This window comes from Paenibacillus solanacearum (assembly GCF_910593845.1).
Classification (GTDB): Bacteria; Bacillota; Bacilli; order Paenibacillales; family NBRC-103111; genus Paenibacillus_G; species Paenibacillus_G solanacearum.
In genome coordinates, this window is record NZ_CAJVAS010000008.1 from 173,015 (window position 1) to 218,670 (window position 45,656).

Genomic DNA, 45,656 nt, shown 5'->3' on the forward strand with positions numbered 1-45,656 from the left:
AACGAGGCGGGGAAGCGAGAGGTCATGGGTGTGCGTGTACCGGTAGACACGCCGTTCCCGTCCGTGAAGGTATACCACGTCACGTACGAAGGATACGATGACACGCCGCTGAAGGGCTGGTTCATCGTACCGACGTTTGCGCCGGATCGCCCGCTCCCATGTGCGGTGCTGTATCACGGCTATAGCGGGGGCAAAAGCTATCCGGAGCAATACGGCGATTGGCTGCTGCTCGGCATGGCGGTGTTCGCGGTCGATGTGAGGGGACAAGGCGGCGAAACCGGAAACCGGCTGGAAAGCGATTATGGCATGGCCAAAGGCTGGATGACGCAGGGCATTCTGGACAAGGAGACGAGCTATTACAAGGCGCTCGCGATCGATGCGATCAAGGCTGTGGAATGGGCTGCCAAGCAGCCGGAGATCGACGCGGAGCGCATCGCGGTTTCCGGCGACAGCCAGGGCGGAGGCATCTGTCTGCTTGCCGCCGCCTTAAGCAAGACGCCTGCCGTCGTGGCGGCGAACATCCCGAACATGTGCCATATGGATTTCGGCATCCTCAATTCCACCGGATCGCTGACCGAGGCGGCGGCATTCGTCAACCGGTTTCCAGAGCATCTGGAGGCGGTGCTTCGAACGTTAAGCTACTTTGACCTGGTGCATTTGGCGCCGCGTATCGATATTCCGGTCCTGATGTCCGTGGGACTGAAGGATACGGTCTGTATGCCGGAGACGGTGTTTGCGGCGTACAACCGCATTCCGTCGGAGAAGAGTCTGAATGTGTACCCGTTCGCCGGCCATTGGGTCGGGGATTACCAGAAGCGCGAAGTATTTGAATTTATGAAGAAGCATTTGCTGTAAAGCTGTTTTGCGCGCTTTGCACGACACGGTACCGGTCAAATACACCGCTTGTTGAAAGCGGCTCGGGATGGTTAGGAAGAGCCGCCTTCGCAACGGTGTATTTGCGCTATTGTGCCTTCGTTTTTTCCTCCGCTATTTTCTGATTGATCTTTTCCTCGGCATCCCGTAACGCAGTAACGACATCCGTTTTGCCTGAAGCGATATCGTCGAATGCTTTCGACATGATCGGGTGCGCTACGTCATCGTATTGTGTTGCACTGGCCGTCGAAGCTACCTTCAATAGCTGCAGCGATTTCACGTTTTTGGAGGCAAGCAGCGGCGTGCCTTGACCGAACGAATTCAAGACGTCCTTGCTTTTGATCGTCGGATACCGCACGATGGCCGCACCGTGTTGTTCAGCTTCGTCCGAGGTAGCGGCAGCCAGCAAATGAATAGCTTGATTTTTCCATTTGCTCGTTTTGGAAATGGCGAGCGACGCGCCCGAATACTGGTTTCCAATGCCAGGAGCCTCTTTAAACGTAGGAAGTGTCACAAGGTCGATATGTTCCCACTTCTGGACCAGCTCGGTGTTTTCCGGACTTGGGAAGTTGCCGAACGTAACGAGCATGGCAAGATTTTGATCTTTGAAAAAGGCATTTTCGGCAGCGGGTACATTACTTGGAAGCTCGTTTCCGGGTATTCTGTAGAGACCCGTCATTGTATTCAGTATATCCTTCCACGCGTCTGTATTGACAACGGCTTTCTCGGATTTCGGATCGACGTACGTCAAAGACAGCTGATTTAATCTCAATAACGTACGGATCATATCGAAGCCTCGGTATTTCACTCCGCCATCTTCTCTGCTCAGCTTACGGGTTAACTCGGCCACATCGTCCCAGGTCATGCCATTTTTCGGATACGGAACGCCGAATTTATCGAATATATTTTTGTTGTAGTATAGGGACATCGGCAGATGACTCCAGGGAAGTGCATAGAGCTCGCCGCCCGGGGAATATTTTTTAATCGTTGCGATCATATTGTCGTCAAATCGGGTGAGATCCACGTTATTTTCTTTGGCCAGCGGTGTCAGGTCAGCCAGCAAGTCCATCTTGTTATAAGGAATCACCTGCGTACTGTTGATTAGCATCATATCCGGGATCGTTCCGGCCAACACGAGATCGCCTATCGTTTGCCCTTTGCCGGATTGAATGTACTCGATCGTCACATTGGGAAATGCTTTCTTCATAAAAGGCTCCGTATTTTGGCGGAAATACGTCTCGTTGCTTCCCGTAGCATTAAAAAAAATGAGTTTGAATGCTTCGTTACGGTCGATGCTGTTCGGGGCTTTCGTACTTTCTTTGTTCTCCTTGACGACGGACGGATGGCCGCAAGCTGTCATTAAGGATAGAGCTGTAAGGATTACGACCGGTAAGAAGCCTTTATTTTTCCTTTTCATCTTTTTCCCCCCATTATGATTAAAAACGTTTTCGCCTAAAGTAAGCGATTTCAATAAAATTGTAAAATAGATGACTCAGCGGTTACATCGAAAATAATACGCTCTTTTTGTACAAAAATCTTAAGTTTACGCTGTACAGCGTTCCACCTGGTTCAAGCGCGCTGCATCCCGGAAAATATAAGCCATTTATGCTGTGACACGAGAGTGGCCTCTCATGGTTGGACTACCGGCTAATGAAGGCGTGATCCGAATCCAAATCGGATTATTTTACAAAAAGAACGCATTATTCTCAATGTTGCTGGAGCGCAACGCACCTTACAATTTGTAGTAATTCTTGTTCCGGAGCAAGGAGATCGCCGGATTTTTGTTCAAAATAAGAGGATGAGGTGTGCTCTATGGGGAATACGTCCGCAATGGAATCAGGGAATCGGAAACGGGCGGGAATCATTGATACCGATGTGCATCAGTCGTTAAGAAGCAAGAAGGATCTTCTTGAGTATTTACCGAAGGTTTGGCATGACCCCTTTATGATGCATGGCATCGGCTTGTCCAATCTCTTTCCTACGCCAATCGGCGTGGACCGCAAGGATGCCTTGCCGGACGGCGGTGGTCCCGCAGGCTCGGATCCGCAATTTCTGCTGAAGCATCATGTAGAGCCTTACGGAATCGAATATGCGATTCTTACGGGCGGGGGAGAGACAGGCGTATCGCTGATCCCTGACCTGGATTATGGCAGCGCCATCATTCGTGCGTATAATGATTATTATGTTGAAAAGTGGCTTAAAGCAGATCCGAGATTTAAAGGATCGATTCTCGTGAACTCCGCCGATCCGGCCGAAGCCGTCAAAGAAATCGATCGTTTGGCTGATCATCCCGATATGGTACAGGTTATCATGAGCGGCGGATCGCTGAGGCCTTACGGACACCGGTTCTATCATCCGATCTATGAAGCTGCGGAACGTCATGGGCTTCCCGTTGCCATGCATCCCGGTTCGGAGGGGAAAGGCATGGCGTATCCGCCGACGCCTGCAGGCTATCCGACACGATATATGGAATGGCATAATATACTGCCTCTCACGTTCATGGCTCACATCAATAGTCTGGTGTGCGAAGGCGTATTCGAGAAATTCCCCGGACTGAAGGTTGTCGCCATCGAAGGGGGTGTCGCCTGGCTGCCGCATCTGATGTGGCGGATGGACAAGAACTACAAGGCGCTGCGCGCGCAAACCCCTTGGCTGAAAAAGCTTCCCTCGGAATACATCATGGAGCATATCCGCTTGACGACTCAGCCGATCGAGGAACCGGGACGGCCCGGAGAACTGCTGCAAATTTTCCAAATGGTCCATGCGGAGAAAACGCTCATGTTCTCCTCGGATTATCCGCACTGGGACTTCGATAATCCGAAGGTGGTGCTTCCCCCGATGCCCAGGGAGATGAAGGCAAACATTTTGTCGGGGACTGCTTACGAGCTTTACGGCTCGAAGCTGAAGAAGCCGAGGAATGCGGAGGTGAGCCGCTAATGGAGCGTTATCCGGTTATGCGGGCTGATGAGCTGCCTGAAGGCGGACATAAGATTGTGGAAGCGAGAGGTATTTCATTCGGGATATACCGGATCAAGGGCGAATATTACGCGTGGAGGAACGTTTGCCCGCATGCCGGAGCGCCGGTATGCCGGGGCAAGGTGTGTGGAACGAGACTTCCGTCCTTGGTCTACGAATACAAGTATGGACGCGAGAATGAAATACTGCGCTGTCCTTGGCACGGCTGGGAATTTGACCTGCTGACCGGGGAGCATCTGGTCGATCCGGAAACGAAGCTGAGGCAGGGCAAGCTGGAGCTCAGCGACCCCAAGCTTGAAAATCTTGAGCCGGGCTTGCTCGAAGCCGATCAGAATTTCATTTATATTCTGTTATAATGAGTGAGCGGGCATGATCCCTGCATATCCGATTGCGGGGAACCGGTTCCGAGACGATCCAGCTCCGTCCCCGAGCAACATTGATGGAGGTGCGCATGTCAGAAGCTGCGAACGATTTCAATCTTATTGTGACGAGCATTCCCTCTGTAGGTTTTACCCGGCCGGATCCGAACTGGAAAGTGAATCTCAGTAACCTGAACTACCATATCATGGCTTTCTGCACAGGCGGCGAGGCTCAATATACGATAGACGACAAGCAGTATTTTGTAAAAAAAGGCGATGTGCTGTTTTTTCCGAAAGGGAAGCTGCATGCAGGCGTAAGCCATCCTACCGATCCGTGGTCGTTTTACGTTATTCTGTTTGATCTCACATTTGCCGATGATTACAGCGAGCGGCTGATCCACAGCCTGGACTCTGTTATTCCGAAGACCAATTTTTCCGAATTGCTTCCCTTGTTTCAAGATATTTATTATGAATGGATCGCCAGAAAGACGGGATATCTTCTAAGATGCCGATGCAAAATTATGGAGATTTTTTGCTTGCTGCTTCGGAACATGGAGTTCACCGGCAGGAACTCCCGGCATTCCGAAGCGATTGACAGCATTTTGAATGTTATGGCTGAAAATTATAAGGAAAATTATACGATCGACCAGCTTTGCCATTTGGTCGGATACAGTCCCTCGCACTTTCAATTTGTGTTTAAGAAAGTTACCGGTAAGACCGTGATCCAATACCAAAACGAGATCAAAATCAACAAGGCGCGCGATTTGCTTCAATATCGAAGCTGTAATGTTACCGAAGCGGCGCTGCATGTAGGATTCAATGACATTTATTATTTCAGCAAGCTGTTTAAGAAGACGACGGGCTGCAACCCCTCGGACTTTTTGAAGGACGGTTGAGGGGAGCCATCCGGGGAGCATTGATCGGCTGCGTGTCCAATGAGCAAATCTTCCTCGATATGACGCTGAGGAAGATTTTTTTCTGGGACGGCTTGCCGCTGCAATGGTCCGCCAAACTGGTCAACAATTGTGTAGAGATCCGTCAATTATAAGCTACTCCTCCACGACTTATAAGAGATACAATAAGCTGGAAAGGGGTAAATGCGTGTGAGCGCGAGAGCAGGTTCCAACTGAATCAACCATTGGCAATGATCAATTTACACGGGGGAGCGAGCGTATGAAGAGAAAAGATAAACCGAATGGGATTACGTACTTAGGCTGTCTACGGCGGCTTTCGATGGGCATGCTGTTACTGCCGTTAGCGGCCTGTAGCAATGGAAACGGCGGGGGAAATGGAAGCAGCGGCGCGGCGAGCACCGAAATAAGCAAAAGCAAGGAGCCGGTCCACCTGGTGTTTTATTCCACAGCGGCCTGGACGCAAGACGCGTTCAACGAACGGTTCGGCGATGCCATGCGAAAAAGATTTCCCGATTATACCATCGACTTTATTGCGAACGGCAAAGGAACCTCGTTTCAGGAGCTTCTTACCGCCGGAACCGTGATTGATGTTTATTGGCAGGACGTGAACAGCACGATCCCTCAAATGATGGAATATGATCTGCATTACGATATGACGGATCTGATCAAGAAGCACGGAATCGACCTGAAGACGCTCGATCCTGCATCGATTAACATTATCAAGGACATGTCCGGCGGGAAAATGTATGCGCTTCCACTTGTGAACAACACTTCCGCGCTTTATTACAACAAAGATTTGTTCGACAAATTCGGTATGCCCTACCCTAAGGACGGGATCACATGGGACGAAGTTATGGATTTGACGAAAAAAATGCGCAGAACGGATAACGGTCAGGAATATTACGGGCTTGTGAGCAACTTCCAGCCGCATGCGAATTTAAGCCCTCTTGCGATCCCGCTGCTCGACCCGAAAACGGAGAAGCCGACCATCATGACCGATGAGAGGTGGAAAATATTATTTGATCATCTGATTACCGCCAAAAGATCATTGGACAACAAAACGATCAGCTTTGTAAGAGATCGAAATGTAGCGATGGCGGAGGAGCTGGCCAACATCTTCCTGAACAATGACATGACCGGATACAACTGGGACTTGGTTGCATATCCCACCTTTAAGGAGGCACCGGACAGAGGGCCGCAGCCGCTTCCTACCCTCTTTGGCATTACATCTGTCAGCAAGCAAAAGGATGCGGCGATGGAGGTACTGAAATATATGCTGTCCGAAGAGCAGCAGTTGAGCCTCTCCGAGCGAGCGATCATCCCGGTGCTGCAAAACGAAAAAGTGTTGAAGGCATTCGGGACAAAGAGCAAGTATGCGAACGTAAACTTTCAGGCGATCCTGAAACGGAAATTTACGCCGATTGCGATGAAAACGAAGTATGAAGCGAAGGTTCGGGATCTATATGCCAAGTCCGTACTGGAGCTTGCGAAGGGTAGCGTCGATCTCAATACCGCCTTCAGGCAAATGGACGAGGATGTCAATAAAATGATTGCTGCGGAAAAGGCGAAATAGGATAAAGGATGCGAAACGCGAAAGCGACGCATTGCAACAGGACAATTTTTAAGAATAAAGCAGACAAACATCGGACATCTTTTTCCTTTTTCCTGCGTTACAATGAACTCGCAACTTGATACTGACGACTTTTCACTTGGAGGGGAAAGAAAATGAATTTGAAATTTACAGAAGAAAAAGCCACGCAGGCGGCGGCCAATCGTCCAAAGATGAAACGCTCGATCATTGACTGCGATATCCATCACTATACGGGCCTGAACGTGCTCAAGCCGTATATGCCTCGTCAGTATTTGGATCTTATGGAGACGATCTCCGGTACCATAAAGCCAAGCAGGGCGCCGGTTGCCGGCGGGTTTAACGGAGGACTCGGCGGAAGAATGGTCGATTCCTTTCCACCGGGAGGCGGCCCGGCCGGAGGCGATCTTGCATATATGCAGGAGCATTACTTGGATCCATACAACGTGGAATACGGCATTCTGACCGGAGAAGGCTTCGGAATGCAAAGCTCGGGCAATTATGATTATGCGGCTGCGATCTGCAGTGCGGTCAATGATTACACGATCGATCAATGGCTTACGCAGGACAGCCGGCTGAAGGGCTCGGTATTCATTATGAAACAGGACCCGACCTTGTCGGTCAAGGAAATCGACCGGGTTGGCGGGCGTTCGGATATGGCTCAGGTCATCGTCTCGAATGGTGCCACGCTGCCGTACGGTAACCGCCACTATTATCCGATTTATGAAGCTTGCGTGCGTCATAACTTGCCTTTTACGATTCATGTCGGAAATGAAGGCGCCGGTGTTAACGGACCGCCTACCGGAGCCGGACACGGCTCCTATTATATCGAGTCGCGGGCGGCGCGTCCGCAAGTGATGATGGCCCACCTGGCGAGCTTCATCTTCGAGGGTGTGTTCGAGCGGTTTCCGACACTGAAGGTGGTGCTGCAGGAGGCGGGCGTCTTCTGGGTCGTGCCGTATTTGTGGAGGCTGGATCAGGACTGGAAGGCATTGCGCGTGCAGACGCCTTGGGTGAAGAAGAAACCGAGTGAATATTTCCGCGACCATATTCGCGTCACGACCCAGCCGATTGAAGAAGCGCCGAACCGCGCGTCATTCGATCAGATGCTGGAAAATATGTGGGCAAAAGAGACTTTGATGTTCTGCAGCGACTACCCGCACTGGGATTTCGATTCTCCGCTGATGGCGCTGCCACGCTTAAATGACGAACTGTGGGATCGCATCTATTATCAGAATGCGGCGGAAATTTACAACCTGCCTCAGCGCAAGGCGGAGAGGAAGGAGTAGCAGGCATGACACAGCAGCACATCGTGGCACAAGTATCGGAAATTCCGCCCGGTACTGTAAAGCTCGTAGAAGCGGGTGGACGCAGCATCGGCGTGTACAACCTTCATGGAAAGTTCTACGCGCTTCGCAATGTATGCCCGCATCAAGGCGCAGAGCTATGCAAGGGGCTGACGAAGCCGCTTGTCGCCTCCTCCGGCCCCGGGAACTTCGAATACGAGCGCGAGGGTGAAATCGTGCGCTGCCCTTGGCATCAGTGGGAATTCGACATCAAAACGGGCTTCATGATCGTCGATCCGGCCATGCGAACCAAATCGTATGAGGTGACCGTCGAAACATTCGGTGTCTCCGTTGAGGAAGGAAACGTCATCGTTCATATGTAACAGACGGTTAAGAATGCGAAGGTCTCGATATGGACTAGGCATGAGATAGCCCTTTATTTCTCCGGAAGTAAAGGGCTTTCGATCGCAGATTCGGTCATTGGCATATAGCGGATGTTCAGATCTGGTTGTTCCTTCTGAAATCGGACGCGTTCATCCCGACCTTGGAGCGGAATACACGGCCGAGGTACGACCCGTTCTCATAACCGCACTGCGAGGCGATCGCTTCCAAGGTGTGATCCGTTTCCAGAAGCAGCTTCTTGACCTTCTCAAGTCGAAGACGAGTGGCGTACTCGATCGGCGTGACGTCATATTCCAAGCGGAAGCGGCGGGTCAATTCGGATGGCTTGATGCCGAGTTCGGCTGCAATGACCTTCATGCTCAATTCGTCGAAAAGGTGCCGGTGAATGAATTCGGCGGCCTGACGCATCCGGTGATCTGTCTTGTTTTTGCGCTTTTGAACGTTTTTTCGCTCTAATAGGCTCAGGTGCAGCAAATCCATTAGCAAATGCAAAGCAAAGCCCGTATCTTTCGACTTGCTTCCGTGTTCGCGCCAAGATTGGCGCAAGTAGGAGTATGTTGAGGAAAGCCGGTTCACATTCGAGATGGTCACTTTGCCCGCAGGCAGTGAATCGAAGACGGGATCCGGCTCAAAGAGCGGGATAAAGCAGAGCATGTGAAAGGTGATGTCTTCCAGCGATTTACGCTTGAACATCATGCCCGGCGGTATAAACACAAGATCTCCGAAGGAAGCCCGTCCGCTTTGCTTGCCGACCACATATTCGAATGCGCCGGATTCTATTCCAATAATAACGTAATTATGATGAACTTCCGCCGATTTGAAAAAATCTTTCCTTGGTCCAAAGTAGGCGCACATGTCTAATCTGTACGGATGCTGGTACATACCGTCACCTCACTTCATCGCTTTCACATAAACTTACCACAAACAAGCAGGAACAAAAATGGATTTTACCAAATAAAGTGACAAAAATCACTAAATTGAGTGTGTTTATATTGAAACTTTGTGTGTGTAAGATGAAGATGACTCATTACTAAAATAAAAGGGGCAGAACAATGACCAATCAGCCTAGAAGTGATTATCCGAGACCGCAGTTTGTAAGAAACGACTGGATGAGCCTGAACGGCGAGTGGGAATTTGACTATGACGACGACCGTGCAGGGGAGACTGAGAAATGGCATAAATCGGGCAGGGCGTATACCAAACGCATCCAAGTGCCGTTTGCTTTCCAAAGCAAGCTGAGCGGCATAGGCGAGAACGAATTTCACGATGTGGTCTGGTATCGGAAAACGGTATCCTTACCCGAGGGCTGGCAGGGCAAGCAAGTCATTCTGCATTTCGGGGCGGTCGATTACGAAGCGAAAGTTTGGGTGAACGGCGAGCTGGCTGCTATGCATCAAGGAGGTCACACGCCTTTTAAAGCCGATATTACGTGGGCTCTCGTTCAAGGAGAAAATGTCATCGTCGTAAGAGCGGAGGATTACAGCAAGGACTTGTCGCTGCCCAGGGGCAAGCAGTACTGGCTGCCTGCTTCCAAAGGTATCTTTTATACGAGAACGACGGGTATATGGCAGACGGTATGGATGGAAACGGTCGACCGGACACATCTGGAGAAAGTGAAGCTTACGCCGGATATCGACACGGGTACCCTTCATATTCGAACATCCGTGAACGGGCATGACCCGGACGAACTCGTTGAACTGAAGGTAAACATTTCGTTCAAGGGTCAGGAGATCAGCGAAACGACGATTCGCCATAAGGCGAGCATCGAGACGTTCTCCGTCATGCTGCAGCATTTTGCCGGGTTCCGCAGATGCCATCTATGGTCGCCCGAGCATCCGAACTTGTACGATATTCATTTTACCGTGCTGAAAAATGGTCTCGTTGTCGACGAAGCGGACAGCTATTTCGGGATGCGGAAAGTTTCGATCGAGAACGGCAACGTATGTCTCAACAACCGGGATTATTATATGCGGCTTGTGCTGGATCAAGGTTATTTCCCGGATGGCAATTTAACGCCTCCATCGGATGATGCGATCAAGCAAGACGTTGAGCTGACGAAGCAGATGGGCTTTAACGGAGCGAGGAAGCATCAGAAGCTCGAAGATCCGCGCTACCTGTATTGGTGCGACAAGCTGGGGCTGCTCGTATGGAGTGAGATGGCCAACGCGTACCAATATTCGGACGAGTACGTTCCGCTGTTTACGAAGGAGTGGCAGGAGACGATTGAGCGCGACTATAATCATCCCTGCATCGTGACCTGGGTTCCGCTTAACGAAAGCTGGGGCGTGTGGGACATTAAAGACGATGTGCGCCAGCAGCAGCATGCGCTCGCGATGTATCATTTGACCAAGTCGCTCGATCCTTCGAGGCTCGTTGTTTCCAATGACGGCTGGCAGCATATGAAGACGGATCTATGCACCATTCACGATTATGAAGCGAAGCAGGACGTATTGGATGAAACCTACTCGACGCTGGACAAGACGCTGAATACGATTCGCGGCCACGGGAAAACGTTCTTTGTCGGCGGAACCGTCTACGAAGGACAACCTGTCCTGGTCAGCGAATTTGGCGGCATCTCTTTCAAAAAAAGCGAATGGGAGGGCTGGGGCTACTCCGGCGCCGAGAACGAAGAGGATTACCGCAGCAAGCTGAAGGCGGTCATTCAGCCGATGCTGGATTCTCCGGTAGTACAAGGGTTTTGCTATACCCAACTGACGGATGTGGAGCAGGAGATTAACGGGCTTCTGACATACGACCGTACACCGAAGCTCCCGCTGGAGCAAATCAAGGAAATTGTAGCAGGCAAAGTGAAGCACCGTATTCATCGCTGAATATAGGTATGCCATAGAGAGGGTATTCGGGATTATACCCTGAATAAACGCTCGAAGAGAGGGGCTATTTTACAGTAGTTTTTTGCTGCTGTGAGATAGCCTTCTTTGTTGTATCATGTGTTGAAAGCGATCGATTAACCCACGCGAGCGTATCCTCATCGAAGACGTAAGCGCCAAAGTGAAAAACACCAAATAAAGTGACAAAAATAACTAAATTGAGTGAGTTTATATTGAAACTTTGTGTGTGTAAGATGAAGGTAAGAGCTCGATCATTCAAACTAAACAGAGATAACCGGTTTCATGCATGAACAGGTTATTCATCGGTATGAAATGGAGTGGGGAAGATGAATCAAGCATCGAATGTTAACGAAGCAACAATCCGCGAACCGTTAGGGATTATCGATACGGACGTGCACCAGTCGCCAAAACGCAAACAAGATTTGCTCCCATATTTGCCGAAGGTGTGGCATGAGCAGTATTTAACCTATGGGAGCGGATTGGCCAACGTATTCCCGACGCCGATCGGCGTTTCCCGCAAAGACGCCACGCCTGAAGGAGGCGGACCGGCAGGCTCAGATCCGCACTTCATGCTGAAGCATCACGTGGAGCATTACGGGATCGATTACGCCATTCTCACAGGAGGCTCGGAGGCTTCTTTTGCCTTGCATCCAGACCTGGATTATGCGAGCGCTGTCATTCGCGCCTACAACGATCATACGGTTGAGAACTGGCTCACGGTCGATCCCCGATTCAAGGGTTCGATCGCGGTCAATGTATCCGATCCCGAAGAAGCTGTGAAGGAAATCGAACGTTTGGGCGATCATCCCGACATGGTTCAGATCATTGTCTGCAGCGGTGTACGTGCACCGTATGGCCAGCGGTTCTACCATCCAATCTATGAGGCGGCGGAACGTTACGGTCTGCCGATCGCCTTTCACCCCGGTACGGAAGGCAAAATGTATCCGCCGACACCCGTAGGCTATCCGACGCGATACATGGAATGGCATAATATAATTCCGTTGACCTTTATGGCCCATGTGAACAGCTTGGTGTGCGAAGGCGTGTTCGAGAAGTTTCCGGGGCTGAAGTTTGTCGGCATCGAAGGAGGCGTCGCCTGGCTTCCGCATCTGATGTGGCGGATGGATAAGAACTATAAGGCGCTGCGTTCGCAAACCCCTTGGTTGAAAAGGCTGCCGTCCGAGTACATCAAGGAGCATATCCGTTTGACGACTCAGCCGATCGAAGAACCGGAAAGACCGGGCGAGTTTCTGCAAATATTACAGATGATCGACGCGGAGAAGACGATCATGTATTCGTCGGATTATCCGCATTGGGATTTTGACAATCCGAAAGTGGTGCTTCCTCCCATGCCGCGCGAGTTGAAGGCAAGAATCTTGGCGGGGACCGCAGCCGAGTTGTACGGTCTGCCGCTGAAGAAGACCGGCAAAGCGGAGGTGAACTCCTAGTGGAACGTTATCCGGTATTGCAGGTCGACGAATTGTCCGACGGCGGGCACAAGATTGTGGAAGTGAGGGGGATCCAATTCGGAATTTATCGGATTGACGGCCGGTATTATGCATGGCGGAACGTTTGTCCGCACGCAGGTGCGCAGGTTTGCCTGGGCAAGGTATGCGGAACCCGGCTTCCGTCTCTAGTATATGAATACAAATATGGGCGCGACAATGAAATCCTTCGGTGTCCGTGGCATGGATGGGAGTTTGATCTGTTGACCGGCGAGCATTTGGTCGATCCGGATACGAAGCTGAGAAAAGGCAAGCTGCAGGTCGGCAATCCCATCAATGAAAATCTCGAACCGGGCGTCCTTGAGATGGATCAACAGTACATTTATCTTGTGATCTAACAACAAAGAAACAATAGGATTAAGAAACGAATAGTGAGAGAATACAGAGAAACCATAGTGAATTTAATGTCGGGGGACAAACAAAACATGAACAAAATCAAATGGGGGTTATATGCAGGGCTGTCAGTCGTCATCGCACTTGCAAGCGGCTGCTCGAATGCGGGGAATGGGAGCGGGAAAGCACCGGATGACAAAAAGACAGCGGAACCGATTACATTAAACTTTAAGCCTTCGTACTCGATGACAGATGCCCAGGTGGAGGCGTTCATTAAAGAGCCCGTAAAGAAGAAGTTTCCGCACATTACCGTCAATGTCATCAAGTTCGGCAGCGGCGTTACGTGGGAAAACTCGATTATAGCGGATCAGATTCCTGATTTTTGGGGAGCGCCGTACAAGGATACGGAATTATTCGTCAAGCTGGGGATCTCCGAGGACTTAAATCCGTTCGTGGCCAAGCATAAAGTCGATACGTCGCGGTTCGAGCCGATGGCGATGAGTACGATCAAAAGCTTTGCGGGCAAGGGCGAGCTTTACGGGCTGCCCTATGAAACGCATTACGGCGCGTTGTTCTACAACAAGGACATTTTCGATAAATTTGCCGTTCCTTATCCGAAAGATGGCATGACATGGGATGACGCGATCGCCTTAGCCAGAAAAGTGACCAAAACGGATAACGGCACCGCTTACATCGGTCTGGATCCTACGTCTCCAGCTGCAGTTAACACATTGACCGGCGGATCAGTCGGCACAGGCAATACTGCGCAGGTGAACAACGATAATTGGAAAAAAGTGTTTTCGATGCTGAATCAGGTGTACGAGGTACCCGGCTTTGTTCAGGGGAAAAAATACACCTACGGTGTGAACTCGTTTCTGAAGGACAAAACTTTGGCGATGTATGCGGGCTGGGAAAACGATGTGCTTGGCAAATTGAACGATATGGAAAAGCAGGGCGATTCGTTCAAGTGGGATATGGTGACGCACCCGAACTTTAAAGAGAATTTGGGGCAAGGCAGAGATGCGGCCGCGCATGCGTTTTTTATCAGCAACAAGAGCAAATACAAGGAGGAGGCATTCGAGGTCATCAAGCTGCTCACAGAGGCCGAGGTGCAGGGGATGATGAACCGGCAGGGCGTGTTGACGGTGCTGCCCAAAACGGATGAGGTGAAACGCGACTACGGCAAGGAGATTCCGGTACTGCAGGGGAAAAATACGGCCGCCATTTTCAAGATGAAACCATCCCCTGCGGTTACGCATAAGTATTATTCCATTATTAGCTCAGAGCTCAGCAAGGCTGCTGGATCTGTAGCGCTGAAGGAAAAAGATGTGAATACGGCGCTGCGCGATGCGGAGGAAGAAGCAAACAAGAAAATCGCTGCGGAAGTAAAGAAAGAGCAGTAAGCAGGAGCTATAGAGAAACGGGCGTCGCGGTAACTATTTACGCGGCGTCCTTTTTCTAAGGGGATGAATAAACAGGTCAATAATTGATTATAAATTCGTCAATCATCGTAAATCTTTTATTCCCCTGACAAGGTTAAAATCAGCATTGTGCCACTGCCTGAAATAAAGGGTTGAGTTCGTTTGCGGATTAGCAATCAGAAGGAGGCAGCTCATGAATCGCAAAGTGGATGTCGTTGTTGTCGGAGGAACGCCAAGCGGAGTCGCTTGTGCGGTGCGGTGCTCCAGAGAAGGCCTGCAAGTCGTGCTGGTCAGCTTTACGAGCAGGCTCGGCGGCATCATGAGTGCCGGGCTCGGTGTGACGGACAACGTGTATGCCGGGTTTCGCGCTCCAATTTATGAAACGTTCGTTCGCCGGGTGCGGGAGTATTACAGAGCGGTATACGGCGAGGAATCCACACCATATCAGGCGTGTTACGCCAAAGGAAAGCTGCACGTCGAGCCGCATGTGGCAGAGCAGGTATTCAAGGAACTGGTCCATGCGGAGCCGCGGATTTCAACCCTGTACCGGTATTATCCCGTATCTGTAGAGCGGTCCGGTCGCAAGCTGTCTGCCGTGACGCTGCAAAGCTTTGATGACGGTTCGAGGGTCCGGCTCGAAGCGGGTGCGTTCGTCGATGCAAGCTACGAAGGAGACCTTGCCGCCGAGGCGGGTGAGGAGATGCGAACCGGCCGCGAAGGGCGCAACGCGTACGGCGAACCGCATGCGGGGAAATTGTTCGCCTTTCCGGGCGGCGGGCCGATTACACCAGACGCTGTGGACGGATTGCTTGATTTACGTACGGTTTCGGACTCTGGGCAGCGAATTTATGCCGACCCTTCCGGCGAAGGCGACGATGCGTTCCAGGCCTATAACTACCGGGTCATCCTGACCTGTAACCCGGACAACCGCGTGTATCCAGATAGGCCGGAAACGTATGACAGAAGTCTGTACCTGGGCATCGTGAAGAAGCCGGAGGAGCAAGATGCCACAACGTTTCCGCTGCGGAGCCATCTTATGCTAAGCGACGGCAGCTGGTCACTCCGAAGCCATTTGCCTAACGACAAGTTGACATGGAACGACCCGCTGCTGCTGGGCGCAAATTTGGAATACCCGACAGCGAATTGGGCTCGCCGGGAGGACATCGTTCGCAAGCATAAAGATTTTGCGTTAGGCATGCTGTATTTCCTTCAGCATGACGATGCGGTTCGTCCGGAGGTGCGGCAGGAAGCGCTGCGTTGGGGGCTGCCGAAGGACGAGTTCGCCGACAACGGACACTTCCCTTATGAAATATTGGTCCGAGAGGGAAGGCGTCTGATGGGGCGCTACGTATTCACGGAGCATGACGCCTTACAGGCATCCGGTATTCAGCGGGCTCCCATCCATGCCGACTCGGTCGGCATTGCCGATTGGCCGCTCAGCGCTCACGATTGTACCGCGGACCGGCGCCCCGGCAGCCTGAACGATGGTGTGCTGAACTTGGCCGATATCACGCGGCCTTCGCAGATTCCTTACCGTGTGCTGCTGCCGAAAGATACGGATAATCTGCTGGTGACCGTATGTCTGTCCTGCTCGCATATGGGGTGGGGGACGCTCCGGCTGGAGCCTGTTTTTATCCATTTGGGGGAATCGGCTGCATTTGCCGTTTCGCTAGCTGCGGAGCTGGGAACGACGCCGGGAAAACTGGATGCAAACCGGCTCGTTCGCAAGCTGGCGGACAACCGGGTGATGGTCAGCCTGTTTCAAGATTTCGATCTGTCGGCCGGACAGGAATGGGAGCCTGCCGTGCAGTTTTTCGGAACGAAGGGCTTCTTCGATTGCTACGAGGCCAAGCCGGAGGCGCTGCTTGACTGGCATACCGCCCGCATATGGGCGAAAAGCTTCGGCCATTTGGCAGCAGGCGGCTTGAACCCTCTAGAGACAGCTCAAACGCTGGCGCAGGAACGGTCCCTGCCATCGGCGGACCCGGACCCTGTGAGCGGGAATGAGTTTTTCCAAATCGTGAAATATGAATTAGGCAAGTGCGGTATCGTTGGCATACAGCGGCCTTTGGAAACGGAGCCGGAGGAAGCGATGACCAAGGGGAACGCCTGTCTGCTATTGTATCGATTATACGGGGGGATGCTGAACAACCGTATGACCGATCCGAAAAGAAAGGACTGACTTATGAAAAGAAGAATCTATACCGGTATTCTTGTTTTCTTATTTGTCTTTATCAGCATCATGCCCACGGCCGTTGGACATTTGCATGCCGCGAGCGCTTCCGATCGGAATAAGGAGGAGGCTATGAATCACCATGTGGATTTTGAGAACGGAGACTTGATCGTCGGTACGTTCTTCACGGCCAGTACGAAGGCCAAGTCCGAAAAGGAGCCCAAGCGTCCGATTGATCGAAGAATCGGGTTGTATGCTTCCAATAACGGGACAGACTTTACCTATTTAGGTGAAACCGGCCTGTCCGGAAGAGATTCAAGTCTGATGTATAAAGACGGCATGTTCTACATGCTGTCGACCGCTACGGAGAAGGAGCAGTTCGCGATTCATATTCAAAAGAGCAAAGATTTGCTGAATTGGACGCATCTCAATAACGCCAGATACGAAATAACGAATATCGAAGGAAAGCGGCCGGGAAAGGTTTATAACTGGGGGCCGAAATGGGTCGAGGATGGCGATAAGACTTATGTGATCGTCAGTTTCGAAAGCGCTCAACCGAGAATTACCCATGGATTGCTGCCCTTTGCATCGTACCCCATTATGGATACCTTTATCATTCCGGTCGAAAGCTGGGGGACAGACGGCCAAAGCAAAGAAGACCTGAACCTCAAAAACATCACCTTCGGGAAACCGAGAAAGGTTAATTGGGGCGAAGGAGAAGGCTTGTCATATAAGCTTTATAAAGGCGAAAAAGAGCAAATCAGCAGGATCGGTTCCTATGTCTTTATACATAAGGACAATAAGCCAAAATACGGCTATTCGTATATTCAGTTTACGAAAGTAGATCCGTGGGGCGAGATTGAGATCTGGGGAGCGGATGATCTCATGACGGAAAAACCGTGGAAACGAATTTCACCCGCTCTTGTCTATTCAGGTATGGGGGCAGAAGCTCCTAATGCGTTTATCGATGCAGGAAGCCGTAAATTTAAAAGGCTGTTTGAAGGCAACTATCCGGTGCAGATTGGCGATACCTTTTACTTGTATACGGATAACTATGTATATAAGTCAGCGGATCTATTAACCGACGGCGGCATGTACTACACGACCTTCACCGACTTGACTCAAGGCTTCAGCAATCCGAAGCCGATACAAGTATCGAATACAACTCAAAGGCCAACGGGTATTGAGGATTATGTTACAAGGAATGGCAACGTCAAAAAAATAACGAACCCGGACGCTAAAAAAATCATTGCGGCGTTCAGCGCGCATAAAGCAAATCCTAACGGAACCAAACGGGCAAATGAAAACGTATCGGCAGCAGGCGAACCCGGGCAGAACGAAGCACGTTCTGCATCTCCAGCAGTGCCGCTCAGCATACTTGCCGGTGGTACTGCGATCATGGGTTTCATTTACTTGAAGCTTCGCAAGAAAAAGAAACGATAACGCTTGAATCCGCATCCGGCATCCGCTTGAAATCCTCCTTCGTGAATTGCGAGGAGGATTTTTTTCGTTGAATGATGCGTTTAACTGTGACATATTTAACAGTATAACGATGCGTTTCTTCGGATGGGGTGACACGGGCAATGGACATGAAGGATATGATTAAGAACAACAATATTGATTGGAATAAAGATATGGTAAACAAGCTGAAGCATTTTCCAATCGTATTGCACAGCAACCAGTGGATGAAAGGTACCGGTCCCCACTACCACCCCGGTCTGGAATTCCACATGACACACGAGGGTACTGGAACGATGGTTGTCGGCAAGCAGATCGTTCTGCAGTCGCCTCGTTCTGTGCTTGTTTTTCGCGGCATGGTTCCGCACCAGATGATTTCACGTTCTTCCTATAAACGTTCCGTTGTCAGTATTAATTTTGGCGATGAAGATACCGGCATGCTGCCGAGTCTGCACCAGTTGATCGAGTTTGCGTGGATTCCAAACGAAGTATGCCTGAATTTCTCGCTTACCCCGAAGCAGTTTCTACGGATGGAAGAAATGGTCAAGGAGCTGAGGCATGAGCTGATGACCCGAGGGACCGGCTGGGAGCAGGTGGCACTGGCCCAAGTGCTGCAAATGTCCGTCTTTTTGCAAAGGATGCTGGTCGAGCCTGAGCAGGTAACGGCATTGTCTTCGCAAACGTCAGGCAGAAAATCGGATCTTGTGCAGCAGTGCTCGGACTTTGTGTGCGGCAATCTGGGGGAGGACTTGTCGTTAAAGACGGTCGCACGCCGCTTTGCCGTCAGCGAAGCCTATTTGACGCGCAGCTTTACCAAGGAGATGGGCATCAGCTTTTATCAATATGTGCTGCTGCAGCGGGTGGCCGAGGGCAAACGATTGCTTCGGGAAGCACCCGATGTATCCATCTCCGAAATTGCATACATCATCGGATTCCCGTCATCCTCTCACTTCAGCCGCCACTTCAAGCTGTTGACCGAGGAAACGCCGTCCGTCTACCGTCAGAAAATATTGGAACCGTAATGAAAGGGAGAGGGTATAACAATGAATGAACGATACATAAGCAATCTGGCGCATCGTGGCGCTTCCGAATACGCCCCGGAAAATACGATGGCGGCTTTTTACAAAGCGGTTGAGCTGGGTGCCAATGGCATCGAGACCGATCTTAAAATAAGCAGGGATGGCGTCATTTTGTTGCTCCACGACGAGAAGCTGGATCGCACGACGAACGGGACGGGAAAAGCGTCGGAATATACATGGGCAGAGCTTCGCGGCCTGGATGCAGGTTCCTGGTTTTCTCCCAGGTATGAGGGAGAGCGGTTGGTTGAGCTGGAGCAATTTCTGCACGGCTTCGGTGCGAAATCCCTGCATTTCGCTCTAGAGTTCAAAGAGCGGGGCATTGAGAAGCAGACACTGGAAATGATTCGGGCCTACGATGTCAAGGAACGTGTCACGCTTACCTCATTCATTTATGAAGAGCTCGTCGCTGCAAGAGCGATCGATGCCGACATACGCATCGGGTATTTGGTCAAGACGTTCGACGAACAGGCGATCGAACAGGTCAAAGCGATTGACGGCACACAAATTTGCCCTCGCTGCAGCCAGTTAACGCCGGAGAACGTATTGTTGGCGAAGAGCCGCGGGCTGGAAGTCCGGGCTTGGGGCGTAGCGGACGAAGAATGGATGCACCATGCTCTTCGCTGCGGTGTTGACGGCATGACGATCAATTTTCCCGACAAATTGGCTGCAAGCCTCGGTAAGTCAGCCCTGTAATCCATCTCATAAAAAATACAAGAGAATCCGTGAAATCCCCAGAAATTGGGGATTTTTTACTGTCATCCATTGAAAGTCAGATCATTGAATGAATCGGTTGTCTGTGACATAGTTAACAGTAGACGCAAGCGTATCTTGGAATAGGAGACACAGGCTATGGATATGAAAGATTCGATCATCCATGAGAAACTGCAGTGGAACGCAGATATGGAGAATAAGCTGAATCGTTTTCCGATCGTAATGCACAGTCATCAATGGCTCAAAGGAACCGATTACCATTATCATCCTGGATTGGAAATTCACATTACGCATGATGGAACCGGTACGATGGTCGTCGGAAAACAAATATGGCTGCAGTATCCTCGTTCCGTGCTCGTTTTTCGAGGGATGGTGCCGCATCAGATGATTTCCAAATCGTCTTATAAGCGTACGGTCATCAGCATCAATTTCGGCGAAGACGATAGCCACACGCTTCCAAGCTTGCATCGTCTCATCGATTTCGGATGGATTCCGGAAGCCTCATGCCTAAGTTTCACGCTCACGCCGAAGCAGTTTCAGCAGCTTGAGGATATGTGCAAGACGCTGTGGCATGAGCTTAAGGTGCGGGAAATCGGTTGGGAACGCATGGCGTTGTCGCATACGCTGGAGCTCACCGTCTTCCTGGAAAGAAGCTTGGGGGATAAGCAAACGGCGACATTATCCCCGCAAGCGAATGGCAAAGTAACCGATCTCGTACAGTTTTGCTCGGATTATGTGTGCCAAAGTCTGGGAGAGGATTTGTCGCTCAAGGCGGTTTCCAAGCGATTCGCTGTCAGCGAAGAATATTTGACGCGAAGCTTTACGAAGGAGATGGGCATCAGCTTCTACCAGTACGTGCTATTGCAGCGCGTAGCGGAAGGCAAACGGCTGTTGCGCGAGGCACCGGATGTATCGATAACTGAGATCGCTTACATGATCGGATTTCCTTCTTCCTCCCATTTCAGCAAGCACTTCAAGACGCTAACCGGAGAAACGCCGTCCGCTTTCCGCCACAAAATATTCGAACCGCAAACTGGTCAATAATCAAGCATTAACCCGTCAATAATCAGCAATTCATGGGGCCCCCTCCAAGCTACAATAAGCTTGTAAACATCACACATGCGACATAGGTTGGAGGGGAACGTAATGCAAACGACAGAAGACAGTACGAAGCAGGTAACGGTTCAACGCCCGAAGGTGAAGCGTCCGATTATCGATTGCGATATTCACCAATTCACGGGGCTGAATGTGATCAAACCGTACTTGCCGCGGGAATACCGGGAGCTTGTGGAAACATACGGCTCGGCGATGCCGGGCTCCATGCACTTCAACGGCGGAGTCGGCGGAAGAATGGTCGATTCGTTTCCACCGGAAGGCGGTCCGGCCGGCAGCAGTCTCGAATATATGCAGAAGCATTTGCTCGATCCGTACAACATCAAGTACGGCATTCTGACTGGTGAAAGCCTAGGCGTTCAGTCGACCATCAATTTTGATTATGCGGCGGCTTACTGCAGCGCCGTGAACGACTATACGCTAGAGCATTGGCTTGCGGGCGATAAGCGGCTCAGAGGCTCGATTCTGATCCCGAAGCAGGATCCGGCTGCCGCCGCCAAAGAAATTGACCGCATCGGATCGCGACCCGAAATCGTCCAGGTTCTTGTCCAGAACGGAGCGATATTTCCATACGGCAACCGGTATTACTATCCGATCTACGAAGCGTGCGTTCGGCATAATTTGCCGCTCACGATCCATGTCAGCGGCGAAGGAGCGGGCATGAACGTTCCGGCGACCGGCGCCGGTCACGTCACCCATTACATCGAATCGCGTGCGGCCCGTCCGCAGGTGATGATGGCGCACCTGGCCAGCTTTATCTTCGAGGGCGTGTTCGAACGGTTCCCGACGTTCAAGGTCGTGCTGCAGGAGGCGGGGGTGTTCTGGATTGTGCCGTACCTGTGGCGGCTTGACCAGGATTGGAAGGCGCTGCGGGTACAAACGCCGTGGGTCCGCAAAAAGCCGAGCGAATATTTCCGCGATCATGTCCGCGTAACGACGCAGCCGATCGAAACGACGCCGAACCGCGAAGTGTTCGATCAAATGATGGAAGGCATCTGTGCGAAAGAGACGATGATGTTCTGCAGCGACTATCCGCACTGGGACTTCGATTCCCCTCAGCATGCGCTCCCGCGGCTGGAAAACGAGCTGGCAGACCGCGTCTTTTATCAAAATGCGGCGGAGCTGTACGGGCTTCCCTCGATCGATTCCGTGCGAGAGGAGGAACAGGCATGAGCCAGCAGCCGTCGCCGCAAGTACAGGCATTATCCCAATCCGCCGCTCCGCTGCAGCGGCATGTCGTAGCCACCGTATCGGATATTCCGCCCGGAGCGAAGAAGATCGTGGAAGCCGGCGGACGCAGCATCGGAGTGTATAACATCAACGGGCAATTTCACGCGCTGCGCAACGTCTGTCCGCACCAGGGCGCGGAGCTGTGCAAGGGGCTGGTGAAGCCGCTCGTCGTCTCGAAAGGGCCGGGAAGCTTCGATTACGAGCGGGAAGGGGAGATCGTGCGATGCCCGTGGCATCAATGGGAGTTCGATATCAAGACCGGCTGCATGATCGTCGATCCGGCGATGCGAACGAAATCGTACGAGGTCACGGTGGAAAAGTTCGACGTATCCGTTGAAGAGGGTCACGTCATCGTGCATATGTAGCAGAGAACCGGTCACGTCATCGAAGCCGGCTGCATGCAGCCGGCTTTCTGTTGGATTGGGTTAATGAAATGAGGATGTTCGCGTAAGCAGGTATGCTTCTTTATTTTAAAGAAAGGTGGGGAATCGGTTCGCGTGTTCACAATAAGGCGTTTACCTGCATTTCTTGCGTTCATGCTGGCGGGCAGTCTGCTTGTCTCCTGCGAAACGGATCGACTGCCCGGAACAGAGCTGAAGGATAAAGGAGATCACATCGTGAGCGAAATGAAACGGACGGCTGATCCAAATAGTACATCGATAAAGATCAGCATGATCGAACATTTGAATACCGGCGCGGGAGAACTAAACTCTCACGAAAGCGAGACGGCAGGCAGCAGGCTCGAACTGAACATCCGTCAATATGTGGAGCTGAACGCAGCACAGCTCGGTACGAATAAGGCCATGTATCCGCGTCTCAAAAAGCTTGCGGATGGCAGCTACATTTTGTTTTATCAGGACGGGAAGATCGGCTGGAACATTTATTATGTCAAAAGCAATGATCTGGTCGAATGGACAAAGCCGAGACCGCTCTTTACGTCCTATAAAATTTTGAACGGAACCGATTCCCGGTGTTTCTCGACAGTAGATGCGATTGTTCTGCAAAACGGTGATCTGCTCGCGATCGCCTCCTACCGCGCCAATAAAGGATACACAACATTGCCAGAGCACAACGGCTTGATGATGAGGCGAAGCGGCGACGGAGGCGCAACCTGGGAGGACGAGAAGATCATCTATGTGGGGCCTAACTGGGAGCCGTCCATGCTGCAGCTTCCGTCTGGCGAGATTCAGGTGTATTTTACGCATGTCGCGCCGAAAATGGCCGTAGAGAACACGCTGCACTCCAGCGGAACCGCGATCATCCGTTCCTATGACAATGGGGCAACATGGACGCCGCATGTAACCGAGTCCCCGTATGCCGCGCACCGGATTGCGCAGCAGTATGTCAAGACGACGGAGAAAGGCGTAAAGTCGTTTACGGACCAAATGCCGAGCGCCATATGGCTTAATGGCGGAAAAGGGATCGCCCTCGCGATGGAGTCGCAGCTTGCCGATAGCAAATATAAAATTTCTGTGGCCTATTCCTCCGACAACTGGGCGAAGGGGCTGGAGACGGACGAACCCGGCCCGGCGGACCGCAGCAGCAATATGTATCCGGGGGCGGCGCCGTATTTGGCACAGTTTCCGTCGGGCGAAACGGTACTTGCATACAACGAGGGATCGAGCTACAGATTGCGTATCGGGGACACTGGCGCGCGCAGCTTCGGAAGCGACTATATTCCTTTTTCCGGAAAAGGGTACTGGGGCGCAACGGAGAGGATCGGATCGCATGCGCTGGTTGCTACGATGCCCAAGGTCGTTTCTGTCGGCAATTCGGATTACAAGAATTCGATCATGATCGGAAGACTGTACTTGAATCACCGCATCGATGCGAAGAAAGGGTCCATAACGATGGGTGGAGGCATGGATGAATGGAACCAACATACGGATGCGCTCTTTCTTGGGAGTGACAGTCAGGCTCAGGCGACGATCCGGTCGGCACACGACGGCAAAAATCTGTATTTGCTGGTTGAGCGTCTCGATCGGTATCTTATGGACGAAGACACGATATCGATCTATATCGGCAGTGGAGATGATAAACAAACATTTTACAAATTAGATGTGAATGTGAGCGGCGTAACTCAAATATCTCAATATGCCAACGGGGCCTACCAAACGCTTCCGCTCGGAGAAGTGAAGTCGGTTGCTGCGGTTAACGGAACCGTTGGCCAAGAGGGCAATAATACCTCAGGCTATTTGGTCAAAACGGCCCTACCGTTATCAAGCATCGCCGTTGGCGGTGCGAAAATGCTGCGCTTTAATGCGATCTTGTATAACAAGGATGCCGGCACCCCGAAAACGTCGGACACCTTTACGGGCGCTTCGCTTACCGATCAGGATACATGGCTAACGATCCGTTTGGAGTAGAGTTTGACATCCAAGTGCATAAATACTTTAGGCAGCAAGCTAGCGTCGGTACTTCAACGGCGGTGGCTTGTTTTGTTTTTCAAATTGACGTGAAAATGGGAAAAAATGAATTGACATATGGAGGGGGTTAAAGCAATAATGATGGGGAGTTATATTTACCAACTCATCATTTAATTAACTAAATAGTAAATATAACTAGATCATCAAGTTTGTATTAGGCTTTGATCATATTCGACGTAAAGGAGGTATCCAATGTTAAACAAGTCTTTCTTATTGCTGTGCATCTCAATCCTATTTGTCTTAGGAGCAGGCGGCTTCGGGATGATTTCCAATGTGAAGGAGTCGAAGGCGGAGTCCGTCGCCCCCAACATGGTGGTCAACGGCGGATTCGAGGCCTACAAGTCCACATCGTCTGACGGCTGGACTGAACGGCGGCCGGACGGCTGGAAAGTCGTAAACTTGACCGGGGTCGCAAAAGCGACGGTGGACCTCGATGCGCAGCATGACGGGACGGCGGCATTACAGCTGCAAGGGGGTCCGAAGCCGACACGGTCGGCGGTATCTCAAAATGTAAGCGTTCGCGAAAATCAGTTTTACGAAGCATCGGCCTGGGTCAAGACGGATCAGCTTGTGTCGAACGACGCCGGGGCCACGTTCCGACTGCAGTTTTATAACGCTGCGAACGCCAACATGAATAAGCATATTACATTCGGTTCCGTGAAAGGAACGGAAGATTGGACGCTCGTAACCCACAGGTTCCAGGCGCCGGCCGGTGCCACCAAGATGCTCTTCGAGATTTTTATCTGGAACGGTACAGGCACGGTCTGGTTCGACGGGGTGGCGCTTCGGAAGGTTACTCCGGTTGCGGATATTGTCCTGGACCGCAGAACTGCGGCTTTGCGACTCGGGGAGCAGCTGGCAGCAGGCGCAACGGTACTTCCGGAGCAAGCCGGAAATAAGCGGCTGACCTGGATCTCGTCGGACCCGGGCGTTGCCCAAGTCCAAGAAGGGATGGTGACCGGAGTCGGGATAGGATCGGCGCGCATCACGGTTCAATCCGTCGATAGCGGCGTCAAAACCGAGATGGCTGTCGAAGTAAGCGCTGGCGGCGGATATTTGAAAGCCGACGACGATACACACAGGGTGAAAGAAGACCAGCAGGTTAACGGAGCGATGGCCACAAGGGACGCCGAAGGGAATACGCTTTCCTATGCCGTACTCGATTTTCCCCGCAATGGCGCCAGTCGGCTCGATCCCGCCGGCACCTGGACGTATACCCCGAATGCGGATTTTGCCGGAACTGACAAATTTATCGCAGTCGTCACGAATGGGAAGGGAGGCATTGCCTCATCGGAGATTTCAATCGATATCGTCCCGGAAAATGATGCTCCGATGGCGGAACATGAGCAGAAACAGACGCTGAAGAACACCGCGTTGAAAGCGAAAATATCAAGTTACGATGTTGACGGGGACATGATGACTTATTCCGTTTTGCTGCGGCCCTCTCATGGCACTGTCGCTTTGGGGGCGAACGGCGATTGGACATACGTTCCGGAAACCGATTATCTCGGAGCGGATAGGTTCACACTCTCTGTACAAGATGGCAATGGGGGAAATACGGAGGCCGAGGTTAGTCTGCTCGTTGCCCCGCCCCGCACAGAGGTGATCGCGAAGCTGAAAGAGACTTCCGCAGAGCAGCAGCATCCTCGACTCATGGCAACAGCGGATGATTTCACTCGAATAAAAGAAGGAATCCAATCCGATGCGAACATGAAGAAATGGTACAACAACTTGGTCGCCGAGGCAGATGCGATCCTGCCTCAGCCGGTATCCAAATACGAGCTTCCGGACGGACGCCGTCTGCTCGATACGTCCCGGCGGGTATTATCGCGTGTACGGACACTTGCCATGACGTACCAGATTAGCGGGGATGAAAAGTATGCCGAACGAGCCTGGAAAGAACTGGAGGCGGCAGAGGGTTTCAAGGATTGGAATCCAAGCCACTTTCTTGACACGGCGGAAATGACCCATGCCTTTGCGATCGGGTATGACTGGCTTTACCATTATTGGATTCCGGAGCGGAAAGAGCTGCTCCGCACGGCGATTGCAGACAAAGGATTGAAGCAGGCTCTGGGCGAGTACCGCAAGCAGTCCGACTGGTCAAAGGCAACCCATAATTGGAACTCGGTATGCAATGGAGGCATTGGAATGGGAGCGCTTGCCATCGCTGATGAGAATCCGGAGCTGGAAGCGCTTGCCGGCGAAATTCTCGAAGGCGCCATCCAATCGCTGCCAACGATGATCGCCGAATATGCACCGGATGGCGCCTGGGGCGAAGGGCCGGGATACTGGGAATACGGAACCCAATACGCCGTTTACTTTGTGGAATCGCTGCACAAAACGTTGGGAACGGATTACGGCATTACCGATATGAAGGGTTTCTCGAATGCGTTTCGTTTCTTAATTCAAATCAACGGTCCGAAAGGAACCTTCAATTTTGCAGATGGAGGAGCCGGTAAAATCAATTCTCCGCTAGCGCTTTGGTTCACACACCGATTCGGCCAACAGGATGCAATCTGGTACCATCAAAATTCGTATAACGCAGATCGGGGCGGTTTGTTCGACTTGCTCTGGTACCGTCCGGATACGTATGCCAGCTCAACGGATGCGCCATCCAGGGACGCATATTTCCGCCATGTCGAGAATGCAGCCATGCGCAGCGCCTGGAATCAGGACAATGCCGCTTTCGCTGCGTTCAAGGCCGGAGATAACAGCGTAAACCATGGACATCTCGACATCGGTACGTTCGTTTACGATGCGCTGGGAGTCAGGTGGGTGCATGATCTTGGGGCCGATAATTACAACCTGCCCGATTATTTCCAAAAAAATCGATGGCAGTACTATCGCACTCGTGCGGAAGGGCACAACACTCTTGTGATCAACCCCGGTGCGGGGGCCGATCAGAATCTGGAGGCGAAGGCTGCGATCGTGAAGTTCGATTCGAACGCCGATGGAGCTATGGCCATCGGGGATTTGACCCCGGCATATAAACAAGATGCTCTTTCCGTCAAACGCGGAATGATGATGTTCGATTCCCGGCGGCAACTGCTCATTCAAGATGAGCTTCATTTAAGGAAGCCGTCCGAGGTTTGGTGGTTTATGCATACACAGGCTCAAATCGATGTTCGTCCAGACGGCAAAAGCGCGATTCTCAGCCAGGCGGGCAAGCGGGTCATGGTTCAATTGTTGGGTGAGACCAGCGCATCGTTTTCCGTTAGGAGCGCAGAGCCGCTTCCGACATCGCCGGCACCGAAACAAGGTGCGAATGACCGCTATAAGAAGTTAACCATTCATTTGAGCGGAGTGGAAACGGCAGTTCTGTCCGTTCGGTTCGTACCGCTCGCAGACGAGAGCGCGGAGCTCGTCGAGCCCAGGGTGACACCGCTCGATCAATGGACATTGCCGGAATAATCGGCAAGCGGAAGAAGAGGCGAGCAAGGAAATCGAAGCATGGAAAAAAGTATAGTAACGAAAGGAGATGAAACAGCGATGAAGCAGCACATAGAAGGATTCAAACCCGGCATTCTACTTCTCGCGATTACCGCAGCCTCGGGCTTGCTGCTGAGTTCTTGCGCCCGGACGGAGCCAGGGACCGAGCAAGGAAGCACGGCGCAGCAGACGGCAAAAAAACCGTTCGAGCTCGTCATTTATCAAACCAACAGCGACTTCACCGAAGAGCAGCTGATGGAGATTTACGGAAATAAAATCAAGGCGAGATTTCCGCATATTACGCCCAAATTTCTCATGCTCACGAAAGATAAAGGGACGGAGCTGCCCAATCTGATCGCTTCGGGGCAACGGATCGATCTGATTTATACCTCCATTGGCGCGACGTATTCCAGCCTGATTGACAATCAGTATCAGTACGATATAACCCCATTGATCAAGCAAAATAACTTCGACTTGAGCCGGATCGAGCCTTCGACCATCGACATTTTAAAGCAAATCGGCAATGGTCAAATGTACGGCTTGCCGGTGGTGAATCAGTCGCTTACGCTATATTACAATAAAGATATTTTCGACAGATTCGGTATCGGCTATTTGAAAGATGGCATGTCTTGGGATGAAATATACGAAGTAGCCAAAAAACTGACCCGAACGGAGGGCGGGGTCAAATATAAAGGGTTGATGTATTCGTTTGGGCATGTAGCAAGGCTCAATCCATACGGTCAACCTTACATCGATCCGAAATCGATGAAGCCGTTGTTTGACAGCGATAAGTTCAAGTCGATGATCACGACGCTTTCCCGCAATTACACCATACCGGGCAATGACTCGAGCGGCAACGCAACGAATTTGTTCCGAAGCGACCGGACGCTCGCGATGTATGCGATGCTGACAGGGCATGGTTTGCTCTTGCCTACGGATCTGAATTGGGACATCGTATCGTTCCCTTATTTCAGCGACGCCAAAGACATGGGGCCGCAAAGCTATCCGAACTATTTCTATATAACTAAAGTAAACGAGCATAAACAGGATTCCTTTGAGGTCATTGCTTACTTGACTTCGGACGAGATGCAGTCGCACCTGTCGAAGAAAGGGTTCGAAACGATATTGAAAAACCCCGATATTCGCAAAATGTACGGGCAAGACCTGGCGCATTATAAAAATAAAAACGTCTCGGCGCTATTCCCCGAAAAGTATGCGCCTTCCATATGGACGGAGTATAACGGTCTTGTCGAGAAAAGGTTGATCAGCGCTCACGACACCGTTGCCAAAGGGAAGAAAGACGTGAATACCGCATTGAGAACCGCAGTGGAGCAAGCGAGTGCAGACATTGAAACGGCGGTCAAATCCAAGAAATAGTCCCGTATTATACGAGATAAGGTGGAGAGAAGCGATGACGATGTATTTTGCAGATACGACCAAGGGACGGCCTTATTCCAAAGACCCGGCTGTCGTCAAGTTTAAAGGAACTTATTACATGTACTATTCCGTTCACACGCCGATCGAAGGAAAAGCCGGCGGCATATGGGGGATCGGCATCGCCATAAGCGATGACATGGATGAATGGAGAGTAGCGGGGGAAATACACCGCGAGCATGAATACGAAGCCAATGGCTTCTGCGCACCTGGAGCGATCGTCAAGGACGGGCAAATTCATCTCTTTTATCAAACCTATGGCAACGGCGCTAAAGATGCGATTTGCCACGCGGTATCGGAAGATGGATTGCATTTTCGCAGAAACGATTCGAACCCGATCTTTTCCCCAACCGGGGAGTGGAATAACGGAAGGGCGATCGATGCGGATGTGATCCGATTCCATGATCAATATTATTTATACTTTGCGACACGGGACCCTAAAGGGGAAATTCAAATGCTTGGCGTCGCGGTTACGGGAGCAGACTCGGATTTCGGCCGGGACAGCTGGGTGCAGGCGTGCGCGGAATCCATCTTGAAGCCGGAGCTCTCATGGGAAGGAAAGTGCATCGAAGCGGCGGCCGCTTGTGTAAAAGATCAGAAGGTCTTCATGTTCTATGCAGGCAATTACAATAACATGCCGCAGCAGATCGGCTGCGCGGTGAGTGAGGACGGCATTCATTTTCGAAGATTGAGCGATATGCCTTTCTTACCGAACGGTGACCCCGGGGAGTGGAATGCAAGCGAATCCGGCCATCCGTTTCTATTTCAAGACGAGGATGACCGAACGTATTTATTTTATCAAGGAAATAATGATCATGGGAAAACATGGTACATATCGAAGGTAGAAATCGGTTGGCAGCAAGGAAGGCCGCTAATGATTAGGGAATAATCATGGACACGCCGACTTCAGAGCAGTGTATGTCGGCTGCGTACTAGGCGTACGTCATCGTCACGCGAATATCCTGGTTGTAATTGCCGAAATCTTTGCCGAAGATGTTGATCCCACCGCAGTGAACGGCGTCTTCATGCACGGCGATTTTCAAAAACAGTTCTTTGCCGGGAGCGACATTCAAATCGTTAATTGTGACTTGCGACATGACGTCGCCGTCGATGACCGTCATCTGCTTCTTGACGGTGATCGTCTTTAATTGACCGTGCTGGGTGTTGTAGTAAGTCCACCACGGCGGATTGTAAATGCCCGGGGGACCTCCGAAATCTCCCGGGCATGTCCATGTGCCGAGACGAATATCGTTAATATAGAAAGTAATGTCGGACGGCCATTGTTCGTTATGACGATGGGCCTCGGAACATATTTCCAAAGAAATTTCCAGACTCGTTAGCGTTTGATCATTTTGCAAAAAATTAGGGATGCGGTACGTAACGTAGCCGGAACCAAACCAAATAATGCTGGCGTGAACATGCTCAGGATCGGCAAAATAGCGCGGATCGTTGACCACCCCGATCTGTTTTGCGCTGGAGGCCAGTCCGCAGGTCGGCTTCACCTCGTACGATATATACTGACCGACTGGGATCGACGCAGCGATTTCGTTGGGACCTCGCCCTTTGCCCCTGAATTGCAGATGTACTTGATCCAGCAGCAGGGAGCACATTTTTTGTGTGCCTCGACTGGCGGTCAAGCTTTTGCTGGAAATGATTCCGGCCTGCTCCAGCAGCTGGGCATGCCTGGTGACGATCGCCGATGATATGTCCAGCTTCTCGGCAAGCTCTTTGATGTTCATCGGCTGCTCATTCAACAGCTCGATCATCTTAATGCGAGTTTCCGAAGATAGCGCTTCGAAAAATCGAATGTTTTTGCTGGAAACTTCAATATTCATTATGTCCTCCGGTTGCGGTTTAATCTTAAGTATATAACTAATAAGTTAAACACACAACCGAATGGATAATCGAATGATGCGAACTGATGCGCTATGTGCTGCAGATTTGTTGGGATTTACCGGAAAGAAGCTGATTGTCTTCATTCATTGATGCATGCAGTCCATACGCGTCGAAGGACCGAATCGATTGCAAATCGCTGGGATACGCGTAAGTGGACATCCAGTACGCCGAGGTAGAAGCTTGTGCGGTTTGGCTTTGACGTGGTGCCGAAATTTCAGTTAACTCAATGGCAATCCGGTACATCCCTTGTTTCATCTCAAGGGATTCATGGATGGATTCCAATAAACTGATCAGTGAATAGGAACCGCGCGCATTCAACGACCAGCTATGAATCAATCCGGCAGCATGACTGTACGTATTCGTGCGCCGCATCATATCCAACAGCTTTTCATACAAAGAATCAGAGGGCATACCCGCTCGATGCGAGAGGGGGATTGGCGTCTTTGTTTTATTGGCGAGCCGTTTTTTCTTTCGCTGGATTTCCTGCAAGCTCACTCCCCAATGTTTGATATACCGGTAATACGTTGCTCTGCTGATGGCCCACTGGCCGCATAAATCATCTAACGCGTAGAAAGACAGCAAATACGCCAGAATATCGCTCTTTTCTTCGCTGCTTAATTTTTCGATCAGTTCCATTCCCGGTATCATATTGTGCCCCCCTCTGACTCCTATGTCTTCACAACTACAGGTTCCATATCATTGTAATTCATGAATTACGCTAAAAGTATCAACCAGGTTGTTGCGCTATTGCACTGTATTGCTATAATTAGTACAAATGGGCCAAGAAGGAATGAGATGATGTGTCTTTCTCGGACGATTTATTACGAAACAGGCAATTTCGCTATAAGTATAGGCATTTGACCAAGGAAGCATTTAAAGATACGTATCATTATCATCGAGGGATCGAATTATTGTTCATCCATCAAGGAAACGGACATCTCATCTTAAATCGGAAGATGTACTCGCTGCAATCCGGCAGCATCGTTTTCTTTCAACCGTTTCAGCTGCACCGTGTCCACTTTGATGTGAGCGAACAAAGCCCTTACGAACGGTCGGTGCTGATCTTCGAACCTACATCCTTTGTTCCATATATTAAAATGTTCTCGCGGATTCATCGTTTCTTCGAGCATATGTGGAAGGACGAGCTGCACCATCAGGTACTGCATATGGATCGGAACAGCGCCTATATCTTGGCCTTACTCGAACGGTTTCATCACATGTTCCCCGGCCGGGGCGGACACGACCATGTTGAAGAAGCGGCGCCGCTTCTCCTGAACATGCTCGACTACCTGCATTCGCTTCATGAAGGCAGCGTAGGGATGCCGCGGAAGGAAGGACATGTTGAGAAAGTGCTGCAATGGGTTGAAGAGCATTACGCCAAACCGTTTCACCTGAACCTACTGGCGCAGGAGCTTCACCTCTCCAAGCATCATATCTCGCATCTTTTTCGACAAAAGACCGGGAGCAGCATTACCGATTATTTAATTGCGCGGAGAATCAGGCAAGCGTGTTGGTTGTTAGAGAACGATACGATGTCATTAGAACAAACCGGTTCGCAAGTCGGCATTCCGAATTATCCGTATTTTTGCCGTATATTCAAGAAGCTTACAGGGTTCACACCGAATGAGTACCGTAAAAATGCCCGTATGAAATAAGTGATAAGGAGCAGTAACCGCGATGCGGTCTGCTCCTATTTGCGTTTCGGCTCGACGATGCTCGGATGCGGCCGGATTCGATGTGATTATGGGCAAGTAGTTTCAAATATTGATATGGTTCAAAATGTTACGATTGATTCGGCCTATCGCGAAAGCTTACTGTAAAGATGAATAGAACGGATTGGACAATAAGACAAATGCGTCGAACATTGTGCAAAGACACGGTACCCGGAGACGGATAAAATAGAGATTGAAAGCAAGTTCAGTCGAGGAGGGCCGCGTGGCATGGCATCCGGCAAAAACAAGCTCTATCTGAAATATCCCGCATCGTGGTGGGGAAGCATGTGGCGGGAGGCGCTGCCTTCCGGAAACGGAACGATCGGCGCTTCCGTATTCGGCGCGGTTAAAGACGAATCCGTGATCATCAACCATGCGGAATTATGGCATGGCGGGCATAAGGACGCGCTGCCTGACGTCAGCGGGACGCTCCGCGAAACGAGAAAGCTGATGAATGAACGCAACTATGCGGAAGCCAGCTGGCATTTGACGAATGCGCTGAAGGATGCGGGCTACAGCACCCGTCTTGCATCCAGGCTGCCGCTGGCCGAACTGATGCTGAGCATGCCGTGCGGCAGCGCCTTCAAGCGGTACCGCCGGTCGCTCGACATGGAGATGGGGGAAGTTACCGTTACATGGAACGACGAAGGCATCGCGTACGAAAGAAGCTTGTTCGTCTCCCGGGCGGATCACTGTATCGTATATGAAATCCGCAGCAGCGGAGATTCTGTGGAAGGGCTCTTGAAGCTCGGCTTCCGCCAAAGCGAAAATTCGAACACGGCTGCCAAGTTCAAACCGTTGGAAGATACGGCAAGCGGCAAGGCCGAGGAGGAATACTTGTTCTTTGCAGCGAGAAATGACGACGGCACCGATTATGGCGCGGTGCTGCGGCTGCTGTGCCCCCCCGGGGGAGACATTTGCCCCTCGGAGGGAGGATTGCGGTTCTCCGGCGGCAGCAAGGCGACCGCGCTTGTGAAGGTGTTCGTGAAGGGCGAGCGGGAGCGCGACTGGTCCCGCCTGCGCAGCGAGCTTGCTGCGGTCGACCTGACGTATGAGCAGCTGCTGGAGCGCCACGTCAAGCTTCACGGGCGGCTGTTTCATTCCGCTAAGCTCGAGCTTGGCGCCGGTGAACGCGAGCGCGAACGCACGAACGAGGAGCTGCTGCTGGACGCGTACGACGGCGAGGCGCCGACCGCGCTCGTCGAGAAGCTGTGGTCATTCGGCCGGTATTTGTTCATTTCGGGCACAGCCCCAGATAGCAATCCGTTCGGCATGTACGGCTTGTGGGCCGGCGATTACCGGCTCGTCTGGTGCCATAACATGGCCAACGAGAACGTGCAAATGATGTACTGGCATGCGCCGGCAGGAGGGCTGGCCGAGCTGATGCCCGCGCTGGTCCGGTATTACGACGGCATGATGGACGACTTTCGGGAATGCGCCCGCAAGCTATACGGGTGCCGGGGCATCTACATGCCGGCCGGCTCCACGCCGGGAATCGGCGTGCCGAACCAGATCGTGCCGGTCATTATGAACTGGACCGGGGCTGCCGGCTGGCTCGCCCGGCATTATTACGAATATTATTTGTTCACGGGCGACCGCCAGTTTCTCGCCTCGAAGGCGCTGCCGTTCATGCGCGAGGCGGCCTTGTTCTACGAGGATTTCCTCGAGCTCGGCGATGACGGCTATTACCGGTATTACCCTTCCGTCTCGCCGGAAAACACGCCGCTCAACTTCATGCCGCCGAGCGGCCAGCCGCTAGCGCACCCGATGCCGACGACGATCAACGCGACGATGGACATTGCGATATTGAAGGAGCTGCTCACGCATTTGATCGAAGGCACCTCCATCGCCGGCGGCGACCCCGGCGATGTGGAGAAATGGGAGCGCATGCTGCGCCGCATTCCGCCGTACCAGATCAATGAGGAAGGCGCGGTGCGGGAATGGATGCATCCGGACTTCGATGATCGTTACGATCACCGGCATCTGTCGCATATTTACCCGCTCTTCCCTGGACAGGAAGTCACAAGGGAAGAGCAGCCGGAACTGTTCGCGGCGTTCGACACCGCCGTTCGCAAACGGCTGATCGGGGCGCAAAGCGGCTGGTCGCTGGCCCATATGTCGGCCATTTATTCGCGGCTTGGCGACGGCGAATCGGCGCTCGAGTGCCTCGATATATTGGCGCGATCGTGCTTGCTGAGCAATTTGTTCACGCTGCACAACGACTGGCGCAATATGGGCATCTGCATGAACCGCAAAGATGCGCCGATCCAGCTCGACGCGAGCATGGGCGCCATCAACGCCGTGCAGGAGATGCTGCTGTTCGTTTCGCCGCGCATCGTCAAGCTGCTTCCGGCCATGCCGGCCAAGTGGAAGCGCGGCAGGGCGGAAGGGCTTCACTACACGAACGGGCGGCTGTCGCTGGCGTGGGACCGCGAGACCGGCATGTTCGAAGCGGTGATGGAAGCGGAGCGGGAGACCGATATCATCGTTCGGCTGCCCGATTGGCCGGAGCCGTATCAATGGGACGGCAGCGACGCGGAGTGGAGCGCCGTGCAGAGCGTTCCGAACGGCTACGCGGTACGGCTGAAGCCGGGCGGCATGGTGCGCATCCGCAGCAAAGCGCCCATCGGCTCGTCTGTGCCGATTCCGCAATAATAAACAGCTGTCGCTCCCCGACCTCTGACGGGACGGGGAGGACTGCCGGATGATCTGGCTGCTATGACGGCAGCGCAATGATAACTGCAAACGGTTGCAAAGAGTAGGAGCGTGACATAGATGAGCGAAACGGCGTTAAAGAAGCAATTTTTGGAGCCTTCCGACGCGTTTACCCCGATCCCGTTCTGGTTCTGGAACGATGCGCTGACGAAGGAAGAAATCGTTCGGCAGATCGGCGATTTTGCGGAAAAAGGGGTAATGGGGTTCGTCCTGCATCCGCGGATCGGCATTCCCGAATCGATTCCTTATTTATCCGATACGTATATGGATTTGGTCGAAGCAGCGGTGGAGGAAGCTTCAAGGCGTGGAATGACGGTTATATTGTACGATGAAGCGATGTATCCGTCAGGATCGGCCAAAGGCCTCGTCGTGCAGGGCAATCCCGAATTTGCGAGCCGCGGCTTGCGAATGGCGTCATTCGACGGGGCAGCGACGGTTCGCCTAGCAGAAGTTCTCGAGCCGGACGAAATGCTGGTCAGCGCGCTGGCTGTCAGGAAAGACGGGGACCGGCTGACCGACCCGGCGGCTGCCGTCATCTTGACGGCTGCGGACGGACAAGTATCGTTCCGGCCGGCCGATTCTTCCCAATCGTGGTCGATCCTGTTGTTTATCGAGACATTCTCCAAAGGTACGATCCGGGGCATTCACTTCGGCGAGGATGACGGAGAACCGAACGCACCGGCTTCCGCCGATCTGCTGCGCCCCGAGGCGACCCGCAAATTTATTCGGCTGACGCACGAACGGTATTATGAGCGGCTCGCCCGATATTTCGGCAGCACGATTATCGCGTTTTTCACCGACGAGCCGGATATGCTGGGGCGAAGGCATCGCAAAGGCTTGCGCCCGTGGACAACCGGCTTTCTGGGTCGCTTTGTCCGGGAAGGTGGGCGCGAGGAAGACTTGCCGCTGCTCTGGATGGAAGCGGATTCAGCAGAATCCGTCCGCCGCGCGTACCGCAAAACGGTGCAGCGGCAGCTGACGGAATCGTACTACAAGCCGCTGAGCGACTGGTGCGCGGCGCACGGCATCGCCCTGACGGGGCACCCGGCGGCCAGCGATGACATCGGCTTGCTCGACTTGTTTCACATTCCGGGTCAGGACGTCGTGTGGCGATGGGTCGCGCCGGAGGATCGCAAAGGGCTGGAAGGGCATCACAGCACGGCGGGCAAATGCTCGGCCGATGCGGCCAGGCACCGCAGCAGAAGACGGAACATCAATGAGTTTCTCGGCGTGTGCGGCAAAGGCGCCGGCTGGGAGCTTACGGCAGGCGATATGAAATGGTACATCGACTGGCTCGTTGTCCGAGGCGTCAATATGCTGTGTCCGCACGCGTTTTATTACTCCATCGACGGGCCGCGGCGCTGGGGGGAGCGGCCGCCGGATGTCGGGCCGAATAATATTTGGTGGCCACATTACGCAGCGTTCTCCCGCTACATGAAGCGGATGAGCTGGCTTATGACGGACAGCCGCAACGCCACGCCGGTGGCCGTGCTGTGCAAGGAAGACCGGCTGCCGTGGCGGATCGCCGTGCCGCTCTATGAGCATCAAATCGAATTCAATTACTTGGAGGAGAGCTTGCTCGTTTCCTCCAGCAGCATCGCGGACGGGCAAATCCGGATCGCAGAGCAAAGCTATTCGGTCGTGCTTGTGGAAAGCACGGAGGAACTGGACGCAGAGACGAAGCACGCCCTGCTGCGGTTCCGGGAGAGCGGCGGCACGGTGCTGAGCCTCACGGAGGCGGATTGCGCGACCGCGGTGCTGACGGGTTGCGAAGCGGTACCGTACGCTCTTGATCGCGTCGTCCCGCGCGACATCGTGCTTGAGCCGCCGTGCGCGGGTATTCGCGTAAGCCATGTGGTGAAGGGCGGCGAGCATTTTTACGTCGTCGTGAACGAAGGCGAAGCCTGCTACGAAGGGAGACTGACGGTCGCGGTCAGCGGACGGGCGGAGCGCTGGGACGCCTGGACCGGGGAGACGGAACCGGCAGCGGCGGCATGGCACGATGGGAAGCTGCGCATGCCGGCTCGGCTGGAGCGCAGGCAAAGCGCCATCTTCCGCATCGATCCTGCGGCGGAGCCGGAACGCTTGACGGAATCGCAGCGGCTGGACGCGCACATGGCTGCAGTCGCGCTCACACAATGGCAGGTCGAAGCTCCCACGCTTCCGGCCGTCCCGAAGGGGATCGGCCCGTGGGCGGATGAGCCGCTGCTCGCGCAAGTATCGGGCACGGCGTTGTATCGCTCGTCATTCGAGCTGAGCGGCATAAGATCAAGCTCCTCAATGAAGCTTGATCTCGGCGAAGTTCATGAAATCGCCGAGGTATGGGTGAACGGCCACAGCGCCGGCGTATGCATGTGGCATCCGTACACCCTGAACATTACACCCTATGTGAATAACGGACATAATGAAATAGCGGTACGCGTTACCAATAGTTTGGCCTGCCGGTTCGACGGCAAGAGCTTGCCATCCGGCCTCATCGGGCCGGTTCGCGTTATTGTCAATTCCATTCACGAATAATAAATAGGGGGAATTTCCATGCGCATGAACGGACGACGTATTCCGACGATCGGTGTGATTTTAAGCTTGGCGGTATTATCCGCCGCTTGCTCGACCAAGCCTGCGGCCTCAGGCGGGTCGAACGCTGCAGGCGGAGGCAAAGATTTGGAGCCTGCCAATCTCGTAGTTTATTCGGGCAGCGGCGATTCGCCCGAAAGCTGGAACGAACGTTTCGGAAGTCCGCTCAAGGAGAAATTCCCCCAGTACAACATTAAATATATTCAAAAGCAATCCAACCTCGGCATCAAGGAACTGCTCACATCCGGGGAAACGATCGATATTTATTGGGACTCCATCGGCGGATTCGCCTCGGCCGTGCTGGACAACGGCCTGGAGTTCGACATGACGGAGCTGATGAAGAAGTATAACGTCGATTTTTCACGAATGGAGAAGACGGTAGCCGATTCCGTCAAGCAGATCAGCCCGGACAAAATATACGGCATCCCGGTGTTTAACAACAACATGGTATTGAATTACAATAAAGATTTGTTCGATAAATTCGGCGTTCCGTATCCGAAAGACGGCATGACCTGGAACGAAGCGATTCAAATGGGCGAGAAGCTGACCCGCTTCGACGGCAAGCAGTACGTCGGCCTTTCGTCTTCGCAGACGCATATGCTGCTGATGAATCAGCTGTCGATCCCGTTCATCGATCAGGCGAAAGGGACGCCTACGATATTCAGCAACGAAAAGTGGAGAGATTACTATAATACCGTATTCGTCGGACCGGCCAAGGCGCCGGGCTATAAGGAATACATCAAAGCCCATAAGGAAGCGATTCCGTACCGGAACGAATTCCTGAAAGACAAAGATCTTGCGATGTTCGCCTGGCTGTCGTCCATCATCTTCGTATTCCCCGAAGATTTCTCCGCGATGAATTGGGACGTCATCTCGCTGCCGACCTTCGATAGCCTTCCGGGCGTAGGCTCGCAAGCATACCCGACGTATTTCTCGGTCACCTCGATGTCCAAGCAGCGGGATCAGGCCATGAAGGTGATCCAGTACCTGATATCCGACGAAATGCAGGAGAAGCTGAGCAAAAAAGGCGTCATGCCGGTATCGAATAGCGACGCGATCAAAAAAGTATACGGACAAGAAAGCGCATTCAAGGATAAAAACTTGAAAAGCGCCTTCTACAACAAGTTTGCTCCGATTCCGTACAAGTCGCAGTACGATAACCTGCTGCTCGCTCCATACGCGAAAGCCGTGCCGCCGATTATTTTGAACGGGGACTACAATACGACGTTCCGCAGCACGGAGGAGGACACGGTCAAGAAGCTGGCAGACGCGAAAAAATAACGATACTTGCTAACAGGAGGTACGACCATGGCAATCGACCGCAAGGCGCTAGTTTCCAGACATAATCCGTCGGCGCGGGGCATTCTGCCCTTGTCGCCGCTGGCTGTCGGCAACGGGGAGTTCGCTTTTACCGCCGACGTGACCGGGCTGCAGACGTTCCCGGAGGCTTATGACGTACCGCTCGGGACGCAGTCCCAATGGGGCTGGCACAGCAGCGGCGGGCGGGACGCCTGGAGCCTGGACGACGTGCGCATGCAGCACGCAGATGCGCAGACAAGCTCTGGCGGCTATCCGGTTCACGCCGAAGACCGGGAGGAGCCGTACCATTGGCTCAGGCAAAATCCGCACCGGCTGCAGCTCGGACAGATCGGCTTCGTCTTCAGGGACGCCTCGGGCGATGTCGTCCCGCATGACGGCGTTACGAACGCCGAGCAGACGCTCGACATGTGGAGCGGCATCCTTCACAGCCGCTACAACGTCATGGGGCGCGAAGTGACCGTACGCACCGCCGTTCACCCGGACGCGGACCAGCTTGCGGTCCGTGTGGACAGTCCGCTGCTTGCGGAAGGGCGGCTGGATATAACGATTCGCTTTCCGGCGCCCGGGATGACAGACCGGTCGTGGGAGAAGACGATCGGCCTGAATTGGGGCGAGCCCGATTCGCACGCCACCGTGCTCCGATCGAATACGGATCATGAAGCGGTCGTCGATCGTTCGATGGATGAAGACGGATACCGGCTTGCGCTGCATTGGAGCCAAGGCAAGCTCAGACAGACCGGCCCGCATTCGCTGCTGCTGGAGGGCCGGGGAGAGCATTCGTCGCTTTCGTTCGTCGCAGGTTTTGTCCCGTCGGGACGGTTGGCGTCCCTCGTGTCCGTTCAGGAGACGATGGAAGCGAGCCAGGCGTATTGGGAGCAATTCTGGATGAATGGCGGCGTCGTCGAGCTGGCGGACAGCCGGGACCCGCGGGCGCTGGAGCTGGAACGGCGTATCGTGCTGTCCCAGTTCGTGCTCGCGATTCACAGCGCCGGCTCGATTCCACCGCAGGAAACGGGACTGCTGTACAACAGCTGGTTCGGCAAGCCGCATCTGGAGATGCACTGGTGGCATGCGTTTCATTTCCCGCTGTGGGGCCGGGCTTATTTGTTGAAGCGCAGCATGGACTGGTACCGCGACATCTTGCCGGCCGCCCGGGAGCTGGCGCGGTTCCAGGGCTATGAAGGCGCGCGCTGGCCGAAGATGGTCGGGCCGGAAGGGAAGCAGAGCCCGTCTCCGGTCGCGACGCTGCTCATCTGGCAGCAGCCGCATCCGATCGCGATGGCGGAGCTGCTGTACTTGTCCGAGCCGACGCAGGAGACGCTCGAGCTGTACGGCGACATTGTGAGGGAGTCGGCGGATTTCATGGCTTCCTTCGCGCGGTGGGATGAAGCGGGACAGCGCTATGTGCTGGGGCCGCCCGTCATTCCGGCGCAGGAAAATCATAAAGCGGCGACGACGTGGAACCCGACCTATGAGCTGGAATATTGGCGGCATGCCCTCGAATTGGCCTGCCTATGGGCGCGGCGGCAAGGACTGCCTGCCAATCCGAAGTGGCGGGACGTGATCGACCGGTTGTCGGCACTGCCGCAGCAGGATGGCGTCTACCTGGCACATGAGAATGCGCCGGATACGTATACGGCCAAAAATCACGATCATCCGTCGATGCTGGGAGCGCTCGGGATGCTTCCCGGCGTCATGATCGACCCGAAGGTGATGCGACAAACGCTGCGCAAGGTGCTGGAGAGCTGGAGATGGGATACGACATGGGGATGGGATTTCCCGATGGCTGCGATGACGGCGGCCCGGCTCGGCGACGGCGCGCTCGCTGTCGATATGCTGCTTTTCGAAACGACCAAAAACACGTATTTGCCGAACGGGCACAACTATTTAAGCCGGCGGCTGAGCGCGTACTTGCCGGGCAACGGCGGGCTGCTCATCGCCATCGCGATGATGGCCGCCGGCTGGCAGAACGGCCCTGACCAGCATGCGCCCGGCTTCCCGAACGACGGCTCGTGGACGGTGCGCCACGAAGGGCTTCACGCCTGGATGTAGCATGCCGGCAAGCTTCACGGGGCGAAAATGTAACGAATGGTTGAACGCTGGATGTAACGATCAGGCAAGCTTGCGGGACGAAGGCGTCCTGATTGGATGAACATGCACACAAGCTGCACGGGACGAAGAATCGGATTTGCGACTAGCGCGAATTCGGCGCTTCGTCCTTTTTTCGCGGCGCGGCCGTTTGACGGTACCGGCTCGGGGAGCAGCCGAATTGCCGCGTGAACGCTCTTGTAAACGGATACAAATCCATGTATCCGACAGACAGCGCAATTTCCGTTACGGACAGCCTCGTCCGGCGCAGCAGCCGTCCTGCCTTGTCCATACGCACATTTTGCAAATAAGCGGCAGGGGGAAGGCCGACTTCCTCTGTGAACGTCTTGGAAAAATGAGTGCGGTGCACACCGACATAGGTGGCAATATCGTTGACATTAATTTTTTCCGCGTAGAACGAATGGATAAAATCGAGGCTTTTTTGCACCCAGTAATCTTTCGTCTGCGCGCTTGCGCCGTCATGGCTTTCCGGGATGAGCAATCCGTAAATCCGGTACAGCAGTCCGTTCAGCTGCGCCAGATGCTTCTTGTTCATCTGCTTCGGCGTTTGCACGACTTGCCGCAGCAGCAGCTCCATATCCTGGTCAAGGACGCGGGTCCGGTACATCGTCTCCGCGGTAAAACCGGACATCGCCATCATCTCCGCGGCTTGGCTGCCGTTAAAGGCGAGCCATACCATTCGGAGCGGCTCCGGGCTCGGGTGCAGCTTGTACGTGTACGTCTCATGCGGGAATTTGCAGAACATGTCGCCTTTGGATAGAACCACCCGATGATCGCCGTACCAAAATTCCACCTCGCCTTCCCGGACGAAATGAAATGTATAATGCCCCGTTTGACGCGGTCCCGAGCTGTAGTTCGATTTGGCGATATTATGGCCGAGATGGATGACGTACAGGCCGCCTTTTTGATCGAACGCATCCGGCGCGTGCACCCATCTTTCGGCGTATTCGTGATGGAATTCCTGTATCTGATTCACCCTCTTTCCCGGGCGGAGCGGCGAGGCGGTCCTGCTCCATGATGCTTGTACGTTCATTATACACCATCCCGCGCGTGCCGGAACATGGAGCGGCAGAACACTACAAATGGATAAAAACGAACTACCTATTGTTATTCCGATTCCCGACCCAGCCGTCAATAATGGAGTAGTAACGACAATATAAAGGGAGGTTATTCCATGAGCCAAAGGCTGCTTCGCTTTGCGGTTCTCGGGTTGCTCGCACTCTATGCCGCGTCCCTGGCGGGATGCACGTCCGGTAGGGAGGAATCCGGGGGCGAGGGGAGAATACCGGACAAACAGCCGAATCCCGTCACGCTGAAGCTGTACCCGAACAACCCGATGTCCGAGGCTGATTTCAAGCTGTTGATCGCAGATCCGGTGAGTAAGAAATACCCTCATATTACGGTGCAAATGATGGACAAAAGCGCGATCACCTTCGAGAACCTCGTTGCGTCCGGCCAAGAGCTCGATCTGATCCTGATGTGGAACGGCAATGTCGGCGGGTATAAAGATTTGAATATATTCGAGGATATCGCAGCGCTGACCAAGCAGCACCCGCTCGATCTGAGCCGGTTTGACCCGAAAACGATGAACACGATCAAAGAATTGTCAGACAAAGGCGAAATGCTCGGCCTGCCTTACAATATTCAGTTTTCCGCACTTTACTACAACAAAGACATCTTCGAGCGGTTCGGCGTGCCTTATCCGAAAGACGGCATGACATGGGACGAGACGGTGGAGCTTACGCGCCGGTTGTCGCGGCTCGAGGACGGCGTCGAATACGGCGGACTGGACATCGATACGCTGTCGAGATTAACGTATCCGCTTTCATTGGTTCCCGTCGACGCGAAGACGAACAAAGCGACGGTCGACAATGCAAAATATAAGCAGGCGTTCGAGCTGGGCAAGCGGCTGTATTCCATCCCGAACAATCCGATGAAGCTAAGCATCAGCCGGTTTACGAAGGACAAGACGCTGGCAATGATCGCGACCGTCAATATATTGGACCAGATCAATCAGGCCAAAGAACTAAACTGGGACCTCGCCCAATATCCTAGTTATAAAGAAACGCCCAATACGTATGGCATGTACGACCTGCATCTGCTCATGGTAAGCAAGACGAGCAAGCATAAGGACGATGCGATGAAGGTCATGGACGTGTTCTTCTCGGACGAGGTGCAGACGCTTAGCACCAGCGCGACCGGCCGCATCTCGGCATTGACGAATCCGGCCGTCAACAAGGCGTTCGGTGCGAAGATGGACATTCTGAAAGGGAAAAATGTCGCCAGCCTGTTCAAAAGCACGCCTGCGTATGCGCCCCCGTTCTCCATCTATCATTCGAAAGGCAATGAAGTGCTGAAGAAAGCGTTCGCCGATGTTGTCGCCGACAAGGTGGATGTCAATACCGCGCTGCGAAGCGCCGAAGAAGAAATTAGCAAATATATAAGCTCGCAAGCGAACAAATAATGTTGAAAGGATGAAGAACATGAAGGTTTCAACCTCGCTGAACGTGTTTTTGCCGGACAATCCGATCGACCGCGCCATGGAGCGCTGCCGGGATGCGGGCTTCACGACGCTCGATTTCAACTATTGGGATTACCAGAAATATGTCCACGGCTTGACTTGGGAAGAAGAGGAGGCATGGGCGCAGCGAATCCGCGCGCTGGCCGATTCGCTGCGCCTGCGGTTCACGCAAATGCACGGGCCGGTGCACGGCCGCAGCTTCTCCGATATGGTGCTGCAGTTGAACGAAGAATCGTTTCTTGCGATGGCCGCAAGATCGCTGCAAACGGCGGCGATTCTCGGCATTCCTTGGGTCGTGTTTCATCCGAGCGCGATTACCGGCAGCGGCGAGCCGTACAAGGAGCTGCTGGCGTACAACGTCCGCTTTTACGAGCGGCTGCTGCCTGCGGCCGAACGCACCGGCGTCGGACTGGCGCTGGAGAATATGTATGACCGGACGCAAGCCCAGCCTCTTACGCGCAGGCGTGCCTATTGCGCGATGCCGGATGAGCTGATCGAGCTGATCGATACGTTGAACCACCCGCTTGTGGGCGCGTGCTGGGATACCGGGCACGCTCATGAACAAAGCCTCGATCAAGCGCGGATCAGGGAGCTGGGCAGCCGTCTGAAGGCGACCCATATCAACGACAACGACGGCATCCGCGATCTGCATCTGCTGCCGTTCAGCGGCACAATCCAATGGAACGCCGTCATGGAAGCGCTGCGGGACATACGGTATGCGGGCGATTTCACATACGAAGCGCACAGCTCGATCCGGGTGCTGCCGGACGGGCTGCGCGACGCGGGATTGCGTTATGCGGCGGAGCTTGGCAATTACCTGGTCCGCAGTGCGGGAGGGGAGGAGGCATGAAGCTGGGCTTAGCTGCCGCCGACCTGGACGGCACGCTGCTCGGCGGCACCTCGGGCGCTATCGAGACTGTCGCCCGGGCACGTATAGGCGCTCGGCGGCGGTTGTTTTCCCGAGACAGATGAATGAGACATAGGCGCGCGCAGCGACGGATCGTCCGGCGATATACGAGGCCACTGAAAAAGTCCTTTCATACGAAAAAGGTACAGTCCTTCAAGAAAATTGAGGGGTCTGTACCTTTTTTGCTGTATAATTAAGGCATTACGAAAAGCAGGTGAGAGCAGATGATTCGGCAACAACAAACTTTGGTTCTGAGTCCTTACGCGGCACTGTATGACATCGTCGTGCCAAAGGACAATATGCTCCGTCAAATCAACGAACTGGTGGACTTCACCTTCATATA

34 protein-coding genes (1 of these 34 cut by a window edge) are annotated in these 45,656 nt (G+C 53.1%); 29 read left to right on the plus strand and 5 right to left on the minus strand.

Features of this window, described 5'->3' with window-relative positions:
• Positions 1-855 carry the 3' portion of an acetylxylan esterase gene (locus tag KXG62_RS11870; RefSeq protein WP_218092174.1) on the plus strand. Its footprint begins 96 nt before the window's first position, so the window shows 855 of its 951 coding nt (coding positions 97-951); the start codon falls outside the window, past its left edge; it ends in the stop codon at positions 853-855.
• A 106-nt stretch (positions 856-961) separates the two neighbouring features.
• Here the strand turns inward: KXG62_RS11870 and KXG62_RS11875 are convergent, their stop codons facing one another.
• On the minus strand, positions 962-2,290 hold the full coding sequence (locus KXG62_RS11875; protein WP_218092175.1) for an ABC transporter substrate-binding protein: 1,329 nt from the start codon (positions 2,288-2,290) through the stop codon (positions 962-964).
• A 413-nt stretch (positions 2,291-2,703) separates the two neighbouring features.
• Here KXG62_RS11875 and KXG62_RS11880 point away from each other — a divergent pair, with 413 nt between their 5' ends.
• The 6 genes from KXG62_RS11880 (at position 2,704) to KXG62_RS11905 (ending at position 8,379) form a co-directional block, all read left to right on the plus strand.
• Entirely contained in the window at positions 2,704-3,810 is a 1,107-nt protein-coding gene (locus KXG62_RS11880; RefSeq protein WP_218092176.1) for an amidohydrolase family protein, read from the plus strand.
• A complete protein-coding gene (locus KXG62_RS11885; protein WP_218092177.1) occupies positions 3,810-4,205 on the plus strand; it encodes a Rieske (2Fe-2S) protein in 396 nt (131 codons plus the stop codon). The genes KXG62_RS11880 and KXG62_RS11885 overlap by 1 nt, the downstream gene beginning before the upstream one ends.
• A 95-nt stretch (positions 4,206-4,300) precedes the next feature.
• A complete protein-coding gene (locus KXG62_RS11890) occupies positions 4,301-5,104 on the plus strand; it encodes an AraC family transcriptional regulator (RefSeq protein WP_218092178.1) in 804 nt (267 codons plus the stop codon).
• A 277-nt stretch (positions 5,105-5,381) separates the two neighbouring features.
• Positions 5,382-6,695 (plus strand): ABC transporter substrate-binding protein, encoded by a 1,314-nt coding sequence (locus KXG62_RS11895; RefSeq protein ID WP_218092179.1) that lies wholly within the window; start codon positions 5,382-5,384, stop codon positions 6,693-6,695.
• 152 nt (positions 6,696-6,847) lie between these two features.
• A complete protein-coding gene (locus KXG62_RS11900; protein ID WP_218092180.1) occupies positions 6,848-7,999 on the plus strand; it encodes an amidohydrolase family protein in 1,152 nt (383 codons plus the stop codon).
• Positions 8,000-8,004: 5 nt separating this feature from the next.
• A complete protein-coding gene (locus KXG62_RS11905; RefSeq protein WP_218092181.1) occupies positions 8,005-8,379 on the plus strand; it encodes a Rieske (2Fe-2S) protein in 375 nt (124 codons plus the stop codon).
• Between the two features lie 115 nt (positions 8,380-8,494).
• Here KXG62_RS11905 and KXG62_RS11910 read toward each other — a convergent pair whose 3' ends face one another.
• Positions 8,495-9,280, minus strand: a complete 786-nt coding sequence (locus KXG62_RS11910; protein WP_218092182.1) for a helix-turn-helix domain-containing protein — start codon at positions 9,278-9,280, stop codon at positions 8,495-8,497.
• A gap of 170 nt (positions 9,281-9,450) precedes the next feature.
• On the opposite strand from KXG62_RS11910, the gene KXG62_RS11915 reads away from it, so the two are divergent.
• The 15 genes from KXG62_RS11915 to KXG62_RS11985 all read left to right on the plus strand — a co-directional run bounded on the left by KXG62_RS11915 (position 9,451) and on the right by KXG62_RS11985 (position 30,448).
• The gene (locus KXG62_RS11915) at positions 9,451-11,229 is read left to right on the plus strand and encodes a glycoside hydrolase family 2 protein (RefSeq protein WP_218092183.1); all 1,779 of its coding nucleotides are present in this window, start codon (positions 9,451-9,453) and stop codon (positions 11,227-11,229) included.
• 344 nt (positions 11,230-11,573) lie between these two features.
• The gene (locus KXG62_RS11920) at positions 11,574-12,695 is read left to right on the plus strand and encodes an amidohydrolase family protein (protein ID WP_218092184.1); all 1,122 of its coding nucleotides are present in this window, start codon (positions 11,574-11,576) and stop codon (positions 12,693-12,695) included.
• Complete coding sequence (locus KXG62_RS11925; protein ID WP_218092185.1) at positions 12,695-13,090, plus strand: Rieske (2Fe-2S) protein; 396 nt, start codon at positions 12,695-12,697, stop codon at positions 13,088-13,090. Before KXG62_RS11920 ends, KXG62_RS11925 begins: the two co-directional genes overlap by 1 nt.
• Before the next feature lie 87 nt (positions 13,091-13,177).
• Positions 13,178-14,488, plus strand: coding sequence for an ABC transporter substrate-binding protein (locus KXG62_RS11930; protein ID WP_218092186.1), 1,311 nt, complete (start codon positions 13,178-13,180; stop codon positions 14,486-14,488).
• Between the two features lie 211 nt (positions 14,489-14,699).
• Positions 14,700-16,688 carry an FAD-dependent oxidoreductase gene (locus KXG62_RS11935; protein ID WP_218092187.1) on the plus strand — a complete coding sequence of 663 codons (1,989 nt, stop codon included), beginning with the start codon at positions 14,700-14,702 and terminating at the stop codon, positions 16,686-16,688.
• Between the two features lie 3 nt (positions 16,689-16,691).
• Complete coding sequence (locus tag KXG62_RS11940) at positions 16,692-18,122, plus strand: glycoside hydrolase family protein (RefSeq protein ID WP_218092188.1); 1,431 nt, start codon at positions 16,692-16,694, stop codon at positions 18,120-18,122.
• A 140-nt stretch (positions 18,123-18,262) separates the two neighbouring features.
• Positions 18,263-19,159: an AraC family transcriptional regulator gene (locus KXG62_RS11945; RefSeq protein ID WP_218092189.1), complete on the plus strand. Its 897-nt coding sequence runs from the start codon at positions 18,263-18,265 to the stop codon at positions 19,157-19,159.
• Between the two features lie 21 nt (positions 19,160-19,180).
• The gene (locus KXG62_RS11950; protein ID WP_218092191.1) at positions 19,181-19,909 is read left to right on the plus strand and encodes a glycerophosphodiester phosphodiesterase; all 729 of its coding nucleotides are present in this window, start codon (positions 19,181-19,183) and stop codon (positions 19,907-19,909) included.
• A 156-nt stretch (positions 19,910-20,065) separates the two neighbouring features.
• On the plus strand, positions 20,066-20,971 hold the full coding sequence (locus tag KXG62_RS11955; RefSeq protein WP_218092192.1) for an AraC family transcriptional regulator: 906 nt from the start codon (positions 20,066-20,068) through the stop codon (positions 20,969-20,971).
• A gap of 102 nt (positions 20,972-21,073) precedes the next feature.
• The gene (locus KXG62_RS11960; protein ID WP_218092193.1) at positions 21,074-22,213 is read left to right on the plus strand and encodes an amidohydrolase family protein; all 1,140 of its coding nucleotides are present in this window, start codon (positions 21,074-21,076) and stop codon (positions 22,211-22,213) included.
• Positions 22,210-22,635 (plus strand): Rieske (2Fe-2S) protein, encoded by a 426-nt coding sequence (locus tag KXG62_RS11965; protein ID WP_218092194.1) that lies wholly within the window; start codon positions 22,210-22,212, stop codon positions 22,633-22,635. Before KXG62_RS11960 ends, KXG62_RS11965 begins: the two co-directional genes overlap by 4 nt.
• Positions 22,636-22,896: 261 nt before the next feature.
• Positions 22,897-24,636: an exo-alpha-sialidase gene (locus tag KXG62_RS11970; RefSeq protein WP_246627406.1), complete on the plus strand. Its 1,740-nt coding sequence runs from the start codon at positions 22,897-22,899 to the stop codon at positions 24,634-24,636.
• A gap of 321 nt (positions 24,637-24,957) precedes the next feature.
• Positions 24,958-28,107 (plus strand): Ig-like domain-containing protein, encoded by a 3,150-nt coding sequence (locus tag KXG62_RS11975; RefSeq protein WP_218092196.1) that lies wholly within the window; start codon positions 24,958-24,960, stop codon positions 28,105-28,107.
• 78 nt (positions 28,108-28,185) lie between these two features.
• A complete protein-coding gene (locus tag KXG62_RS11980) occupies positions 28,186-29,502 on the plus strand; it encodes an ABC transporter substrate-binding protein (protein ID WP_218092197.1) in 1,317 nt (438 codons plus the stop codon).
• A 34-nt stretch (positions 29,503-29,536) separates the two neighbouring features.
• Complete coding sequence (locus tag KXG62_RS11985) at positions 29,537-30,448, plus strand: family 43 glycosylhydrolase (protein ID WP_218092198.1); 912 nt, start codon at positions 29,537-29,539, stop codon at positions 30,446-30,448.
• 43 nt (positions 30,449-30,491) lie between these two features.
• Here KXG62_RS11985 and KXG62_RS11990 read toward each other — a convergent pair whose 3' ends face one another.
• Positions 30,492-31,394 (minus strand): ArsR/SmtB family transcription factor, encoded by a 903-nt coding sequence (locus KXG62_RS11990; protein WP_218092199.1) that lies wholly within the window; start codon positions 31,392-31,394, stop codon positions 30,492-30,494.
• Between the two features lie 91 nt (positions 31,395-31,485).
• Positions 31,486-32,103: a hypothetical protein gene (locus tag KXG62_RS11995; protein ID WP_218092200.1), complete on the minus strand. Its 618-nt coding sequence runs from the start codon at positions 32,101-32,103 to the stop codon at positions 31,486-31,488.
• Positions 32,104-32,312: 209 nt separating this feature from the next.
• On the opposite strand from KXG62_RS11995, the gene KXG62_RS12000 reads away from it, so the two are divergent.
• The 5 genes from KXG62_RS12000 (at position 32,313) to KXG62_RS12020 (ending at position 41,828) form a co-directional block, all read left to right on the plus strand.
• On the plus strand, positions 32,313-33,110 hold the full coding sequence (locus tag KXG62_RS12000) for an AraC family transcriptional regulator (RefSeq protein WP_218092201.1): 798 nt from the start codon (positions 32,313-32,315) through the stop codon (positions 33,108-33,110).
• Positions 33,111-33,395: 285 nt separating this feature from the next.
• On the plus strand, positions 33,396-35,822 hold the full coding sequence (locus KXG62_RS12005) for a glycosyl hydrolase family 95 catalytic domain-containing protein (protein ID WP_218092202.1): 2,427 nt from the start codon (positions 33,396-33,398) through the stop codon (positions 35,820-35,822).
• A 120-nt stretch (positions 35,823-35,942) separates the two neighbouring features.
• A complete protein-coding gene (locus tag KXG62_RS12010; protein ID WP_218092203.1) occupies positions 35,943-38,399 on the plus strand; it encodes a glycosylhydrolase-like jelly roll fold domain-containing protein in 2,457 nt (818 codons plus the stop codon).
• Positions 38,400-38,423: 24 nt separating this feature from the next.
• On the plus strand, positions 38,424-39,737 hold the full coding sequence (locus KXG62_RS12015; RefSeq protein ID WP_218092204.1) for an ABC transporter substrate-binding protein: 1,314 nt from the start codon (positions 38,424-38,426) through the stop codon (positions 39,735-39,737).
• Positions 39,738-39,764: 27 nt separating this feature from the next.
• A complete protein-coding gene (locus tag KXG62_RS12020; RefSeq protein WP_218092205.1) occupies positions 39,765-41,828 on the plus strand; it encodes a glycoside hydrolase family 65 in 2,064 nt (687 codons plus the stop codon).
• A 142-nt stretch (positions 41,829-41,970) separates the two neighbouring features.
• Here the strand turns inward: KXG62_RS12020 and KXG62_RS12025 are convergent, their stop codons facing one another.
• Positions 41,971-42,861: a helix-turn-helix domain-containing protein gene (locus tag KXG62_RS12025; protein ID WP_218092206.1), complete on the minus strand. Its 891-nt coding sequence runs from the start codon at positions 42,859-42,861 to the stop codon at positions 41,971-41,973.
• A gap of 198 nt (positions 42,862-43,059) precedes the next feature.
• Here KXG62_RS12025 and KXG62_RS12030 point away from each other — a divergent pair, with 198 nt between their 5' ends.
• Both KXG62_RS12030 and KXG62_RS12035 read left to right on the plus strand, forming a co-directional pair.
• Positions 43,060-44,349, plus strand: a complete 1,290-nt coding sequence (locus KXG62_RS12030; protein WP_218092207.1) for an ABC transporter substrate-binding protein — start codon at positions 43,060-43,062, stop codon at positions 44,347-44,349.
• A gap of 19 nt (positions 44,350-44,368) precedes the next feature.
• Positions 44,369-45,256 (plus strand): sugar phosphate isomerase/epimerase family protein, encoded by an 888-nt coding sequence (locus tag KXG62_RS12035; protein ID WP_218092208.1) that lies wholly within the window; start codon positions 44,369-44,371, stop codon positions 45,254-45,256.
• Positions 45,257-45,656 lie beyond the last annotated feature (400 nt).

What these genes read in the sequence shown, in the direction of transcription:
- KXG62_RS11875 (WP_218092175.1), bottom strand. Translation starts at nt 2,290, where the DNA reads ATGAAAAGGAAAAATAAAGGCTTCTTACCGGTCGTAATCCTTACAGCT.
- KXG62_RS11880 (WP_218092176.1), top strand. Translation starts at nt 2,704, where the DNA reads ATGGAATCAGGGAATCGGAAACGGGCGGGAATCATTGATACCGATGTG.
- KXG62_RS11885 (WP_218092177.1), top strand. Translation starts at nt 3,810, where the DNA reads ATGGAGCGTTATCCGGTTATGCGGGCTGATGAGCTGCCTGAAGGCGGA.
- KXG62_RS11890 (WP_218092178.1), top strand. Translation starts at nt 4,301, where the DNA reads ATGTCAGAAGCTGCGAACGATTTCAATCTTATTGTGACGAGCATTCCC.
- KXG62_RS11895 (WP_218092179.1), top strand. Translation starts at nt 5,382, where the DNA reads ATGAAGAGAAAAGATAAACCGAATGGGATTACGTACTTAGGCTGTCTA.
- KXG62_RS11900 (WP_218092180.1), top strand. Translation starts at nt 6,848, where the DNA reads ATGAATTTGAAATTTACAGAAGAAAAAGCCACGCAGGCGGCGGCCAAT.
- KXG62_RS11905 (WP_218092181.1), top strand. Translation starts at nt 8,005, where the DNA reads ATGACACAGCAGCACATCGTGGCACAAGTATCGGAAATTCCGCCCGGT.
- KXG62_RS11910 (WP_218092182.1), bottom strand. Translation starts at nt 9,280, where the DNA reads ATGTACCAGCATCCGTACAGATTAGACATGTGCGCCTACTTTGGACCA.
- KXG62_RS11915 (WP_218092183.1), top strand. Translation starts at nt 9,451, where the DNA reads ATGACCAATCAGCCTAGAAGTGATTATCCGAGACCGCAGTTTGTAAGA.
- KXG62_RS11920 (WP_218092184.1), top strand. Translation starts at nt 11,574, where the DNA reads ATGAATCAAGCATCGAATGTTAACGAAGCAACAATCCGCGAACCGTTA.
- KXG62_RS11930 (WP_218092186.1), top strand. Translation starts at nt 13,178, where the DNA reads ATGAACAAAATCAAATGGGGGTTATATGCAGGGCTGTCAGTCGTCATC.
- KXG62_RS11935 (WP_218092187.1), top strand. Translation starts at nt 14,700, where the DNA reads ATGAATCGCAAAGTGGATGTCGTTGTTGTCGGAGGAACGCCAAGCGGA.
- KXG62_RS11940 (WP_218092188.1), top strand. Translation starts at nt 16,692, where the DNA reads ATGAAAAGAAGAATCTATACCGGTATTCTTGTTTTCTTATTTGTCTTT.
- KXG62_RS11945 (WP_218092189.1), top strand. Translation starts at nt 18,263, where the DNA reads ATGGACATGAAGGATATGATTAAGAACAACAATATTGATTGGAATAAA.
- KXG62_RS11950 (WP_218092191.1), top strand. Translation starts at nt 19,181, where the DNA reads ATGAATGAACGATACATAAGCAATCTGGCGCATCGTGGCGCTTCCGAA.
- KXG62_RS11955 (WP_218092192.1), top strand. Translation starts at nt 20,066, where the DNA reads ATGGATATGAAAGATTCGATCATCCATGAGAAACTGCAGTGGAACGCA.
- KXG62_RS11960 (WP_218092193.1), top strand. Translation starts at nt 21,074, where the DNA reads ATGCAAACGACAGAAGACAGTACGAAGCAGGTAACGGTTCAACGCCCG.
- KXG62_RS11965 (WP_218092194.1), top strand. Translation starts at nt 22,210, where the DNA reads ATGAGCCAGCAGCCGTCGCCGCAAGTACAGGCATTATCCCAATCCGCC.
- KXG62_RS11970 (WP_246627406.1), top strand. Translation starts at nt 22,897, where the DNA reads ATGAAACGGACGGCTGATCCAAATAGTACATCGATAAAGATCAGCATG.
- KXG62_RS11975 (WP_218092196.1), top strand. Translation starts at nt 24,958, where the DNA reads ATGATTTCCAATGTGAAGGAGTCGAAGGCGGAGTCCGTCGCCCCCAAC.
- KXG62_RS11980 (WP_218092197.1), top strand. Translation starts at nt 28,186, where the DNA reads ATGAAGCAGCACATAGAAGGATTCAAACCCGGCATTCTACTTCTCGCG.
- KXG62_RS11985 (WP_218092198.1), top strand. Translation starts at nt 29,537, where the DNA reads ATGACGATGTATTTTGCAGATACGACCAAGGGACGGCCTTATTCCAAA.
- KXG62_RS11990 (WP_218092199.1), bottom strand. Translation starts at nt 31,394, where the DNA reads ATGAATATTGAAGTTTCCAGCAAAAACATTCGATTTTTCGAAGCGCTA.
- KXG62_RS11995 (WP_218092200.1), bottom strand. Translation starts at nt 32,103, where the DNA reads ATGATACCGGGAATGGAACTGATCGAAAAATTAAGCAGCGAAGAAAAG.
- KXG62_RS12005 (WP_218092202.1), top strand. Translation starts at nt 33,396, where the DNA reads ATGGCATCCGGCAAAAACAAGCTCTATCTGAAATATCCCGCATCGTGG.
- KXG62_RS12010 (WP_218092203.1), top strand. Translation starts at nt 35,943, where the DNA reads ATGAGCGAAACGGCGTTAAAGAAGCAATTTTTGGAGCCTTCCGACGCG.
- KXG62_RS12015 (WP_218092204.1), top strand. Translation starts at nt 38,424, where the DNA reads ATGAACGGACGACGTATTCCGACGATCGGTGTGATTTTAAGCTTGGCG.
- KXG62_RS12020 (WP_218092205.1), top strand. Translation starts at nt 39,765, where the DNA reads ATGGCAATCGACCGCAAGGCGCTAGTTTCCAGACATAATCCGTCGGCG.
- KXG62_RS12030 (WP_218092207.1), top strand. Translation starts at nt 43,060, where the DNA reads ATGAGCCAAAGGCTGCTTCGCTTTGCGGTTCTCGGGTTGCTCGCACTC.
- KXG62_RS12035 (WP_218092208.1), top strand. Translation starts at nt 44,369, where the DNA reads ATGAAGGTTTCAACCTCGCTGAACGTGTTTTTGCCGGACAATCCGATC.